The organism is Mesorhizobium helmanticense, from assembly GCF_003034915.1.
Lineage (GTDB): Bacteria > Pseudomonadota > Alphaproteobacteria > Rhizobiales > Rhizobiaceae > Mesorhizobium > Mesorhizobium helmanticense.
This window is the reverse complement of record NZ_PZJX01000058.1, coordinates 55002-107757: the sequence shown is the minus strand read 5'-3', so window position 1 is coordinate 107757 and position 52756 is coordinate 55002. Positions and strand designations below refer to the sequence as shown.

Genomic DNA, 52756 nt, shown 5'->3' with positions numbered 1-52756 from the left:
TAGCAGCCAGCCGGTTCGGATCGCCTGGCGCTCCCGAACGTTTCTGCGGCTGTTCTCTCGCTAAGGAAAATCTAGCCGGTGGGCAGCGCTCGGCTTGCGTCTTCAAGTCATTGAGATCGGTCGACCGCCATCAACTGGTCCGGCTTGAAAGCGGCGTGTTGAGGGGTCCAGATATCACCCTCGCGATTGAACCAGTTGCAAAGGTACATGCCGGAGGCAGCATGATCGTTGATCGTCATGTTCGGGCCGCCGGACTTCAGTTTGACGACATCTCCCGTTTTGAAACTGTCCGCCATGATGTTCCTCCCAGGGACTTCAAACAAAAACATCGAGAGGTAATCACCAATGGCGCCCATCGACAAGCAGTGGTTGCATCGCAAGGATGATGATTGTGCCGCCTGTGCGCTAATTGTGCGGTTGCAGCAATGTCCGCTGCGTCTCTGGCACGTGTGACAATCGCGCGCTCGGGATGTTCCTGTGTTCAGCTCTTGCAGACCGCGTGACGCGGCCTAGCCTGACAATCATCTTTCCCCCGCTGCCGAAACTGCGGCAGATATCGCGCGTTGGATGAACTGGTGCTCCAAAAAACTAAATTTCTGTGGATTTAGCGACCCAATTGCCCTTTAGCATTGCTTGGGCAGCAAGGCAGCAAGGCAGCGCATACAGGTGTTGTCGCCCAGATGTGTTTTGATGGGCCCTGGGAGCTTCGGAAAATGGCACATCATCTGCGCAAAGCAATCTTTGGCTTAACGGCGCTCGGACTAGCAGCGTGCCAATCGGCGCCCCCAGAACAATCGCCACCGTCCGCGCCAGCGTCGTCTTCCGCCGCCACGCCTAGTGCCCCAGCAATTTCAGACCAGCCGGCCACAGTCATTCCTCCTACCAAGGCTGTTCCACCCAAGTATGCAGCATTCTCGGGAATTTGGGTTGGACGACTGGAGGGAATGGATGAATCCAAGCTGACGGTCCAGACTGTTGCTGCGAATGGAAAAGTGACAGCTGCTTTTGCTTGGGGGATGCTAGGCGACAATTTTCCGGGAGAGGCCAGCGGTGCTGGAAGAATAGCAGGGACTACGCTCAAGTTAGGCCGCCTCCCGAATGGCGCGGATCTCAGCTTCGTGATGCAACCCGACGGGGTGCTGGCCGGAACCGTTGCGCTTGCCGGCCAGCACTACACTGGGACATTCCTCAAGCAATGAAGTGTTCCCGGCTTCTTGGCGAGCGTCGCAAAGGCTGCGTTTGCTCTAGCGGATGCCTTCCACGGGCCGAAAGGCCTTCATTCTGGATGCATTGCGCCAGCGATTTCGGAAGTAGGCTGCCGTGGCAAACCAGGCCGGCGAGCTAGGCGTCCCCAGGCCCGAACCGGACCAGCCGTGCAAAGGATGGTCGCGAGCCCTGCCGCCGCGAAAAGAGAGATGTTGCGCAATGCTGCCCCACGAAGCGGGCAATTAGATATAGATAAGTTAAAGGCAACTGTGGTGTGTTATTACGCTGAATTCTCGGTGCGGATACGAGATCGATGGATCAGGAAAGACTTCTAGCCGCAGTCCTCTTAGCTGATGTCGTGGGCAGCACGCCCCTCTATGAGCGCATCGGCGACGATGCCGCTATGCAACAGGTCTCGAATTGCCTGGACGCGATGCGCGAGATCGTCGCCCGGCACGGCGGTGATTTCATTCATTCGAAAGGCGATGACGTACTCAGCCTGTTCGAGAGCCCGGAGGCGGCGCTGAGGGCCGTCTGCCAAATCAGCTGCAAACTGACGGAAGGGCCGTTGAGCGCCCGTATCGGATTGCATTTTGGGGCGGTCATTCGCATGCGGGGCGAGGTCTTCGGTGACGTTGTCAATGTCACCGCAAGGTTGTCCACCACGGCCAACCCCGGGGAGGTGCTGATCAGCCAGAGCTTCTGCGAAGCCCTTTCCGCGGGGAGCCGCAGTGGCTTGCGGCTCCTCGACAAGATGGCCTTGAAGGGGAAGCAAGAACTCTTCGATGTCTATACCCTGTGGAGCGACGATGGGCCCCTCAATACTCAGATCACCAGCCGGGGCACCATTATCGAAAAGCGATCCGCCTCGCCGCAGCAGATCAATCTGGTCATCCGCTATGGAGATCAGTTGCGATCCTGTCGAAATAACGAATTCGTCACCATCGGCCGATCTCCGGAATGCAATATTGTCGTCCAGCGGCCGTGGGTTTCAAGGCACCACGCGACCTTCACTATTTCGAATGGCAGGGCCCGGCTTGTCGAGCGAAGCTCGTCGGGCACATTTGTGTCGATGGGACCCGGCCATGAAGTATTCGTGCGCCGCGAAGATATTCTCCTCTTCGGCTCCGGCGTCATCTCGCCTGGACTGAGGCCGTCCCTCGGCGACGCCCAGGTTCTTCACTACGAAATTGTCTCAGACTGACCCCTGCCGGACTCGTTGGCTGATCTTACCCGGCTTCAGGCGGCCGCGACGATCTCACCGCTGGCGGCCTCCCTCATCCGTTCGACCGATGCGCCCAATTACTGAAAGTGAAATTCACATCTTGTAGGCGCAACCGACAGCCTGAATTTTGAGATAAAGAGCAGAGAGAATCTTTGGCGTATCTAGGACAGTATCGAGCCACTGCGAAGACCGCATTTCTGGTCACGCTGGGTGCTGTTCTCCTGCTAACCCTCTCGCCTGAGTGGCTTTGGCAGATGCTTGGTGTCGCCATCACCCTTGGTCACAACAAGCTTGATCATGCCGTTGCGTTTGCCGTGCTGGCGACCACCGGATATTTCGCCTGGCCGGACAGTAGGGGAAAGCTGACTTGTCTCCTCATCCTGACCGGCGCAGTCATCGAGGTTGTTCAAGGGCTTCAGATGATTGGTCGCGATCGTGACGCCTGGGATTGGGCTGCCGATTGTGTCGGTATGGGTCTTGGTCTGCAAATCGGGAACTGGATGAGCAACTTCACCGTCGCCCTGAGATATGACAAGCGAAAATCCTTGTAGCTCAGGAGCGAGTCGCGGCAGGGTGAATGCTCGTAGTCGATCGATCCGCGAAACGCATTGGAAACAATGCCTGGTAACGGTTGCTTCAAACCGCTTCTCGTAGATAGAAAGTGGCGACTCCGGCTCAGGGGTAGGGGTTACCTGTAAAGTCGGAGCCGCCTGCGCGGCCACTGACAGAGACCGCGCTGTCCTATTCTGAGACAGCGCGGTCTACAATTAGTTAAAGCTAATGGGCTTGCCGCGCGACGGCGCTCCCCTGTCGAACTGTCAAATCGCACCAGTTGTGTCGGCCGACCGCATTCTACCACACGTGTGTACAGCAGCCTTGTTGGACGTGGCCGGAGTGGATGACGGGCCATGTGAGAGCAGCAGACCGATCGTGGGAACTCGGAGCCAGGCCGCATTGGCGATCTTCGGCGGACGGACCTGTTGCCATAACGTCGCATCCTACCACCTCAAAGACTTTTGGGCGGAACAGGCGCCCAGCGAGTTCGTTAACGCTCGGATTTCGAGACAAGGCGAGCAGTATTTGATGAGAGATTTAGCCGGCACGGTCACCATAATTGCATCCATAGCTGTGGCAATTGTTCTGGCTCTCATGGTCCCAAAGGGGCTTCATGACCCAGCAGATAATCCAATCGTGAGCGCGGATAGCGCATTGCCCTCAACGGCCATTCAAGGACCTTGACCAAAGGTACGTGACGGAGCCCGACTGCGGATGAGACGCTCGTTCACTTACGCCTATTGCGGCTTTTAGAAGGTTGGCAGCGACTAGTGATATTCCGACACGTCAAGATCGGAAATGGACCGCAGAACCAACGGCAACCGACTTCATTCTCCAAGCCAATCCCCGCTTGGAGCAGTCATCATGAAGACGCTGGCTGAAACTGCTAGGCCTTCAGCCACCGTCAGCACTGGGGATCGATCTCGACCAGGCGGTGTGCGGCCTCGACCAGACACCGCTGCGCGCGTATCCTGCTGCACAACGCCATATTCTCTGCCAGCATTTCTTCTGCGCGTTCAAGCGCGAGCTCGGTCCGCTTGATGCGCTCCCTGGCATCGGCCATCGCGCGTCCGTGGGGGTCCATGGTGTTCATCACGATTTACTAACTCATGGTGGACCGGATCGTTCCCTTATGGCCTGACCCGTCACTGGCGGCATGTTTTCTTCCGAGCGCTCTTATGGGTCGGAACCGGTGTCAGTGGGGCGGGCTCGCGGGCGGCCGTGAACTGACCCGACCCGCAAGGGTTAAACATGAGAGAGTCTTGATCTTGCGGTTGCGACACGGTTTTGAAGAGAGATGGCGATGAGTATCATCCTTAAAGTCCACGGCGCATGGCGGAAGCGGTGGCGAAAGAGATCGGCGACAAGGTCCGGATCGAGGAGATCATGCCGAAGGTGAAGAAGCGCTGGAATCCGCAGCAGTTCCAGTGATGGTTAACTTGGATGAAGCAGGCGAGCCCGGAAACTCATATACCTTGTCTTGATCATCCATGACCCGGATCCAATTGGGCTCCGAAATGTCTTGCTCGGCTTTGTGGGCAGCTTGGCTCGGTGTCCATGCATTGAGGATGCGCCATGTGACGACGTCATCGTGGTGCATTTCATGAACTAGATACTTGGCCAAGCGTTGCCTCCCGTTAGTCTCGTCACGAACGGTACAACACTTGGCTATGGATAAAGGTTCCTCGATCGAATGGACAAACGGTTCGGCGTCGCTTTAACCAGCGCTCAGCAAGGAGCAGATGGGATGCAGCGACGGCAGGCCGCAGCCCCCGCAAAAAGCCTTGCAGCCCACCGTCTATTCCTAATACGCAGCTTGCAGGCTGAAAGTTTCAGGGAAGAATGGCCGGCGCCGCTTGGGGGCCGGTGGGGTAAACCTAGCGCCGGCCTCGCGGGGGTCCGCAGCAACGAAAAGCGTGTGGTGCGATAATTACGTGATGGCGTAAGTGGGCAGGCTTAACGCGGTCACTAAACCAGATTAGCGATTTTTCGCGGCCCTGAACTCCGCTTCCCAAGGCAGCGCATCGAAGTCAGGCTTATAGCCGTGCGCGCGGTAGACAGCTTGGTCAAGATAGGTGTGTCTGGGCCCCACCGATACGCAAACAAATGGCGGAGTACCTGGGCACCGATAAAGACCAACGGTTTTCAGAGTAGTATCGTCCATTGGTCGCAGGGTTCTCACAGCTCTTTGACTGTCGTAGCCATCTGTTCGATCTTGGGTTCGCTGCCTTCTGGCGACGATTGCATCGCGGTGGTTTGGGGGTTAGTGCGTGCTTTTGCGTCCGCAGCGGGGTTCCGCCTGAAGACGAGCCTGACGAAGAGCGCGAAGTAGCCGACCTGCAGAAGAACTGCTGTGAGGGCGGTCCAGGCCACAGCTATACGAACCGAGCCTGTTGCCTCATAGGTCCAGGCCCCGATCACGCACACCGTAACAACCATTCCGACAAGAAACTGCGGAAAGTACATCGCCCCCATTCCCCAATGGTAGGGCGAGCTTTTCATTATTTTAGCGATTGCGCAAGTATGGGTCGGCGTAGCGCCGGACTGCTGGAGCGAAAATGGCCGGCGTCAGTTGGCGGGGGTGGGGTAGTTGGGGTTCGACGCCGGCCAGACGGAGTTTTTCAGTTCCGTAGCTCCAATAAGGTAGCAGTTGGGGCACCGGCGCGTATGGCGTGATCGCGGAAGGAGACCCGTCGAACCAATCGATCAGCGCTTTTTTGACAAGCGGTCGAAGTTCTTTTTCACCCGCCTACTCGCTGGCTGATCTGGTCCAGATCCGAACTCGAATTTCCGACCTGCAGAAAATGCTTGATCAGGAGACCAAGGAAAACGCCGAACTCGGGATGGCGGATTTCGATGTCCTGGCTATCCATCTGCAGATCGATTCCAGCCTGAGGCTGACCCCGAGGCTGACCGACGGGCTCGGGGCGACGTCGCGCTGAGTGGCGCTCCGTCGACCAGATAATTCAAGCACGCCCTCACGGGGGGCGAAGCGGACATTTAAGGACACCCCGGCATTAGGAATGCGCCTAGAGGTTGGAGTTTATAGAGTCGGAATTTCGTTGTAAATCAATATCTTAGAATGCATAATTGGCGGAGAGGGAGGGATTCGAACCCCCGATGGGCTTGCACCCATGCCGCATTTCGAGTGCGGTGCATTCGACCACTCTGCCACCTCTCCGCGGTCATGGTCCGCCGTTGCCGGCGCGGCGCACTAGATAACGGCTGGACAGGCAGGTTACAAGGCCCAATCTGCCCGATATCAGGCATCTCTGCGGGCCGTAGAGTTCGTCCTTCGATACCTGCCAGCGCCTATGCCAATGCCATTGGCTTGCCTTGGGCAAAGCCGCCGGCTTGCTTTGCGCCGTTTGCCTTGACTTCGACGCAACCTTCGGTTAGGGACAGCGCGCAATCGGCGTGGAGGGTTCTTCCGCGCCGCTTGTTTTTTGAACCCGCAGACTGACAAAAAGACGGCCGAACCGCGTGATGCGGCTCATCAAGGCCGACCGAACAGCGAAAGGCAAAAAATGTTCGCAGTCATCAAAACGGGCGGCAAGCAGTATCGCGTCGCCGCCAACGATCTCCTGAAGATCGAAAAAGTCGAAGGCCAGGTCGGCGATATCGTCGAGATCGGCCATGTGCTCGCGCATGGCGAGGGCGAGAATGTGACGTTCGGCGCGCCGTTCGTCGATGGCGCATTGGTCACTGCCGAAGTCGTCGAACAGGGCAAGAACCGCACCGTCATCGCTTTCAAGAAGCGCCGCCGGCAGAATTCGCGCCGCAAGATCGGCCATCGTCAGCTTCTGACCACCGTGCGGATCGCCGAGATCCTTTTGGGCGGCGCCAAGCCGTCGAAGAAGGCCGCCGCCAAGTCCGAGGCAAAGACCGAAGCCAAGGCAGAGGTAGCGCCCGAGGCGAAGGCCGAGGCCGCGCCGAAGGAGGCCAAGGCCAAGAAGGAAGCCAAGGCAGAGGCTGCCCCGAAAGACGAGGCCAAGGCCGAGACCGCCGCCGCGACGCTGTTCAAGGCGCCGAAGGGCGAGCCGGACGACCTGACCGTGATCAAGGGCATCGGCCCGGTTGCGGCCGGCCAGTTGAACGAACAGGGCATCACCACCTTCGCGCAGATCGCCAAGCTCACCGACAAGGATGTCGCCAAGATCGACGAGCACATGCCGTTCAGCGCCGACCAGATCAAGGACTGGCGCGAGCAGGCCAAGGATTTGGCGAAGTAGGCGAGCTGGCGAAGAAGTAAAACGAGCCGGCGCAATCGTCGCCGGATCGGACTTGAAACGGAACGCGAACGCGTTCATAAGACCCTTTAGGCGCCTTGCGGCGCATCGGAGTTAGTTAGATGGCACACAAGAAAGCTGGCGGTTCGTCGCGCAATGGTCGCGACTCCCATTCCAAGCGGCTCGGCGTGAAGAAGTTCGGCGGCGAAGCCGTGATTCCGGGCAACATCATCATTCGTCAACGCGGTACCTCGTGGCATCCGGGCGTCAATGTCGGCATGGGCACGGATCACACCCTGTTTGCGCTCGAAGCCGGCGCAGTCACCTTCAACAAAAAAGCCAACGGCCGAACCTACGTATCGGTCAACCCGATTACCAAAGCAGCGGAGTAGCCGGTTCCGCACCACAACACCGGCACCCATCTCGGGACCGGTGTCTGGCCAAGCCAGGAAAAGGATCAGGGGAGATGGGTTTCCATCTCCCCTTTTTCTTGTGCCTGGAGGACTGACATGGTTGCCGAAGCGGAAGACACGGAAGACGAAAGTTACGCGATCGATTGCCCGGTGCTCGCGACCGAGCGGCTGGTCATGCGGCCGCCGCGTGAAATCGATATCGGGCAATTGGTGGCGCTTGCCGATAACCGCCATGTCGCCGAAATGCTGGCCCGCATGCCGCATCCCTATGGCGAGGCCGAGGCCCGCGCCTTCCTCGCCATGGCGGCATCGCGCCGAGCCGGGATCGCTTATGCCTTGACGCTGGCCGGTACCGAAATCTTCGTCGGTTGCGCCGGCCTCAACACCACCGACCGCGGGCTGGAACTCGGCTACTGGATCGGCGAGCCCTACTGGAAGCACGGCTATGCGACCGAGGCCGCGCATGCGCTGGTCGACCTCGCCTTCCAGAAGACGTCGATCCAGGTGCTGCATGCCTCGACCCGGGTCATCAATCCGGCCTCGCGCCGGGTCATCCACAAATGCGGCTTCCAGTATGCCGGCCAGGGCATGCTGAACTCGATCGTCGCCGGCCAGGTGCCGGTCGAGCGCTACCGTCTGGACAGGAAGACCTGGACCAGCCTCAGGAACTGGGTGCATTTCTAGGTGTGTCGATATTCAGGTGAGGCCGGCCTGCGAATGGCGGCTTCCTGCGCTTCCGGTGCTCACGTACCTAGAGTACGCTCCGCTCCGGTTCTCGGAAGCCACCACTCTCGGTTCGGCCTGACCTGAATCTCGACACACCTCGGCGCATGGCTTCGATCCAACGGTTCGGAAAGTTGAGGTCAGGCCAATTCGACCCAGACCGGCAGATGATCTGAGCCGACGGCTTGCCGGTCGATCCAAAGCCGCTTCAGCGAACTGGCGAGCGAGGCGCTGGAAAAGACATAGTCGATGCGCTTGTGGCGGCTGGTGTCGACGGGCCGCTTGGGATCGACCCAGGTAACGAGATCGGCATCGGCCACGTTGAGGCGCATGGCGGCATCGACGGCAAAGTCGGCGGTCAGCGGCATGCCGAATTCATGGTCCGGCCGGCCGGCGAGTTCGACATATTCGGGTGAGCCGGCCAGCATGTTGAAATCGCCCATGGCGACGAAGGCTTCGGGATGGGGCAATTCCGGCAGGCCGATCTCGGCGACGCCGGACAGTGCGCCGCCTTCGAGCGCGTAGTTCAGCAGGCGCTGGCGCAGGAACTGTATCTGGCTCACGCGTTCGACGGGGCTGCGGTGATCGAGATGGATGGAATAGAATCTGACGAAGCCAAGCGGCGTCTCGACCAGGGCTTCCAGCGCGCCGCGCTGGAAGTTCATCGCCTCGAAGCTGCGGCTGCGCGGCAAAAGCAGATTGCGCGACAGATGGATGGGCGTTTTCGACAGCACCATGTTGCCGAGCTGGAAGGTTCTCGTGATGGCACGGCCGTTTTCGATACCGGAGCCGATGTTGGCCTCGAAATTGCTGCCATAGACGGCAAAGTAATCAGGCAAGGCGTCGCCGAGTTCGGTGACCATATCGCGGCCGCCATTCTTGGGGTTGTTGCGGGTAACCTCCTGCAGCGCGATCACGTCGGCGCCGCGCACGGCATCGGCAATGCGCCCGACGTCGTAGCGTCCGTCGAGGCCAATGCCGTACTGAATGTTGTAGGTTACAAGCCTCATCGCGATATCTCTCCAGCCAAGGTCACAAAACGGCCTCGCCCTTCGCCCCGCCTTGGTTTAGAGCAATCCCGCAAAGCCAACAGCAGAAACCACGCAATCCGATGAAATTTCTCGATCAGGCCAAGGTTTACATCCGCTCCGGCGACGGCGGCGCCGGTTCGGTGTCGTTCCGGCGCGAGAAATTCATCGAGTTCGGCGGTCCCGACGGCGGCGATGGCGGCCGTGGCGGCGATGTCTGGCTGGAGGCGGTCGATGGGCTGAACACGCTGATAGACTATCGCTACCAGCAGCATTTCAAGGCCAAGACGGGCATACATGGCATGGGCCGCAACATGACCGGCGCCAAGGGCGCCGACGTGACGCTGAAAGTGCCGGCAGGCACCCAGGTCTTTGCCGAGGACAATGAGACGCTGATCTGCGATCTGACCGTGGTCGGTCAGCGCTTCCTTTTGGCCAAGGGCGGCAATGGCGGTTTCGGCAACCAGCATTTCAAGACCTCGACCAACCAGGCGCCGCGTCGCGCCAATCCCGGCCTGCCGGGCGAAGAGATGAACATCTGGCTGCGGCTCAAGCTGATCGCCGACGCCGGCCTGGTCGGCCTGCCCAATGCCGGCAAGTCGACTTTCCTCGCCGCTGTCACCGCGGCCAAGCCGAAGATCGCCGACTATCCCTTCACCACGCTGCATCCCGGCCTGGGTGTCGCCCGCATCGACGGGCGCGAATTCGTCATCGCCGACATTCCCGGGCTGATCGAGGGCGCGCATGAAGGCGTCGGCATCGGCGACCGTTTCCTCGGCCATGTCGAGCGCACGCGTGTGCTGCTGCATCTCGTCTCGGCGCAGGAAGACAATCCGGGCAAGGCCTACAAGACCGTGCGCGCCGAGCTCGATGCCTATGGCAACGGCTTGACCGAGAAGGTCGAGATCGTGGCGCTTTCGCAGGTCGACATCCTCGATGCCGATCAGCGCAAGAAGAAGGTCGCTTCGCTGAAACGCGCCGCCGGCCGCGCGCCGATGCTGCTCTCGGCCGTCACCGGCGAAGGCGTCGAGGCAGTGCTGCGTGCCCTGATGGCGGTGGTGGCCGAGGCACGCAATGCCGCTGCCGCCCCGGTCGAGACGCGCTGGGAAAAATAGCAATGGCCGCGCATTCGCTGAAAAAGTACCGGCGCATCACCGTCAAGATCGGCTCGGCGCTGCTTGTCGACCGCTCATCGGGGCTGAAGCGCGACTGGCTGGCCTCGCTGGCCGACGATATTGCGGTGCTGGCCGCGGACGGCGCTGAGATCCTTGTCGTATCGTCCGGGGCGATTGCGCTCGGCCGCACCATTCTCGGCCTGGGAAAAAGGGCGCTGAAGCTCGAGGAAAGCCAGGCGGCTGCCGCCGTCGGCCAGATCGCGCTGGCCGGCGCCTGGTCGGATGCGCTCGGCAAGGGCGGCCTGAAATCAGGCCAGATCCTGCTGACGCTCGGCGACACCGAGGAGCGCCGCCGCTATCTCAACGCTCGCGCCACGATCTCGACGCTGCTGAAGATGAAGGCGGTGCCGGTCATCAACGAGAACGACACGGTGGCGACCTCCGAAATCCGCTATGGCGACAATGACCGGCTGGCGGCGCGGGTGGCGACGATGATGGGCGCCGACCTGCTGGTGCTGCTCTCCGACATTGACGGGCTCTACACGGCGCCGCCGGCCCGCGACCCTCAGGCCAAGTTCATTCCGCTGGTCGACCGTATCACCCCTGACATCGAGGCAATGGCCGGTGCGGCGGCGTCCGAATTGTCGCGCGGCGGCATGCGGACAAAACTCGATGCCGGCAAGATCGCCACCGCCGCCGGCACCGCCATGATCATCACCGCCGGGACGCGGCTGTCGCCGCTGATGGCGATCGAGCGTGGCGAGCGGGCGACCTTCTTCAAGCCGAGTACAAATCCGGTCAAAGGCTACAAGACATGGATCGCCGGGCAGCTCGAGCCGGCGGGACGGCTGACCGTTGATGCCGGCGCCATCGGCGCGCTCAAGTCGGGCAAATCCCTGCTGCCGGCCGGCGTCAAGCTGGTCAGCGGCAATTTCTCGCGCGGTGACACGGTGGCGATCCTGTCGCCCGAGGGTCGCGAGATCGCGCGCGGGCTGGTTGCCTATGATGCCGCCGATGCCGTAAGGATCGCAGGCCTGAAGACGGGGGAGATCGAAACGGTGCTCGGCTACGAAGCACGCTCGGCGATGATCCACCGCGACGACCTTGTGGTGAGCCATGCTGGTGACCAAGTAGGGGCGGGTGACCAAGTGCGGGCCGGTGACCAGACGCGGGTGGACGACCATATAACGAGCGGAGGATGAGCCATGCTGAAGTTGCATGAAAAATCCCGGGATGACACCGTGGCGCTGATGGCCGATATCGGCCGCCGCGCCCGTGCCGCCGCCCGCCCGCTGGCCATCGCCACGACCGCCGCCAAGAATACAGCGCTGCTCGCCATGGCCGACGCCATTATCGCTCGTGAGCAGGACATTCTCGACGCCAATGCCATCGACATCTCGAATGGCCATGAGTCGGGGCTGTCCGCCTCCTTCATGGATCGTCTGAAGCTCGATCCGGCGCGCATCCGCGCCATGGCCGACGGTATTCGCGAAATAGCCGACCTCAACGATCCGGTCGGCGACGTCATCGCCGCATGGGACCGGCCGAACGGCTTGCATATCGAGCGCGTGCGCACGCCGCTTGGCGTTGTCGGCGTCATCTATGAGAGCCGGCCGAACGTGACGGCGGATGCCGGGGCGCTCTGCCTCAAGGCCGGCAATCCTGTGATCCTGCGCGGCGGGTCGGATTCGCTCAATTCTTCCGCCGCGATCCATGCCTGCCTGGTCGAGGGCCTGAAGGCAGCCGGCCTGCCGCAGGACGCCATCCAGCTGGTGCCGACCACCGATCGCGCCGCCGTCGGCGAAATGCTGAAAGGCCTCGGCGGCAGTCTCGACGTGATCATTCCGCGCGGCGGCAAGAGCCTGGTCGGGCGGGTGCAAAGCGAGGCGCGGGTGCCGGTCTTTGCTCATCTCGAAGGCATCTGCCATCTCTATATCGACCGTTCGGCCGATCTCGACATGGCAATCAAGATCGCGGTCAACGCCAAGATGCGGCGCACCGGCGTCTGCGGCGCCGCCGAGACGCTTTTGGTCGATCGTGCCGTTGCGGCAACCCATCTGGTGCCGATCCTCGACGCGCTGCGCGCGGCAGGATGTGAAATCCATGCCGATGCCGAAGTGCTGAAGCTGTTTTTCGATGCCCGCCCCGCCACCGAGACCGATTGGGTGACGGAATATCTCGACGCCATCATCGCGGTGAAGCTGGTCGACGGCGTTGCCGGCGCGATCGAGCATATCGAGACGTTCTCCTCGCACCACACCGAGGCGATCGTCGCCGAGGACGCGAGTGCCGTCGAAAAATTCTTCAACGAGATCGATTCGGCGATCCTTCTGCACAACGCGTCGACGCAATTCGCCGATGGCGGCGAGTTCGGCATGGGTGCCGAGATCGGCATCGCCACCGGCAAGATGCATGCGCGGGGGCCCGTTGGTGTCGAGCAGCTGACGTCATTCAAATACCGCGTGCGCGGGTCGGGACAGGTGCGGCCTTGACGCTTTTCGTCGCTAGAGCCTGAGGCGTTGCGCGCGTCGACCCCCCTCTGCCCTGCCGGGCATCTCCCCCTCAAGGGGGGAGATTGGCTGTCATCTCCGCTTTCTCCAATTGTCAGCCTCGCAGAATTTGCGCCTGAGACGAAGCTGCTAATCTCCCCCCTTGAGGGGGAGATGTCCGGCAGGGCAGAGGGGGGTGCCTAGCACCATGCTGTCGTCCCCTCAGCCCGCTGTCTCCTCTCGCTATCTCAAGATGCCGCATGCCGAAAAAGGCCTGGCTGTCGGCCTGTTCGGCGGTTCGTTCAATCCGCCGCATGCCGGCCATGCGCTGGTCGCCGAGATCGCGCTGAGGCGTCTGGCGCTCGACCAGCTGTGGTGGGTGGTGACGCCCGGCAATCCGCTCAAGAATACGCGGGAACTGGCGCCGCTGACGGAGCGGCTCAGCCTGTCCGAGCAGACTGCCAGGAACCCAAAGATCAAGGTCACCGCCTTCGAGGCCGCGCATCATGTCCGCTTCACCGCCGACACGCTGGCGCTGGTCAAGGCGCGCAATCCCGGCGTCGACTTCGTCTGGATCATGGGTGCCGACAGCTTGCGCGATTTCCACCGCTGGCAACGCTGGCGCCAGATCGTCATGACGTTCCCGATCGCGGTGATCGACCGCCCGGGAGCGACCTTGTCCTTCCTGTCGTCGGTCGTCGCCAAGACCTTCGACTACGCCCGCGTCGACGAGGGCGATGCGCCGCGTCTCGCCCGGATGAAGGCGCCGGCCTGGACTTTCATCCACGGCCCGCGCTCGTCGCTGTCGTCGAGCGCCATCCGCAAGATGGCGAAGGGCTGAGCCCACAAGGGGCAAGACCGCCGATGTCGCTTTTGCGGCGTCCTTTCGCCGCTGAGTAGGCGATCCTGCGCCAAGATGACGACGCTCGAGCGAAACCAGACCAGACACGACCCGCCGCAAGGCAGCCCGTCGGCGCCGACGATCGCCATTGCCAGCGTCATCCTGTCGATGGCGCTGGTCGCGGTCGGCAATGGGCTGATGTTCGCTTATATACCGGTTCGCCTCGGTGCCGAGCGTTTCGATCCGACCTGGGCCGGGCTGATCATCACCGGCCTTTCGGCCGGCGGCCTCGCCGGCTGCATCCTCACCGGACCGCTGGTGCGGCGTGTTGGCCATGCCCGCGCCTTCATGGTGCTGTCGGCGTTGATCGTGTTGTCCAATGCCGCCGTCGGGGCCGGGACGATCCCGCTGCTGTGGATCGCGGCGCGCGCGCTCTATGGCTTTGCCATATGCGGCCTGTTCATCGTCGCGCAGAGCTGGCTCAACGATGCCGTCGCCAACGCCATACGCGGCCGGGTCATGGCGGTATTCTATGTCTCCTATGTCGCCGGGCTCGGCGTCGGTTACGCCGCGCTGGCGGCGGTCGATATCGGGACGGCGCAGGCGCCGCTGATCGGCATCGCCTTCACCGCGCTGTCGATCCTGCCCGTGGGGCTGACGCGGCTCGCCCAGCCGCCGCCGCCGCAGGCTGCATCGGTCGCGCTTGGCCTGGCCTGGCGGATTTCGCCAGTGGGCGTCGCCGGCATGCTGGCCGTCGGCGGTCTGTCGATGGCGATTTCGGGTTTCGCGCCGATCCATGCCACGGCCAAGGGCTACAGCCAGGCGGATGTGGCGCTGCTGTTGTCGGCGATGCCGGTCGGAACGCTGATCCTGCAGATTCCGCTGGGTTGGATTTCCGATCGCACCGACCGGCGCTATGTGCTGATCGCCGCCTCGGCGCTGGCCCTGGCGGCGGGCCTGTTTGCGCTCGGCTTCGACGGCGGCGCGCTGGCGGCGCTCGTTGTCATCTACATAGTCTGGGACGGGGCCTCGGAATCGATCTATTCGCTGGCCAGCGCGCATGCCGCCGACCGCGCCAGCAAGGACGACATGGTGGCGCTGTCCAGTTCGCTTCTGTTTGCGTGGTCGCTGGCGGGCTTCATCGTTCCCGGCATCGTGACCGGGCTTTCCGTCGTCTATGGCACGCAGACCTTCATCTATGTGGCCATCGTGATCGCCGCTGCGTTCTGCCTGTTCGTGCTGTGGCGGGTGACGACGACGCGGGCCGTTCCAGCCACGGAGACCGGCAATTTCGCGCCGATGAGCGCGCAAGCGCCGCTGCCGGTGGAACTGGCCTTCGCGCCGGAGGAACAGCGCGGTCGCTCCGACGATTAGAGCCTGTACTCAACCGGGTACAAGTTCAGGCATTTCAGTGCAGATGCCTGACCTTGTCGGGGTTGCGCACGACATAGATCGCCGCGATCTTGCCATCCTCGATTTCGAGTGCGGTGGTCTGAAGTTCGCCATCGGCTTCCAGCGTGACGAAACCCGGCAACCCATTGACGAAACCGACACGGACGAGTGTCGAGCCATTCACGCGCAGCCATGCCGCCACCCGCTCGTATTGCTGCATAACGGCGTCGAACCCGAGGGCCGGCTCCGTGGCTGCCGGGCGTTTGCCGCCGCCATCGGCATGGGCGCTGACGTCGGCCGTCAGCATCGCGCCAAGCGCCGTCATATCGCCGCTGCGCGATGCGGCGTAAAAGGCCTCGGCAAGCGCCAGGCCACGTTGTTTTTCCACCTGAAAGCGGGGTCGCGCCTCGCGCACTTGGGCACGCGCACGGGCAGCGAGCTGGCGGCAGGCCGCGGGGTCGCGCTGAATGGCGGCGGCGACCTCTTCAAATCCCAAACCGAACACATCGTGCAGCAGAAAGGCCGCCCGCTGGAGCGGAGAAAGACGTTCCAGCGCGAGCATTAGTGGCAAGGTGACGTCTTCCGCTTCGTCGTCCTCGACGACGGGATCGGGAAGCCAGGGTCCAATGTAGGTCTCGCGCTGGTGTCGTGCCGATTTGAGCTGGTCCAGACAGAGGCGCATGACCGTGCGGCGCAGGAACGCTTCGGGCTCGCGCACCTCTGTGCGGTCGGTCCTCATCCAGCGGATGAAGGCCTCCTGCACCATGTCCTCGGCGTCGGCCACGGAGCCCAGCATGCGGTAGGCGACGCGCATGAGCTTTGGACGCAGCGGCTCGAAATTCGCCGCCGCATGCTCAGACTCCGCGGTCATCATCAGGCGGCGGCCGCCTTGGCGGCGGACCTTATAGCTGCCGGATCGGCCCAGGCACTGAAGCCAACCGCAAGGCGATTGTAGCCGTTGATGACATTGATCATCAAAGTGAGTTTCACCTGCTCCTCCTCCGTAAACTCGGCCTTCAGGGCGTCATAGGCACTTTCGTGCGTATGTCCTTCGGACATCCGTGTCAGCGCGTCGGTCCAGCCGAGCGCGGCGCGTTCGCGGTCGGTATAGCAAGGCGCTTCGCGCCATGCCGGCAGCAGGTTGATGCGCTGCTCGGTCTCGCCGTTTTCGCGGGCAAACACTGTATGCATATTGAGACAGTTGGCGCAGCCGTTGATCTGGGAGGCGCGAATCTTCACAAGCTCGCTCAGGCTGGGCTCGAGGCTGGAGGAAATGGCGAGGGCCGCGCGCTGCCATTCCTTCATCAGGGAAGGGGCGGCGGCGAAGAGATTAAGTTTGGCGGTCATGATTGGCTTCCTTCTGTTGGTTCCGACATCATCATGACGAGCCAGGATCCGCCGGTGTGACATGCACGCCAAATTTTGTGCATGTCGCTGGGCGGAGCGCGGCTCGGCGCCATGCCGCAAGATGGTGAGAAATTCTGGACTGAGCGAAGGAATAGACCCTCGGCCCATCAACGCCAAAGAACGCCGGCGGCCAAACGTGCATTGACGGTGGGTAGTAGAGGCCTTTCATCAGCGAGGGGCTGGTGTGCCCGCCCTGGAGTCGTGTGCGGCCGTTCCGATTATTGCCTTGTTGTGGCGGGGGCTTCCTGCCGTGGCGCTTCGGGCGGGGGCGCAGGAACCGAAATGCCTTCGGCGTCGAAGGCCTGTTTGGCGCGCTTGGTGAGGTCGATCTGGGTGGCGAAGAAATCCGCGGCCGTGGTCCAGTAGCGCAAGGTGATGGCGACGGTGCTGTCGCCGACGGTGGCGACGAAGGCGATCGGGGCCGGTTCCCGCCGGACGCGCCGCTCGGCGGCGACGACGCCGAGCATGGTTTTTTGTGCGAGATCGATGTCGTTCCACGAGCCGATGGTCAGCGTGATGTCGCCGCGACGGACGCCGTTGCGCGAATAGTTGCGGACAGGCTGGTTCCACAATGTCGAATTGGGGGCGAGGATATAGACGCCGTCAGCCGTCCGCAGCCGGGTGGCGAACAGCCCGATCTCCTCGATGGTCCCGGAAATGGCGCCGACCTCGACATATTCACCGATACGCAGTGGCCGCAGCGCGAGCAGCATGATGCCGGCGGCGATATTTTGCAGCGTGCCCTGCAGCGCCAGGCCGATTGCCAGGCCAATGGCGCCGATGGCGGCAATGATCGAGGCGGTCTGCACGCCGAACTGGCCGAGCACCATGATGACGACGAGGACCAGGATGGCGTAGCGGACGATCTTCGAGAAGAAATGGCGCAGTGTCGCGTCGAAGCCGTGGATATGACCAAGGCCGGCGAAGATCGAGCGCTCGGCGAGGCCGGCGGCGATATAGCCGACGACCAGCAGGATGACGGCGCCGATGGCTGAGAAGGAGTAGGAGACGATCAGCGTGCTGAGCTGCGCAAGGCCTGCTTGCACGGTGAGGACGGCGTTCTGCGGGTCGATCGGCATGGGGGAAAATCCGGTTGGTCGATGCGCCGATAACCCCTGCAAAGCGCCAAGGGTTCCGATATTTTTCGCGGGCTGGAACTCCTGGGCAGGCAAAGCGTTTGGCGGCAGCGGAGGCTGCCGTCTTGAAACTGCAACGGAACTCTGCCTATCTAGGCGGTGTCACCTGATTTCACGGGTGATTTGGTTGTTCTTGCTGCGAAAGGAAATACACTGAGAACAGCACTGCGGAAGAGGGCCGATATCGTGCCTTCGCCGGCCGGGATCAGCGTAAACGACGCCGTGTCCCGCGCCATCAAGACAGTCCTTGCCAGTCTGGAAGACTCCAAGGCCGAAAACATCGTCTCAATCGACATCCAGGGAAAATCGAGCCTCGGCGACTATATGGTCGTCGCGTCCGGCCGATCGCACCGTCATGTCTCGGCAGTCGCCGATCATCTCCTCAAGGCGCTCAAGGATGCCGGGCTCGGCACGGCGCGCGTCGAGGGGCTGGCAGGCGCCGACTGGGTCCTGATCGATTCAGGCGACATCATCGTCCATGTCTTCCGTCCCGAAGTCCGCGACTTCTACAATCTCGAAAAGATGTGGCAGGCGCCGGACCTCGAGGAAGAGACCTTGCACTGAGCCGTGTTTGTCTTGATGCATGTCTTTGTGCCAAGCCGGCGCGCACCTTCGGCTGAAGCTTGAGGGCGCGCTTTTGGGGCGACATGCATCAGCGGCTCCTTGAGGTAGGATGAAGATATCAGTTCATGCCGTGGGCCGAATGAAAGCCGGCCCCGAGAAGCAGCTCGCCGACCGCTATTTCGAGCGCTTCGCCAAAAGCGGCCCCACTGTGGGCCTCGAATTTGCCGGTATTGCCGAGATCGCGGAAGGCCGCGCCCAGACTGCCACCGAGCGGCGGCGCGAGGAAGGCCAGAAGCTGCAGACATATTTGCAGCCGGGTACCGCGCTGTTGCTGCTCGACGAGCGCGGCAGGAACCTTTCCTCCGAGGATTTCGCCGGTCGCATCGGCCTGCTGCGCGATGGCGGGCGCAAGGCGCTGGTCATTGCCATCGGCGGCGCCGACGGCCACGATCAATCGCTGCGCGATCAGGCCGATCTGATGGTGTCGTTCGGCGCGCCGACCTGGCCGCATCAATTGGTCCGCGTGATGCTGGGCGAGCAGCTTTACCGGGCCGCCACGATTCTGTCCGGGCATCCCTATCACCGGTCGTGAGTTTCCATCCCCGTTCATGACCGGCTTTAGTCGAAACCGGTGGCGAACCGATGGATGGTGCGGGCTGCCCGGATTTCCGCCCCAATGCAGCGGCAAGTTGTGTGCCGTTGGCAGGCCTGTCGAACATGGTTGATTGTTCGTTAACGATGCCACGCATAGAGTCGGGGCTCAATGTCTGAAATTGAAAGATCGAGAGCGAGCATTCTGCACGGCTGCGGTATTGCGGCGGTGGCGTTCGTGCTGTCGCTCAGTGCCGCCAGGGCCGAGAACACGCTCGACCAGGCGCCCGACCCGGACAAAAGCCGGGCCGAATACGAACAGGTCTCGAAGGATATCACGCTGTCGTCCGAGCGGCTGGCCAAGCTCGCCGCCGACATAGCGACGATCAAGAAAGATCATGCCTCGATCACCGCGGCGCTGATCCAGTCGGCGATGACCGAGCAGAAGCTTGGTCAGGATATCGAGGACATCGGCGCCAAGCTGGAAGGGCTGAAAGGCGAGGAGCAGAAGATCCGCGCCTCGCTGGCCGCCAGACGCGACGTCCTGGCCGAGGTGCTGGGCGCATTGCAGCGCATGGGGCTCAATCCACCGCCGGCGATCCTGGTCAAGCCGGAGGACGCGCTGTCGTCGGTGCGCAGCGCCATCCTGCTTGGCGCCGTGGTGCCGGAATTGCGCCAGCAGACCGAGATCCTGTTGGCCGACCTCAAGGAGCAATCGCGGGTGACGGCCTCGATCGAGGCCGAGCGGGCACGGTTGACGGCGGCCGTCGGCGAGCAAACGGCGGAAAAGAAGCGGCTAAGCATGCTGCTCGAAGCCAAGCAGAAGCTCGAGGCTGACACGCAAACGGCGCTGGCCGCCGAAGAGCAGCGATCCCAGGCGCTTGCGGCCAAGGCCGGCAGCCTGAAGGAACTGATCGCGTCGCTGGAGGCCGACAAGGCGCGCAAGGCGGCGAACGCAGCCAAGGCGGCCGAACAGAAGTCCGCCGACGCCGACAAGGCCCCGGCAGAGCCGGAACTGGCGTCGCTGCCGGTGCCGGAAGCCAACCGGCTTACCGCCGCAGCGCCGTTTGCGGCGCTCCAGGGACAGATCGCGCTGCCGGTCATCGGCAAGATCAAGCGGCGTTACGGCGCCGATGACGGTAACGGCGCGGTGATGCTCGGCGACATGGTTGCGACACAATCGGGAGCCATCGTCACAGCGCCGGCGGATGGAAATGTGCTTTATGCGGGACCTTTTCGCTCCTATGGTCAACTCTTGATCCTGAACGCGGGTGACGGCTATCATGTCGTTCTGGCGGGGATGAGCAGAATCAGCGTCGCGTCTGGCCAGTCGGTGCTCGCAGGAGAGCCGGTCGGTGCGATGGGGGAGGCCCGGGTGGCAAGCACCTCGGCCTCGAAGAATGGAAATGCCACGCCGGAGCTCTACGTCGAGTTCCGCAAGGATGGAAAACCCGTCGATCCGACCCCATGGTGGGCGGACCGTTTCTCTGGAAGGACGTGAGATGATGCGGAAACTGTCGCTTCTGTTTGCCGGTGCGCTGATGGGTGCATCCGCGATGAGCCTGGTCTATGGTGCGCCAAGCTCGACGGCGAACGCTGCGGGCTCCGAGACCTACAAGCAACTGGCGATCTTCGGTGACATCTTCGAGCGGGTGCGGGCGCAATATGTGACGCCGCCCGACGACAAGTCGCTGGTCGAGAACGCCATCAACGGCATGCTTACGTCGCTCGACCCGCACTCTTCCTACATGAATTCCGAAGAAGCGCAGGACATGCGCGTGCAGACCAAGGGTGAGTTCGGCGGCCTCGGCATCGAAGTCACCATGGAGAACGACCTGGTCAAGGTGATCACGCCGATCGACGACACACCTGCCGCCAAGGCGGGAGTGCTGGCCGGCGATTACATTGCCAAGATCGACGGCGACGAGGTTCGCGGCCTGACTCTCAATGACGCGGTCGAGAAGATGCGTGGGCCGGTCAACACGCCGATCAAGCTCACCATCCTGCGCCAGGGCGCCGACAAGCCGATCGAGCTGACGGTGGTGCGCGACATCATCAAGGTCAAGGCGGTCAAGTTCCGGGTCGAGAACGACATCGGCTACATGAAGATCACCTCCTTCACCGAAAAGACGTATGACGACCTCGAGAACGCCATCGACACCATCAAGAAGCAGGTGCCGAACGACAAGCTCAAGGGCTATGTGCTCGATCTCAGACTCAATCCGGGTGGCCTGCTCGACCAGGCGGTGAGCGTGTCCGACGCCTTCCTCGACCGCGGCGAGATCGTCTCGACGCGCGGCCGCGATCCGAAGGATGTCACCCGCTTCGACGCCAGACCGGGCGACGACATCGGCGGCAAGCCGCTGATCGTGCTCGTCAATGGCGGATCGGCCAGTGCGTCCGAAATCGTCGCCGGCGCGCTGCAGGATCTGCGCCGCGCCACGGTGGTCGGCACGCAATCCTTCGGCAAGGGCTCGGTCCAGACCATCATTCCGCTTGGCGAGAACGGCGCGCTGCGTCTGACGACGGCGCTCTATTACACGCCGTCGGGCAAGTCGATCCAGGGCAAGGGCATCACGCCCGACATCAAGGTCGACCAGCCGCTGCCGCCGGAACTGCAGGGCAGGGACCTGACGCGCGGCGAATCGGACCTCAAGGGCCATATCAAGGGCGCCGACGAAGGCACGACCGGTTCGGGTTCGGCAGCCTATGTGCCGCCGGAGCCGAAGGACGACCTGCAGCTCATCTATGCCGAGCAGCTTCTGCGCGGCGAAAAGACCGATCCGGCGTTCCCGCCGAATCCGGACAAGGCTGTATTGAACCAGTAGGGGCAGTCTTGAACCAGTAAAGGTCGATCGGCCGGGCAAACAGCTATGGCCGCCTGATCGAAGCGATGCGATGCTGCCGGGGCCGCGAGGTTCCGGCAGTTTGATTCGGGGGCACCGCGGCTGGAGCGCCATACGTCTGAGTAATGCGCCAGCGATGTGGATTTTCGCGCGGGATCTCACACGGAAAGTGAGTTTCACTTTTCGGATCACGCGCTTGGGGATGCGGCTTGGCTGACATCGGCAAGGATATCGAACGCCCGCTCGGACTGGCCGTCCGGCCGACACGCATGGCCGGCAGCAGGATCAGCGCCCGCGCGGTCACGGCCGCGCTCGTCGTGCTGGCCGTGATCGGCGTCTCCGGCGCTATCGCGCTGCGCGACAAGCCGTTTCGAAAGCCGGAGGTCATCGCGGTTTCAACGCCGAAGGTGACGACCGCCGCCGCGCCGGCCACCGAGCCAGCGGCGGCGCCGAAAGCGGAAGCAGCCCCCAAAACCGGCGGCCCGCAAATCATCCATGTCGAGACCGAAGAGGGCGATGCTCCTCCTAAAGCTGCGATTGTCATTCGCGACCCTTCGGCCATCGGCCAGAACCTGAAGATCGCCCATCTTCCCGACCGGGCACTGATCGAAGCCGGCGACACCGGCCCGTTGCCGGTCCGTGCCGCCGATGGCAGGCGGCCGTTCGATGTCTATGCGCGGCCGTGGTCCGGGGCGCGCGGCGCGCGCGTGGCGATCGTCATCGGCGGGCTCGCCGTGTCGCAGACCGGCACGCAGGCGGCCATCGCCAAGCTGCCGGCAGAGGTGACGCTGGCGTTCGCGCCGCAAGGCAACAGCATCGGCCGCTGGATGCAGGCGGCGCGGCAAAGCGGCCATGAGATCGTCATGCAGGTACCGCTCGAACCGTTCGACTATCCGAACGTCAATCCCGGCCGCAATACGCTGACGATCGCGGCGAGCCCGGACGAGAATTTGAAGAGCCTGCGCTGGGCGCTGTCGCGGACGACCAACTATACCGGCGTGATGAACTATATGGGCGCGCGCTTTTCTGCCGACGCGACGGCGATGGGTCCGTTCATGGCCGAGCTCGGCAAGCGTGGCCTGGCCTATGTCGACGACGGCTCCTCGGCACGCAGCCTCGCCCCCGAACTGGCACTGAAGGACGGCGTGCCGTTCGTGGCGGGCGACACGGCGATCGACGCCGTGCAGGACCGCGGCGCCATTCTCAAGAAGCTGGACCAGCTCGAAGCGACGGCCCGCGCCAAGGGCTCCGCCGTCGGCATCGGCTCGGCCTTCGACCTGACGGTCGACACGGTGGCTTCCTGGGTGATCGAGGCCAGGAAGCGCGGCATCGAGATCGTGCCGATTTCGGCAGTGGCGATCGACCCGCAAAAAGGTTGAGCATGGCGAAGGCAAAGAAGATCGACCCCGAGACGCTGCCTTATCGCCCCTGCGTCGGGCTGATGATCCTGAATTCCGAGGGTCTGGTGTGGGTCGGCCATCGTATTGCCGAACCGGACAGCGAATTTGCCGGCACGACGCGGCTCTGGCAGATGCCGCAAGGCGGCATCGACAAGGGTGAGGAGCCGCTGCAGGCGGCGGAACGGGAACTGTATGAAGAGACCGGCATGCGCTCGGTCTCGCTGCTGGCGGAGGCGCCGCACTGGATTAATTACGACCTGCCGGCGCATCTGGTCGGCGTTGCCTTCAAGGGCCGATATCGCGGCCAGACACAAAAGTGGTTTGCCTTCCGTTTCCATGGCGACGCAAGCGAGATCCAGATCAATCCGCCGCCGGGCGGCCACACCGCCGAGTTCGACAAATGGGCGTGGCGGCCGATGCCGGACTTGCCCGACCTGATCGTGCCGTTCAAGCGCAGGGTTTATGAGGACGTGGTGACGGCATTCCGGCATCTGGTGGCGTAGCTGCCCGCGATCTGCGTGCCGGCCATGGTTGCCGCATCGGCAGCATGGCCTTATTGATGGCCAGTCCGCAGCGAGCAAGGCCGGCATGAACGACGTCCTCAAAAAATCCGTTCCGGGAGGGGCCGCCGCCGAAAGCGTCACGATTACCGAGGCGGCGGCTGGCGCGATCCTGACCATCGATCTCGGTGCGATCCGCGAGAACTACCGGCGACTGAAGGCGCGGCTCGGCGGCGCGCGCTGCGCAGGGGTCGTCAAGGCCGATGGTTACGGGCTCGGCGCGGCGCAAGTGGCGGCAGCGCTGGCCAGGGAAGACTGCGACACATTCTTTGTCGCACTTCTGAGCGAAGGGATCGCCTTGCGTCGCTCGCTGGGTCCGGTGCCCGCCATCCATGTGCTGAGCGGCATGGCGCCCGGCGCGGAAGGGGAGGCGGAGGCAGCCGGGCTCACCGCCGTCATCAACAGCGTGGAGCAACTGGCGGCCTGGCGCACGGCTGCCCGCCGCGCCGGCCGGAAATTGCCCGTGGCGATCCAGGTCGACAGCGGCATGTCGCGGCTCGGCATGGCAGCAGTGGAAGTGGAGGCCGTCGCCGGGGATCCACGGGCTTTCGACGGTATCGACGTGACCTTGGTGATGAGCCATCTGGCTTGCGCCGACGAGCCCGCGCATCCGGCCAACGAGCGTCAGCGACTGGAATTCGAGCGGCTACGCAAGATGCTGCCGAAGGCGCCGGCTTCGCTCGCCAACTCATCCGGCATCTTTCTTGGATCGCGCTTTCACTATGATCTCGCCCGTCCCGGTGCGACGCTCTACGGCATCAATCCGACGCCGGCCGAACCGAACCCGCTGCTGCCGGTGGTGCGGTTGGAGGCCAAGGTCATCCAGACGCGAATGCTGGAGGCCGGTGCCGGTGTCGGCTATGGCCATACTTTCCATACGCCGGCTCCGCTGGCTGCCGCGACGATCTCATTCGGCTATGCCGACGGCTGGCATCGACGTGCCGCCTCGGCCGCCTGGTTCGAAGGCGTGCGACTGCCCTTCCTCGGACGCGTGTCGATGGATTCGATCATCCTCGACATTTCGGCGCTGCCGCCCGGCAGGCTGAAGGCGGGCGACCTGGTCGAACTGATCGGGCCATCGCAGACGGTGGACCAGGCGGCCGGCCATGCCGGCACCATCGGCTACGAAATCCTGACCAGCCTCGGCCATCGCTTTCACCGGCGCTACGTGAACGGCTAAAGCGCGTCGCGTTTGCACGGAATCGTGCGACGCGCTTTAAGGTCTTGTTTTTATGCACGTCGTTATCGCAAACCGCTGCGCACTTTGCGCGACATGCATTGGATCTCGACACGCCGCCTCTTGGCGAGCGCGGTAAAATCCGGCAGACAGAACATGATGATGGCCCGCGCCTCAAACCCGGACAGAATGTCGTTGCGGAGAGTTATGCGATGAAGATCTTCGTGCTGGGCGGTGGCGTGATAGGGGTCACGACTGCGTATTTTCTGGCCGAGGCCGGCCATCAGGTGACGGTGATCGACCGCCAGAAAGGTCCGGCGCTGGAAACCAGCTTCGCCAATGCCGGCGAGATCTCGCCGGGCTACGCCTCGCCATGGGCCGGCCCTGGCGTTCCGCTGAAGGCGGTCAAATGGCTCTTGATGAAGCATGGTCCACTGGTGGTGCGACCGACGCTGGACCCGTATATGTGGATATGGCTGGTCAAGATGCTGCGCAACTGCACCACCGAGCGCTATGCGCTGAACAAGGCGCGCATGGTGCCGCTGGCGGAGTATAGCCGCGATACGCTGAAGGCGCTGCGCGAGGCGACCGGGATCGCCTATGACGAGCGCGCCAAGGGGACGCTGCAACTGTTCCGCACGCAACAGCAGCTCGACGGCACTTCAGGCGATGTCGAAGTGCTGAAGAGCTATGGTGTTCCCTACGAGATACTTGATCCCGACGGCTGCATCGCGGCCGAGCCGGGGTTGGCGGGGGTCCGCGAAAAATTCGTCGGCGGCCTGCGGTTGCCTGGCGACGAAACCGGCGACTGCAAGATGTTCACCGACCGTCTGGCCGAGCTTTGCGCGGCGCGCGGCGTCACCTTCGAATACGACGTATCGATCAGGCGCATCGTCAGGAACCGCAACCGCATCGCCAACATCCACACAAGCAAGGGCTGGAAGGCCGCCGACGCCTATGTGATGGCGATGGGCAGCTATTCGGCCAGGTTCATGCGCATGCTGAGGCGGCCGATCCCGGTCTACCCGGTCAAGGGTTATTCGATCACAGTGCCGGTCAAGGATGCCGCCGCCGCGCCTGTGTCGACGGTGATGGATGAAACCTACAAGGTGGCGATCACCAGGCTCGGCGATCGCATCCGGGTCGGCGGCACGGCGGAGATTTCCGGCTTCGACCTGAGGCTGCACGAAACGCGGCGCCGCACGCTCGAACACTCGGTCGGCGATCTTTTTCCAGGCAGCGGCGACATGCGCGCGGCGACCTTCTGGTGCGGGCTGCGGCCGATGACGCCGGACGGGCCGCCGCTGATCGGCCGCACCGAGTTCTCCAACCTCTATCTCAACACCGGCCACGGCACGCTCGGCTGGACCATGGCCTGCGGCTCGGCCAAGGTGCTGGCCGACATCATCTCCAGCCGGGTGCCCGACATCAATGTGCGCGATCTCGGGCCGGAGCGGTACGTCAGGTAAGACGTTACCGCGCTGGCTCCGGCTCTCAGCTACCTGGCATGTGCGGCACCCTTTTTGTGAGAACTTGAAGCTGCTGCCGCCATGATTGCATCGACGTTTTCCGGCGCGAAAAACTCGGCCGGCGATGTCGTCCCGGCGTTTAGCCGCGCAAACCCATCCATGGCCTCCTGGCTGCCATGGATCGCGCCGATCAGCTGCTGCATCTCGGGCGGCGGCGGTTCCAGCGTCGCCAGCAGGCAGGTGAATTCGTACATTGCCTTTACCTGTGCATCCCGGGCACGATGATAGTCGCCCATCGCATCCTCGAATGATCGCGTTCCGGAGAAAACCGCGGCAAGTGCGGCGGCGCAAAGTTCGGCGTGTTGGAAGGCGTCCATGATTCCTTGCGCCGTGATGAAGTCCTTGTTGTAGCCGGCATCCCCCACGAGCGCCCAGCCCGGGCCGTAAGGTTTTCGGAAATAGTTGGGCACGGCCGTGCCGGCAAAACGGGTTTCCTGCCTCGCATTGCGCAGTCGATCGGCAAACATTGGCGCGAGCTCGATCGTCCTCAGGTAATTTCCTTCAATGTCCTTCTTGTTCTCGGTGAATTCCGCGTATGGCCAGCCGGCAATGACCAGCGTCAGATCGTCATGGGTTGGAACCGCGGCGAAGCCGCGATGCTCGCGGATGTATTGTTCGAACCGACCTTCCATCGGTAGCCCGCTCCAATAGGTGTAGTATCCGGCAAGCAGGGCCGGCTTTTCGTCATATTGTTCAGGCTGAACTGCCTCGGCTACTATCGAGTGCCTGCCATCGGCGCCGACGACGACGTCCGCGCGCTCAATAATGTCGCCACCTTGCTTCGAATGGCCCTTTATTCCGACCACGCGCCCGTCTTCGATCAAAATTTCCTCGACGACGAAGCCTTCGCGAACCTCGGCACCGGATTCGGCGGCCGCATCGACGAGCAATTTGTCCAGTATCGTTCGCCGCGGGCAGTAGGCCAGCGGCGCCGCCGGCGTGCCTGGCGAACCGGCAATCGTGAAAGGGCCGAAGTCGAAAGAGTAGGTGTGAATGGGCGGGCATCCCGTCGCTGTCAGCCGATCGAGCAGGCCCCATCTCGACAGGGCGCTCGCGCCAAGCGGATGCAGGATGTGGGTGGATACCGTGTCGCTCGGAAAGGTGGCGCGGTCGACCAGCAAGACACGATAGCCCCGCTGGGCCAGCAGCATCGCCGTCGGCGACCCGGCGCAGCGTGCGCCGACGACGATTGCGTCGAATTTCTTGTTCATTTCGACCTCCTCGGGTTCGCCTGGCCGTGGCCTGCCCCTCTCTGCCCCGCAGCTTGGCGCATTCGATCGTCGCACCCGATCCGGTACGACCCGTGTGGTTCGAAGTTACGCGCAGAACTGAATCAAATCTTTGCCGGAATTCCGTGTTTCTTTGCAGCGAGAGTTGAAGGCGCTGGGCTTGATCGAGTGGAGCTGCGGATGGACGCCTTGTCGGAGGCGCTGAATGCGGTGCGCATGACCGGCGCCATCTTCTATCATGCGGAGTGTACCGCCCCTTGGGGATTCCGGGTGCCCCACGTTCGGGATGTTGCCCATGTGCTTGCCCCCGGAACCGAGCGGCTGGTGAGCTATCATCTGGTCACGGAGGGAAGGGCCGTCGTGTGTTTCGCGGAATCCACCATACCTGTCTCGGCCGGCGATGTGCTGATCATCCCGCACGGAGATGCACATACCGTCTCGAACGGCTCGCCGTCGAAATTCGTCGATAGCGGGGGCACGCTCGGCAGGTTTTTGGCGGGCGATCTCACGACGATGCGGTTGGGCGGCGGTGGCGAAACGACACGATTCGTCTGTGGCTATTTCGGATGCGAGCGACACGCGGACAAGCTCTTTCTCGCAGGCCTGCCGTTGATGATCAGGATCAATATCCGTGGCGATTCCGCCGGCGAGTGGCTGGAAAACTCGATTCGCCATCTGGTCTCGGAGGCCGGATGCGGGCGCCCTGGGCAGTCCATTCTCCTGTCAAAGATGGCAGAGGCGCTCTTCATCGAAACACTGCGGCGATACATGGAGCGATTGCCCGCGGAGCAGACCGGTTGGCTGGCGGGTGCACGGGATGTGGTGGTCGGCAGCGCGCTGGCGCTGATGCATAGAAGGCCTTTCCATCCATGGACGATAGCCGAGTTGGCAACGGAAGCCGGAACCTCGCGCTCGGTCCTGGCGCAGAGGTTCACGCTTTATCTCGGGGAGCCGCCACTTGCCTATCTGGCGCGCTGGCGACTGCAACTCGCGGCAAGACTGCTTGAAACGACCCAACAGACGGTGCTGCAAGTGGCGTCGGAGGTCGGGTATGATTCAGAGGCGGCTTTCAACCGGGCATTCAAACGTGAATTTGGTATTCCACCGGGACAATTCCGAAAGAGGGCATCGCAATCGGACCCTGTGGAAGCCGAGCGCAAGACAACGGCCCGTATTTCCGCTTGAAGTTAAGTGAACGCCCGCTGAGGCGCGGCGGCAATCAGCCGACTCTCTGTCTCTAGAACGCTTCCTTCACCCAGCCCTGCGAGAACAGCAGCCGGTAGGCCCAGGGGACCATCACATTGGTGGCGACCCGGTTCGAATGGGCGACATAGTCGTCATAGATCGGCTTCATCCTGGCGTAGAAGGCGGGGTCGAGCACCATCATGCCGTTCTCGGAATCGTGGAAGAAGCTGCGGTTGTTGAGGTTGACCGACGCGATCGTCACCAGCCTGTGATCGATCATCATGATCTTGGAATGCAGCACGACGTCCGGCGCCTTGAACTCGCGGATGTCGATGCGGTCGCCATACTTCTCGACGAACAGCTTGTTGAGCGCGGTGAGGAACTTGCCGCCTATATCGCCCTTGAGGTCGATGCGGCCGATAATGTCGATCTTGACGCCGCGCGCCAGCGCCCGGTCGAAGGCCTGGGCCAGGCTCGGCGTCAGGTTGAGATAGGGATTGACGATCTCGATGTGGTTTTGAGCCGTGTCGATCAGTTCGACAAAATAGCTCTCCAGCGCGTGGCCGTCGGCATAGGGCACGGAGATGAAATGCCGCGCTGTGCCAGGCGGACGCCGGCCATCCGAACGGACCGGAATGGAGAAGGGTCGCGAAATGTTGGTATCGGCGTCGCGCAGCCACAGCGTCGAAAGATGCGCGGCGAGCGTCTCGACGGTGGTCCGGTCCGATATCTCGATGTCGAAGTCGCTCCAGTTCGAATAGTAGTTCAGCGACAACCCATCGGTCTTGCCGTATTGCTGGAGATCGGGATAGCGCGACAGGTCGACCGGCTTGTGGAACAGGAAGCCGTCATGGATGTTGCGGCCGCCGATGATAGCACGCGAGCGGCGGGGATCCTCGGCCAGCGTCGCCAGCATCTTGACGTGATGGGTCTTGTGCAGCTGTGACAGCTGTTCGTCGATCGGCGCGCCATGGTCGGCTCGCCAGCGGTACTCCTGCAATTCGACGTTGGGAAACTCGGCGGCCAGCCGGTGCAGCATGGCGTCGTCCTTGTCGCGCTCCAGCACGTCGGTCACCATGATGCGCACCTTGGCGCCCTGCGCCGCGTGGTGGCGGATCAGCCGCTCGATGATGCGGCCGGAAAAGTCCGCCTTGAACTCCAGCGACGACAGATAGATCAGCTTGAGTTTTGGCGCGTGGGAGAAATCCAGCGGCAGTTCGGGATCGCCCTTGTCGAACGCGCTGTCGGGGAGCGGGGCGCCCAGCAGCGCTTCGACCTTGGCATTGAAGCCGTCGCGCGACTTGCGCAGCAGGCGCGGCTTCCCGGGCGTCAGCGTACAGGTCTGCGACAGCCAGCGGCTGGCGTAGAAGGCGCGCTCGAGCGCATCGAGACCGGCCGGATCGGGGACGGGACAACGCTCATAGCGGCTGTCCAGGGCGGCGAGCGCTGGATCGGCGACCTCTTCGCGCAGGATGGTGAGCGGAGCGCCAGCCGGGGCCAGGCTGGAGCTGATATCGAGATCGCAACGGTTCAGGGCCTCGCTTGGAAACAGGCTTGTGTCGCCGCTCGCCAGGCGGATGCGAAACCCCGTGCCTGCCGGAAAGCTGCGTGTGTTGCCGGCCTGCCGAACCGCCAGCATGCCGTCGCAGGCGCCGCCGATGTCGACCGGCTCTCTGCCCGCCTGGCGCAGCACGATCTCGACCGAGCGCGCTTGTACGCCGGAAAAGCTGAACGTCTTGGCCCCAGACGGACGTGCTGCTGCGTCGATATAAAGCGTCTGCCGCGACACCCGCCAGCGCCCGTCGAAACGGCCCTCGCCCTTTCTTCCGTTCGACGGCGACACCTGTCCCGTGGCGACGACCGGTTTGGCCAGTCGTTCCAGCGTCCGGTAGGTTGCCTGGAAATCGCTGTTGGCAATGTCGTGGCGGTCGTGGCCGAAAGGGCCGGTGCCGTTCGCCCGGTCCATCGCGCCGAGCTGGTGGTGGGCGAGAAGCGCCAGGAAACGTCTCTCGTAGTCGTTTCCGTCCGCGTCGCCGAAAAACTGGGCCGCCGCGACCTTCGCACTCGATGCCGTGGCCGACAGCGAGGGGCGAGCGCAGGCGCTTTCGCCGGGAAAGACATCGCAGCTGTCCACTGAGCGATCGGCGCAGCCGGCAAGAATAACCAGCGCCAGTCCGAACAGCGCCATATATCCGGCGCGTCGCAGGCTCACCCGGTCGCTCCGTTCATCGCCTTCAGTTGGGCGGGATCGCGGGGCGGCATGAAACCTTGCGGGAAGACCTTGCAGACGGGAAGCGCGAAGGTAGCGATCAAAAGCTCCGCCTGCCTGCGCATCTTTGGCGGCGCCATCTCGTCGTCGCGGATCGCTTTCGCCGAGGCGACAAGAGCGCCGTCGCAGTCGCAGTGGTTGCGGCGGGCTATGTAGCAGGCATCATGGATCTGGCAAGCGGCGTCGAGGCGGTCCACCGGCCGGGCCGACAAATCGCCGGTGCGGGTGCCGGGACCGCAGTAATTGCCGAGGACAAAGGGCGAGGGACGCGCCATGGCATAGCGGACCGGCTTGGGCAGCTCCGCTTCCGGCACCTTCGCCCATGGGTTGGCGCAGGCCGAAAGCGCCAGCAGGAGGATCGCAAGAACGGCTCGCATGTCTACCCGCGCCAACTTTCCCCAGAAATGCCCTGTCCGGCGCGGCGGCACAACAAGACGTCGGCAACAGCGCATCGCCACACTCGCCGACTTTATGGCGAGGAAAAGGCGCGGTTGCTTGATGCATGTCGTTGTCTCAAACCGGTTCCCACTTTTTGGGCGACATGCATCACGCGAACAATCCCCGTTCCTTTTCCACTGCCTTGGTGATGAAGCTGGCGACGATTTGCACGCGGCGCAGCGGCCTCACCGATTCGTGATAGACCAGCCAGTAGGCGCGGCGGATGGGCGCGACGATGTCGACGGGCACCAGTTCCGGCATGGAGCGGGCGACGAAGGTGTGCAGGATGCCGATGCCGGCGCCGGAACGCACCGCTTCGGCCTGTCCGAGCGCGGAGGAAATGGCGAAGCTGGTGCGCCATTCGGCGCTGAACTCGGCCGCATAGTCGAGCGAGGGGCTGACGATGAGGTCCGGCACATAGCCGATCAGCGTGTGCTGGCCGAGTTCGGCAGGCGTCCGCGGCAAGCCGTGCGCCTCGGCATAGGCGCGTGACGCGAACAGACCGAGCGTGTAGTCGACCAGCTTTCCGGCCACCAGCCTGCCTTCCGTCGGCCGCTCGACGGTAATGGCGATGTCGGCTTCGCGCCTGGACAGCGAGAACGAGCGCGGCACCGGCACCAGCTGGATGGTGAGTTCGCGGTGCAGGGCCGTCAGCGCGCCGAGACGCCTGGCCAGGAAGGCGACGCCGAAACCGTCCGGCGCGCCGATGCGCACGGTGCCGGAGACATCGTCGCCTTCGCCGGCAACCGTGGAGCGCGCGGCGATCATGTCGCCCTCCATGCGCTCGGCGATTTCGAGGAAGCGTTCGCCCGCCGGCGTCAGCTCACTGCCGGTGGTAAGCCGGCGAAAGAGTTTTGTCCTCAGCGCCTCCTCGAGCGCAGCGATGCGGCGCGAGACGGTGGCGTGGTTGAGCTCCAGTCGCCGCGCCGCGCCGAGGATCTGGCCGGCACGCGCCACGGCGAGAAAAATGCGGACGTCATCCCAGTTCATGGGGATGGTCCCTATGACGAGGATTACGGCAGCGCTCTACGGCGCCCCCCTCTGTCCTGCCGGACATCTCCCCCTCGAGGGGGGAGATTGGCAGCTCCGCCGCAGGCGGTTCTCTTGCTGGGGTGAAGATTTGCGAAGGCGGGCGTGACAGCCAATCTCCCCCCTTGAGGGGGAGATGTCCGGCAGGACACAGGGGGGCGGTGAAGGAACTCAATCTCTCAATCCATATATCTGCAATTATACCTCGCAATTTGCGAGAATTGATGCGCAGCCGTCAATCGCTATCTATTTCTCGCACAACGGTTGCGTTCTCCCTCGCGTTGCCATCGGCCGCGCAAAGGCGGACAATGACCCATCACAAATCCAGGGAGAGAAACCATGATCGAATACGGTCATTTCATCGGCGGCAAGCGTGTCGCCGGAACCAGCGGCCGCAAGCAGGACGTCATGCAGCCGATGGACGGCTCGGTGCGCGGCACGGTGGCGCTGGCGTCGCAGGCGGAGCTGCGCGCGGCGGTGGAAAACGCCAAGGCGGCGCAGCCCGGCTGGGCGGCGACCAATCCGCAGCGGCGCGTGCGCGTGCTGATGAAGTTCCTCGAACTGGTCGCCAGGGACTATGACGAACTGGCCGACATCCTGGCGCGCGAACACGGCAAGACCATCGCCGACGCCAAGGGCGACATCCAGCGTGGCCTCGAAGTGGTCGAGGTCTGCATCGGCGCGCCGCATATGATGAAGGGCGAATTCACCGACGGCGCCGGCCCAGGCATCGACGTCTATTCGATGCGCCAGCCGCTCGGCGTCGTCGCCGGCATCACGCCGTTCAATTTCCCGGCGATGATCCCGCTGTGGAAGATCGCGCCCGCGATCGCCTGCGGCAATGCCTTCATCCTGAAGCCTTCCGAGCGCGATCCGGGCGTGCCGATGCGCATTGCCGAACTGTTCATCGAGGCCGGCCTGCCGGCGGGCATCCTCAATGTCGTCAACGGCGACAAGGAGGTGGTCGACGCCATCCTCGATGATCCCGACATCAAGGCCATCGGCTTTGTCGGCTCGACGCCGATCGCCCACTACATCTATTCGCGCGGCACCGCATCGGGCAAGCGCGTGCAGTGCTTCGGCGGCGCCAAGAACCACATGATCATCATGCCCGACGCCGACATGGACCAGACCGTCGACGCGCTTATCGGCGCCGGCTACGGCTCGGCCGGCGAGCGCTGCATGGCGATCTCGGTGGCTGTCCCGGTCGGCAACGACACCGCCAACCGGCTGATGGAAAAGCTGATCCCGCGCGTCGAAAGCCTGAAGGTCGGTCCTTCGACCGATTCCTCGGCCGATTTCGGTCCGCTGGTGACGGCGCAGGCGCTGGAACGGGTCAAGGGCTATGTCGACACCGGCGTTAGGGAAGGCGCCAAGCTGGTGGTCGACGGCCGCGGCTTCTCCATGCAGGGCTACGAGAAGGGCTACTACATGGGCGGCTGCCTGTTCGACAACGTGACATCAGACATGCGCATCTACAAGGAAGAGATCTTCGGGCCGGTGCTCTCGGTGGTGCGCGCGCCGACCTATGAGAACGCCATCAAGCTCGCCAACGACCATGAGATGGGTAATGGCGTCGCCATCTTCACCCGCGACGGCGATGCGGCGCGAGACTTCGCCTCAAGGGTGCAGGTCGGCATGGTCGGCGTCAACGTGCCGATCCCGGTGCCGATCGCTTATTACACCTTCGGCGGCTGGAAGGCGTCTTCCTTCGGCGACCTCAACCAGCACGGCCCGGATGCCTTCCGCTTCTACACCAAGACCAAGACGGTGACTTCGCGCTGGCCGTCCGGCGTCAAGGACGGCGCCGAATTCGTCATCCCGACGATGAATTAGCCGGGAAACATATGAATACTGGGAAAGGCGGGCTCATCCCGCCTTTTCTTTTGGCCGTTCCGCCTGGTCAGACAGTCGGGATCGTCCCGCCGTCGATAACGTATTCGGCGCCATGGATCGCGGATGCACGGTCCGAAACGAGGAAGGCGACCAGTTCGGCGACCTCTTGCGGCCATGCCGGCCGGCCGATCGGAATGCCGCCGAGGGCCTTCATGATGTCCTGGCGGGCGGTTTCCTCATCCGAACCGGAATGGTCCGCCAACCTTTTCACCATGGCCTCCGACGCCGTGGTATTGATCCAGCCCGGGGCCACCGTGTTCACCCGGATGCCTTTCGGACCAAGTTCCTTGGACAATGCCTTGCTGTAGGCCGAAAGCGCCGCCTTGGCCGCCGCATAGGCGGTCGTCGATTCGTGCAGCGGCAGCCGGCGTTGTATCGACGAGATGTGCACGATCGCCCCGGAGCCGCTCGCGATCATGTTGGGGACCAACAGGCGATCGAGCCGCACCGCCGCCAGCAGATTGAGGCCGAGTTCGTCCTGCCAGATTTCCTCGGTCAACGCGGCAAAGCCTCCGCCCGGGCTCTTCGATCCGCCAACGCTATGGACGATGATGTCGACGCCGCCGAAACGGTCCATGACAGCTGCCGCGACCTGTTCGGCGCCCGCCAGAGTGTTCATATCAGCCCGCACGAACAGCTTCGGCGAAAGCGCCCCGGTTGCCGAGCGAGCTGTCGTAACAACCAGCGCGCCCGACGCCGAAAGCCGTTGGACGATGGCCTCGCCGGTACCCTTGGTACCGCCGGTGACGAGAACGCGCTTACCGGCGAACTCCTGCTCGGCGCCCGGAAATTTCTGGCGAACGGTCATGCGCCGATCTCCAGCCGCGTGATCCGGTCATTGGCCAGCGTGAAGTTGTAGTGGAGCGTTGCAGGGCTGCCCGGGAAATTGCCCGAGACGATGCCGGCGACCCGCCATGCAGCGCCGCTGACCGTCGCGTCGGCGACTTTAACTGTCACCTGGTATTTGGCTGTCGTTGCTTCCATCCAGCGGCGGATGGCAGCCGAACCCTGATGGGTCTCGCCTTCATCCCGAACCGCCGCTTCCGATGAGAAGGGGATAAGCATTCCGTCAATGTCGTGCCGGTTCTTGGCTGCAAAATAATCCGCCAGCGGCTGGGGAAGTTTTACGGTCATGGTTTCGTCTCCGGTTCCAGTTCCAGTTCCTGCCGTCGGCTCGATGTCCGCGGCTTGTCCGGTGCCTAAAATGAGATATGCTGTACGAATGACAAGAACCGACGAAAAAGTTAGGTACTTACCTGAAGGTAAGGGTGAAACGTTGACGCCCTCGTCGGCGGCGAGTGGCGTCGAGAATGTGCTGCGCATTCTCGAAGGCCGCTGGAAGCTGGTGATCCTGTTCCATCTCTTCGGCGGCAAGGTGCTGCGCTTTTCCGATCTCGAACGGGCGATCCCGGCAATTTCGCAGAAGATGCTGATCCAGCAGCTGAGACAGATGGAGGCCGATGGGATTGTCCGTCGCATCGTGCATCACCAAGTGCCGCCGAAGGTCGAGTATTGTCTGACCGACTGGGGCCAGGCGCTGTGCCCGGCGCTCGACGCCTTGCTGAAATGGGCGGCGCAGAAGGAGCCGGCAGAAGGCCCGCTCGGGTCGTAAACTAGCGCGTGGCGGCAGCTTCGGCATGGCCGCGCAGCAGCGCCATCAGGCGCTTGGCGTCCTTGGCGGCGGTCTCCTCGTCGCCGGCGAGGATCGAGCGGATCAGCGCGACGTGATGCTCGGCCGATTCGGCGAGCCCGGTGTCGGCCTTGTAGCGGAACCAGAAGCGGCGGCTGTGGGTCTGCAAGGGCGCTGCCAGCCGTGCGGCGAAGGGGTTGTCGGCAGCCAGCGCCAATGCTTCGTCGAGCGCCTTGTCGGCCTGGAGGAAGGCCAGCACATTGCCTGAAATGACCGCCTTCTGCATGGCGAGCGCTGCGTCGTGAAACAGGTCGGCGGCCTCGCGGGTGACGAAGCGGGCGGCAGAGCGGGCCAGAACCACCTCGACGCCCCGCCGCGTATCGAGAACGCGCAGCCAGTCGCCGGGATGAAGCGGTGCGATGGCGATGCCGGCGCGCGGACGGACGTCGAGCAGCCCCTCCCAGGCAAGCCGCTGGATCGCCTCGCGCACCGGCGTGCGGCCGAGCCCGAGTCTGTCGATCAGCGCACCTTCGGTGACGAAGCTCGAAGGTGCCAGTTCGAGCGTGACGATCATGTGCTCGAGCACGCGGTAGGCCTTTACTGCCACCGGCTCGGAACGAGATATATCTTCCAACAGGGCCATCGTGCCTCCTGATATATTTTGCATATATCATAGCAGATTCCGTGTTGACAGGGGTTTTCCTAACAAATATACGACTGATATATCAGAAGGAGCAAGCGCCATGTGGGCCGGAGTTTTCCCCGCAGTCACGACCAAGTTCACCGAGGATGACCATCTCGACCATGCAGAGATGGAGCGCTGCTTTGGTTTGCAGATGGAGGCCGGCTGCGACGGCATCATCGTCTGCGGCTCGCTCGGCGAAGGGCCGATGTTGTCGCATGACGAGAAGATCGAGGTGCTGAAGACCGCGCAGAAGGTTGCCGGCAAGAAGCCGGTTCTGCTGACGGTCAACGAAGCCGGCACCCGCGAGGCCGCAAGCATCGCGTGCCGCGCGGCGAAGGCTGGCGCCAACGGGCTCATGGTGGTCCCGAGCCCGATCTATCATACCAATCCGCAGGAGACGGTTGCCGCGCTGCGTGCCGTCGCCGAGGCAGGCGACCTGCCCGTCATGATCTATTCCAACCGGCTTGCCTACCGCGTCGACGTCACCGTCGACCAGATGGAGGAGCTGGCCTCGGACAAGCGCTTCGTCGCCATCAAGGAGTCCTCCGACGACATCCGCCGCTCGACCGAGATCATCAACCGCTTCGGCGATCGCTACGACCTGTTCACCGGCGTCGACAATCTGGCGTTCGAGGCTCTCTCGGTCGGCGCCATCGGCTGGGTGGCCGGCTTGGTCACCGCATTCCCCCGCGAGACCGTCGCCATCTACCAGCTGATGAAGCAGGGCCGCCGCGAGGAAGCGCTGAGCATCTACCGCTGGTTCCGGCCGCTGCTCGACCTCGACGTGTCGACCTATCTGGTGCAGAACATCAAGCTCGCCGAGGTTCTTGCCATCGATACCAACGACCGCGTGCGCATGCCGCGCCAGCCGCTGTCGGGCGAGCGCCGCAAGGAGGTCGAGAAGGTCGTGAGGGATGCGCTGGCGGTAAGGCCGAAGCTGCCGCAGTTCTAGGCTGCCCACGTGCAAGGAAATTCCAGGTCGACTGAAGTGGGGCGCCGCCCCTCATCCGCCCTTCGGGCGCCTTCTCCCCGTGACCGGGCAGAAGGGATAGACATCGCCATCGTCGGAGGCGGCATCATCGGTATTTGCGCCGCCGCCTATCTGGCCGAGGCGGGGCGAGATGTCACGATCTTCGATCGGACGGGCATCTGCGAGGAAACAAGTTCCGGCAATGCCGCGGCCTTTGCCTTCTCCGATGTCTTGCCGCTGGCCCACAAGGGCATGATCAGGCAATTGCCGAAATGGCTCGCCGACCCGCTCGGCCCGCTCAGCATACCGCCGGCCTATCTGCCGAAGCTTTTGCCTTGGCTGATCCGGTTCTGGCGCGCCGGCGCATCGGAAAAATACGAGGCGAGCCTCGCCGCCCAGGCCGGCATGATGAAGCTCGCCGAGGCGGAATGGATGGGGCTGCTCGATCGTTCAGGCACCCGACGGATGCTGCGCGAGGACGGGTCGCTCGAAGTTTACGAGAGCGAGGCCGAGTTCAAGGCGTCGCTGCCGGGCTGGGCGGCGCGCAAGCGCTTCGACATCGGCTTCAGCCATGTCGAGGGCGATGCTCTCGCCGCCTTGCAGCCCGGCCTGTCGCCGCGCTTCGTCAAGGGCACGTTTGTGCCGGGGTGGAAGACGGTTGCCGATCCGAAGCTACTGGGCAAGGCGGTCTGGGCCTATGCCGAGACCAAGGGCGCGCGTTTCGAAAAAGCGCGAATCGACCATGTCGACGCGAGCCAGCATGGCGCGACATTGACGCTGGCCGATGGCACCACCAGACAAGCAAGACATCTGATCGTCGCTGCCGGGGCATGGTCGCATCTGCTGGCGAAAGATCTCGGCGACCGTATCCCGCTGGAGACCGAGCGCGGCTACAACACGACGTTGCCGAAGAGCGCCTTCGACGTGAAGCGGATGCTGATCTTCTCCGGGCATGGCTTCGTCATCACGCCGCTCGAAACGGGTCTGCGCGTCGGCGGCGCCGTCGAACTCGGCGGTATCGAGCGGCCGTCCAACTATGCCCGCTCGAAGGCACTGCTGCGCAAGGCGCAAAACTTCCTGCCGGGGCTCGATCCCTCGGGCGGCCGCGAATGGATGGGGTTCCGGCCGTCGCTACCGGATTCGCTGCCGGTGATCGGCCGCGCCCGGCCGGCCGGCAATATCGTCTATGCCTTCGGGCACGGCCATCTCGGCCTGACCCAGGCGGCGGCCACCGCGCGCTTGATCCGCGAGCTCATTCTCAGGCAAAATCCCACGCTTGATCTTTCCGCCTTTTCTCCGAACCGTTTCCGATAAGGTCCAAACATGGCGCGCCATTCCTTCTTCTGCATCGACGGCCACACCTGCGGCAATCCGGTGCGGCTCGTCGCCGGCGGCGGACCGCTGCTCGAGGGTTCGACGATGATGGAGCGGCGGGCGCATTTCCTGGCCGAATATGACTGGATCCGCACCGGGCTGATGTTCGAGCCGCGCGGCCATGACGTGATGTCCGGCTCGATCCTCTATCCGCCGACCAGGCCGGATTGCGACATCGCCATCCTGTTCATCGAAACCTCGGGCTGCCTGCCGATGTGCGGCCACGGCACCATCGGCACGGTGACTTTTGCCATCGAGCACGGACTGATCAAGCCGAAGACCCCCGGCGTGCTGAGGCTGGACACGCCGGCAGGCCTGGTCATCGCGGAGTACAGCCAAGTCGGCGAGTACGTCGAAGAAGTGCGCATCACCAATGTGCCGTCCTTCCTCCATGCCGAAGGGCTGACGGTCGAATGCCCGGGGCTGGGCGAGATCAGCGTCGACGTGGCTTATGGCGGCAATTTCTACGCCATCGTCGAGCCACAGAAGAATTATCGCGACATGGCCGACCATTCGGCGGGCGACCTGATCGCTTGGAGCCCGGTGGTGCGGCAACGGCTCAACGAGAAATATTCCTTCGTGCACCCGGAAAACGCCAGCATCAACGGGCTGTCGCATATGCTGTGGACCGGCAAGCCGACCAACAGCCAGGCGCATGCCCGCAACGCCGTGTTCTATGGCGACAAGGCGATTGACCGCTCGCCTTGCGGCACCGGCACCTCGGCGCGGATGGCGCAGCTTCACGCCAAGGGCAAGCTCAAGGTGGGCGACGACTTCGTCCATGAATCGATCATCGGCTCGCTGTTCAAGGGCAAGGTCGAGAAAGAGGTCCAGGTGGCGGGCAAGCCGGGGATCATTCCCTCGATCGGCGGCTGGGCGCGCATGACCGGATTGAACACCATTTTCATCGACGATCGAGACCCGTTCGCCCACGGATTCGTCGTCAAATAAGGAGAATCCTGACCCAAGGGAAAGCAAGGGCGCGTGAAAAGGATTGCGCTCGCCAGCGCAACGATCCCTCTCATCAACTTATTTTGACGGCGATTTCTTCGAAACGCGGTGCATGATACGGCTGAATCGTCAAAGACATTGCGTTATGCCAATGATAGGGTCCGCGATAGTCCAGGGGTCGGATGAAAAAAACTGAGCAATCCAAAGGCGTGTCGGCAAAACACGCATGACGGTTGAAAAATCACGTTGCAATCCGGGCTCGAAACTTTACGACTAGGGGAAATACGAAAAGGAATGCGTCTCAACGGGCGACATTCCAGGGGAGCCAAGTCAGTATGCAATACTTCGTCCAGCAGCTTATCAACGGGCTGACGCTGGGATCGATCTATGGGCTGATCGCGATCGGCTACACGATGGTCTACGGCATCATCGGCATGATCAATTTCGCCCATGGCGACATCTTCATGGTCGGCGCCTTCACCGCCCTTATCGTTTTCCTCATCCTCGGCGCGATGTTCTATTCGGTGCCGGTGGTCGTGGCGCTCCTGGTCATGATGATCGTGGCGATGCTGTTGACCAGCCTGTACAACTGGACAATCGAGAAGGTGGCCTACCGGCCGCTGCGCGGTTCGTTCCGGCTGGCGCCGCTGATCACCGCGATCGGCATGTCGATTGCGCTGTCGAACTTCGTCCAGGTGACGCAAGGCCCGCGCAACAAGCCGATCCCGCCGATGGTCAGCCAAGTTTACAACATTAACGGCATCAGCGTGTCGCTGAAGCAGATCATCATCGTCGTCGTCACCGCGCTGCTGCTGGCGCTGTTCTGGTACCTGGTCAACAAGACCTCGCTCGGGCGAGCGCAAAGGGCCTGCGAGCAGGACCGCAAGATGGCGGCGCTGCTCGGCATCGACGTCGACCGAACCATCTCGATCACCTTCATCATGGGTGCGGCCCTTGCCGCCGTCGCCGGCACGCTGTTCCTGATGTATTACGGCGTCATCGCCTTCTCCGACGGCTTCGTGCCCGGCGTGAAGGCATTCACCGCGGCGGTGCTCGGCGGCATCGGCTCGCTGCCAGGCGCCGTGCTCGGCGGGCTGATGATTGGCTTCATCGAGAGCATGTGGTCGGCCTATTTCTCGATCGACTACAAGGACGTAGCCGCCTTCTCCATCCTGGCGATCGTGCTGATCTTCCTGCCTTCCGGCATTCTGGGCCGGCCAGAAGTCGAAAAGGTCTGAGATCATGGCGGTTACCGTATCCCCGGAGCGCGACGTCGTCGCCACTCCCGTGCAGCGCGCTATTCGCGAGGCGTTCTATGCCGGCGCCATCGCGCTCGGTCTGTTCGTGCTGTTCATCGGGCTGAAGACCGGCCAGAACATTTCCAATGAACTGGTCCTGACAACGCGCTGGGGCCTGCTGGCGACAGTGGTGATCGCCACGGCCGTCGGGCGGTTCCTCTATGTCGCCTATGGCCAGCCTTTCCTCGCCAACCAGAAGATCGCCGATGTCGCCACCGGCCTGTTGCCGGACAGCGTGGCGACGCGGTTCTTCCGGCTGCCCTATTTCATCGCGGCCATCGTCATCGCGGCCCTGCTGCTTGTCCTGGCCAGTTCGCTTGACGGGCTGCTGGGACCGGGTCTTGCCGGCTATGCACGGTTCGTGCGGGCGCTGGCGATCATCTACGCCCTGGCCTCGGTACTGTTTTATTTCCGGGCCTTCATCCATGCCCATTTCTCGGCACTCGGCGTCGCCGCGCTGGCGCTCTACCCGATCATCGTCGTGCTGTCGCTTGCTCTCTACGGCGGGTCGATGGCGGCCGGTTTCCAGGGCTCGCTGAAATGGGTCGATAATTTCGGCATCCAGATCCTGATCTATGTGATGCTGGCCTGGGGACTGAACATCGTGGTCGGCCTCGCCGGCCTGCTCGACCTCGGCTATGTCGCCTTCTACGCGGTCGGCGCCTATGCCTATGCGCTGCTCGGCACGCAATATGGCCTGTCGTTCTGGATCCTGCTGCCGGCCGCCGGCGCCATGGCCGCCTTCTGGGGCGTGCTGCTCGGCTTTCCGGTGCTGCGCCTGCGCGGCGACTATCTGGCGATCGTCACACTCGCCTTCGGCGAGATCATCCGCCTGGTGCTGATCAACTGGCGTGAGGTCACCAATGGCTCGGCCGGCATTTCCGGCATTCCCAAGGTCACCTTCTTCGGCCTGATGACGTTCAACGTCTCGGACCCGAACTATATCGCCAAGGTGCTGAACATCGCCACGTCGAGCGCCTACTACAAGATCTTCCTCTACTATCTGATCCTCGGGCTTTGCCTGCTCACCGCCTTCGTCACCATCAGGCTGCGGCGCATGCCGGTCGGCCGGGCCTGGGAAGCGCTGCGCGAGGACGAGATCGCCTGCCGCTCGCTCGGCATCAACACCACCACCACCAAATTGACCGCCTTTGCCACCGGCGCCATGTTCGGCGGCTTCGCCGGCTCGTTCTTCGCGGCGCGGCAAGGTTTCGTCAGCCCCGAATCCTTCATCTTCCTGGAATCGGCGATCATCCTTGCCATCGTCGTGCTGGGCGGCATGGGCTCGCTGGTCGGCATCGCCGTCGCCGCCATGGTGATGATCGGCGGCACCGAGGTGCTGCGTGAACTCGATTTCCTCAAGCAGGTCTTCGGTCCCGACTTCACGCCGGAACTCTACCGCATGCTGCTGTTCGGCATGGCCATGGTCATCGTCATGCTGTGGAAGCCGCGCGGCTTCGTCGGCAGCCGCGAGCCGACCGCCTTCCTGAAGGAACGAAGAGCTGTTTCCAGCTCCTTCACCAAGGAGGGTCACGGCTGATGAGTGCGAGCTCGATTCAGAAAGCCAATCCGGGCACGAACGACGCCATCCTGCAGGTCGAGCATCTGTCGATGAAGTTCGGCGGCCTGGTCGCCATCGGCGACCTCTCCTTCCAGGCTCGGCGCGGCGAGATCACGGCGCTGATCGGGCCGAACGGCGCCGGCAAGACCACGGTGTTCAACTGCATCACCGGTTTCTACAAACCGTCGGAAGGCATGATCACGCTCAACCGGCAGGATGGAAGCACCTATCTGCTCGAACGCCTGCCGAACCATGAGATCCCGGCGCGCGCCAAGGTGGCGCGCACTTTCCAGAACATCCGCCTGTTCTCGGGCATGACGCTTTTGGAGAACCTTCTGGTCGCCCAGCACAACAAGCTGATGAAGGCGTCGGGCTATACGGTGCTCGGCCTGTTCGGCTTCAGTGGCTATCGCAAGGCATCGGCCGAATCGATCGATCTCGCCAAGCACTGGCTGGAGAAGGCCGATCTGGTCGACCGCGCCGACGATCCGGCCGGCGACCTGCCCTATGGCGCGCAGAGGCGCCTGGAGATCGCGCGGGCCATGTGCACAGGGCCGGAGCTGCTCTGTCTCGACGAGCCGGCCGCCGGCCTCAACCCGAAGGAATCGCTGGCGCTCAACGCTTTGTTGATGGACATCAAGAACACGTCAGGCACCTCGATCCTTTTGATCGAGCACGACATGTCGGTGGTGATGCAGATTTCCGACCACGTCGTGGTGCTCGAATATGGGCGCAAGATCTCCGACGGCAATCCGCAGTCGGTGCGCACCGACCCGCGCGTCATCGCCGCCTATCTCGGCGTCGACGACGAGGAGGTCGAGACGGTGCTGACCGAGGTCGGCGACGAGGACGTGATCGAGCAGCTGGATATCGGTCCGGACTCGGCGCATGGCCCGGGCACATCGTCTTCCTATCTCGCCGGGCCGGTGACCGACACCGTCGGCCACAGCGAGGGCGAACGCATCATGGTGTCGAAAGGCGCCTCCAAGGCCGGCCAGTTCGACGCCCGCGCGAAGGCGGCAAGCCAGCCCACCTCGCTGGCCGCTGTTCCGGCAACCAAACCAACCGCAAAATCTTCCGCCGCGAGACCCCCGGCAAAGTCGTCCGCCAAGGCGCCGGCGACGCCGAAGACATCAGGGATTTCGAACCGGCTCGCGGCGCCCCGCGGCGGCACGGCCGACAATCTGACCCGCATCAAGGGCATAGGCACGGTCAACGAGCAGAAGCTCAACCAGCACGGCATCTTCCACTTCGACCAGATCGCGGCATGGAAGAAGTCCGATGTCGAGGCGGCCGAAGCCTATCTTGCCTTCGACGGGCGCATCGCGCGCGAGGAATGGGTGGAGCAGGCCAAGCTCCTCAGCCAGGGCAAGGACACGGGATTCTCGCGCCGCGTCGATGCGGGCAAGGTGGAAACGAGCCACCCCTCAGGGAAGACAGCTAAAGCAGTTTCCGGGAAGACTGCAAGAGCAGTTTCCGGGAAGACTGCTGCCAAGCCCGCGGCGGGCAAGCGCGGAGGGCGCAAGTGATGGCCGGGACAACGCTGCTCGATATCAAGGGCGTGCAGACCTACTACGGCAACATCCGGGCGCTGAACGGTGTCGATGTCACCGTCAAGCAAGGCGAGATCGTGGCGCTGATCGGCGCCAACGGCGCCGGCAAGTCGACGCTGATGATGACCATTTTCGGTGCGCCACGGGCCCGCGCGGGCACGATCACCTTCGCCGGCACCGACATCACCCAGTTGCCGACCCACGAGATCGCGCGCATGCGTATCGCCCAGTCGCCGGAGGGCCGGCGCATCTTCCCGCGCATGACGGTGATGGAAAATCTGCAGATGGGCGCCAGCCTCGACAACCTCAAGCACTATGACGAGGACGTCGAGAAGGTGTTCACGCTGTTCCCGCGGCTGAAGGAACGCATCGCCCAGCGCGGCGGCACGCTGTCGGGCGGCGAGCAGCAGATGCTGTCGATCGCGCGCGCGCTGATGGCGCGGCCGAAGCTGCTCCTGCTCGACGAGCCGTCGCTCGGTCTGGCGCCGCTGATCGTCAAGCAGATCTTCGACGCCATCCGCGAGCTGAACCGTACGCAGGGGCTGACCGTGTTCCTGGTCGAGCAGAATGCGTTCGGCGCGCTGAAGCTCGCCACGCGCGGCTATGTCATGGTCAACGGCAATGTGACGATGAGCGGCACCGGCAAGGAGCTGCTCGCCAATCCGGAAGTGCGCGCCGCCTATCTCGAAGGCGGCCACCACTGAGTTCAGGAGTCTTAAGTGATGCAGGGCATTCTCTACGAGGAACCCTCGATCTGGCAGTTCTTCTTCGTCACCTGCCTGCTCGGCGGCTGGGCGGCATGGATGACGGGCAAGGCCAGCGCCCAGACATGGCGCAGCTTCCTCCAGCTGTTCGCCTACCTGCTTGGCCTCGGCCTCGCTGTAAGGTTCATCCATCACGCGCTGTTCAACGGCACGATGTTCTCGCTGCATTACTATGTCGTCGACACTATCGTGCTGATGATATTGGGCTTCATCGGCTATCAATACACGCGCACCAATCAGATGGTGACACAGTATAATTGGCTCTACGAAAGAGCATCGCTTTTGAGCTGGAAACCAAAAGGTTGACGTTCATCATTAACGCCGTTTCGAAAATGAATCGGCGTGACAAGTGCCTGAAAATCGGCAAAGTACGCTTTCTGCGAGTAAGAGTGGGCATCGCATGAAAGCATCATTCACGCCCACTCCGTAAATGGGAGCGTTTTACATGAGAAAATCACTTTTGTCCGCCGTCGCCCTGACCGCGCTTGTCGCGTTCGGCGGCAGCGCGTGGGCTGACGTACTGATCGGCGTCGCCGGTCCGATCACCGGTCCGAACGCCGCCTTCGGTGCGCAATTGCAGAAGGGCGCCGAAGCGGCTGTCGCCGACATCAATGCGGCCGGCGGCATCAATGGCGAGCAGATCAAGCTTTCGATCGGCGACGACGTCTCCGATCCGAAGCAGGGCATCTCGGTCGCCAACAAGTTCGTCGGCGACGGCGTCAAGTTCGTGGTCGGCCACTTCAACTCGGGCGTCTCGATCCCGGCGTCGGAAGTCTATGCCGAAAACGGCATCCTCGAAATCACGCCGGCCGCGACCAACCCGCAGTTCACCGAGCGTGGCCTGTGGAACACGTTCCGCACCTGCGGACGCGACGACCAGCAGGGCAGCATCGCTGGTGCTTACCTCGCCACGAACTTCAAGGACGCCAAGATCGCGGTTATCCACGACAAGACGACCTATGGACAGGGCCTTGCCGATGAAACCAAGAAGGCGATGAACGCAGCCGGCCTGACGGAAGTCATGTACGAAGGCGTCAATGTCGGCGACAAGGACTTCTCGGCGCTGATCGCCAAGATGAAGGAAGCCGGCGTTTCCATCATCTATTGGGGCGGCCTGCACACCGAAGCCGGCCTGATCATCCGCCAGGCGGCTGACCAGGGCCTCAAGGCAACGCTGGTCTCCGGCGACGGCATCGTGTCGAACGAGCTGGCCTCGATCGCCGGCGACGCGGTCGCGGGTACGCTGAACACGTTCGGCCCGGATCCGCGCCTGATCCCAGCCAACAAGGAACTCGTCGAGAAGTTCCGCGCCCAGGGCTTCGAGCCCGAGGCATACACGCTCTACTCCTATGCCGCGACGCAAGCGATTGCCGCAGCCGCCACGGCCGCCAAGTCGAACGATCCGCAGGAAGTCGCCAAGGCGCTTCACGAAAAGGGCCCGTTCAAGACCGTGCTGGGCGACCTTTCCTATGACGCGAAGGGCGATCCGACGCTGCCCGGCTACGTCATGTACGAATGGAAGAAGGGCGACGACGGCAAGTACACCTACATCCAGAAGATGTAAGCCTGTCGGCGACGACAATTCGAATGCCCGGCGCCTCGCGCCGGGCATTTTTCGTTGATGGCGCAAACAATCAATTTAAATCGGTTTAGATGTCGTGCGATTTTGTTTGCACTGCAGCATTTTCACGCTAATCATTGCCTCAGCCCCATCCCTCCATATCCGGAGCCTTGTCCTTGGCAATCACGAAGATCCTTGTCGCCAACCGGTCCGAAATCGCCATCCGCGTCTTTCGCGCGGCCAACGAGCTCGGCCTCAAGACCGTGGCGATCTGGGCCGAAGAGGACAAATACTCGCTGCACCGCTTCAAGGCCGACGAAAGCTATCAGGTCGGACGCGGGCCGCACCTCAACCGGGACATGGGGCCGATCGAAAGCTATCTGTCGATCGAGGAAGTGATCCGTGTCGCCAGGCTTTCGGGCGCCGACGCCATCCATCCGGGCTATGGGCTTTTGTCGGAAAGCCCTGAATTCGCCGAAGCCTGCGCCCAAGCCGGCATCGTTTTCATCGGCCCCAGGCCGGAGACGATGCGCCGGCTCGGCAACAAGGTCGCGGCGCGCAATCTGGCGATCGAGGTCGGCGTGCCGGTGATCCCTGCTACCGATCCGTTGCCCGACGACATGGAGGCGGTCAAGAAACTGGCCAAGGAGGTCGGCTACCCGGTGATGCTGAAGGCATCCTGGGGCGGCGGCGGGCGCGGCATGCGCGCCATTCGCTCCGAGGCCGACCTTGCCCGGGAAGTCACGGAAGGCAAGCGTGAGGCTAAAGCCGCGTTCGGCAAGGACGAGGTCTATCTCGAAAAGCTGATCGAACGCGCCCGCCATGTCGAGGTGCAGGTGCTTGGCGACACACATGGCAATGCCGTGCATCTGTTCGAGCGCGACTGTTCCATCCAGCGCCGCAACCAGAAGGTGGTCGAGCGGGCGCCGGCGCCTTATCTCGAGCAGTCTCTGCGCGAGGAGCTTTGCGGCTACGCGCTGAAGATCGCCCGCGAGACAAGCTATGTCGGCGCCGGCACGGTCGAATTCCTGCAGGATGCCGACAGCGGCAAATTCTATTTCATCGAGGTCAATCCGCGCATCCAGGTCGAGCACACCGTCACCGAGCAGGTGACCGGCATCGACATCGTCAAGGCGCAGATCCACATCCTCGACGGCTTCGCCATCGGCACGGCTGAATCGGGCGTGCCGGCGCAGAAGGACATCCGGCTGAACGGCCATGCATTGCAGTGCCGCATCACCACCGAAGATCCCGAGCATAATTTCATCCCGGACTATGGCCGCATCACCGCCTATCGCGGCGCGACGGGCTTCGGCATCCGCCTCGATGGCGGCACCGCCTATTCGGGCGCGGTGATTACCCGCTTCTATGATCCGCTGCTGGAGAAGGTGACGGCGTGGGCGCCGACGCCGGCCGAGACCATTGCCCGCATGAACCGGGCGCTGCGCGAGTTTCGCATCCGCGGCGTAGCCACCAACCTTACCTTTCTCGAAGCGATCATCAATCACCCGAGCTTCGCCGACAATTCCTATACGACCAAGTTCATCGACACGACGCCGGAACTGTTTGCCAGCGTGAAGCGGCAGGACCGCGCGACCAAACTCATCAACTATCTGGCCGACGTCTCGGTCAACGGCCATCCCGAAACGCGCGGCCGGCCGCAGCCGAAGGCCGATGCGGCGGCACCCGTTGTGCCTTACCTCAACGGCAACGTGCCCGGCGGCAGCAAGCAGAAGCTCGACGCGCTCGGGCCGGAGAAATTCGCGGCCTGGATGCGCGCGCAGAAAGAGGTGTTGGTCACCGACACGACGATGCGCGACGGGCACCAATCCCTGCTTGCGACGCGCGTGCGCACTTATGACATCGCCGGCATTGCCAGCACCTATGCGCGCGCTCTGCCGCAGCTTTTGTCGCTCGAATGCTGGGGCGGCGCGACGTTCGACGTCGCCATGCGCTTCCTCACCGAGGATCCGTGGGAGCGGCTGTCGCTGGTGCGTGACGCCGCGCCCAATCTGTTGCTGCAAATGCTTTTGCGCGGCGCCAACGGCGTCGGCTACACCAACTATCCCGACAATGTCGTCCAGCATTTCGTCAAACAGGCCGCTGCCGGCGGCATCGATCTGTTCCGAGTGTTCGATTGCCTGAACTGGGTCGACAACATGCGCGTCGCCATGGACGCGGTTGGCGCCGAGGGCAAACTGATAGAGGCGGCGATCTGCTACACCGGCGACATACTCGATCCGGCGCGGGCCAAGTACGACCTAAAATACTATGTCGGGCTGGCCAAGGAGCTGCAAGCGGCAGGCGCCCATATCATCGCGGTCAAGGACATGGCTGGTTTGCTCAAGCCGAGTGCTGCCCGCGCGCTGTTCAAGGCGCTGCGCGATGAGACGGATTTGCCAATCCATTTCCATACGCACGACACGTCGGGCCTGTCGGCGGCGACGGTGCTGGCGGCGGTGGAGAGTGGCGTCGACGCCATCGACGCGGCGATGGACTCCTTCTCGGGCAACACCTCGCAGCCTTGCCTTGGCTCGATCGTCGAGGCGCTGAAGGGCACCGAGCGGGATCCCGGCCTCGACCCGCAATGGATCCGCAAGATCTCGTTCTACTGGGAAGCGGTGCGCAACCAGTATGCCGCGTTCGAGAGCGATTTGAAGGGACCGGCGTCGGAAGTCTATCTGCACGAGATGCCGGGTGGGCAGTTCACCAACCTCAAGGAACAGGCGCGCTCGCTTGGGCTGGAGACGCGCTGGCACGAGGTGGCGCAGACCTATCACGACGTCAATCTGATGTTCGGCGACATCGTCAAGGTGACGCCGTCTTCCAAGGTCGTCGGCGACATGGCGCTGATGATGGTGAGCCAGGACCTGACCGTCGCCGATGTCGAAAACCCGAACAAGGATATCGCCTTCCCGGATTCGGTCGTCTCGATGCTGCGCGGCGATCTCGGCCAGTCGCCCGGCGGCTGGCCCGAGAAACTGCAGAAGAAGGTGCTGAAAGGTGACAAGCCGATCACGGCGCGGCCGGGCTCGCTTCTGAAAGCGGCCAACCTCAAGGCGAGCCGCAAGGAGATCGAGGAAAAACTCGAGCGCAAGCTCTCAGAATATGAATTCGCCTCTTGGCTGATGTATCCGAAAGTCTTCACCGACTTCGCCGCCGCGCAGGAAACCTACGGGCCGGTCAGCGTGCTGCCGACGCCGACCTATTTCTATGGCATGAAGCCGGAGGATGAGATCTTCGTCGACATCGAAAAGGGTAAGACACTTGTGGTGCGGTGCCTCGCCATCGGCGACGTCGACGAAAAGGGCATGGTCACCGTGTTCTTCGAGCTCAACGGTCAGCCGCGTCGCGTCAAGGTGCCGGACCGCGCGCATGGCGCCTCCGCGGCCAAGGCGCGGCGCAAGGCAGAGCCCGGCAACGAGGCGCATGTCGGCGCGCCGATGCCGGGCGTCGTCTCCGCACTTGCGGTCACCGCCGGCCAGGCGGTCAAGGCCGGCGATGTGCTTCTGTCGATCGAGGCGATGAAGATGGAGACGGCGCTGCATGCCGAGCGCGACGGTACGATCGCTGAAGTGCTGGTCAAGGCCGGCGATCAGATCGATGCGAAGGATCTGCTGATCGCCTTCGGGTAAGGTGCGTTGATATTCAGGTGATGCTGATCTGCCCTCAATCTCAACACACCTTGGGGTGTGCCTAACCCCTCCTGCCACATCGATAACGGCTTGACCCGCCGCGCGCGGTCGGGCATCGAACCCGCTCAAATTTGCCGCCTGTTCATCCGAGTCGCGGCATGAAAAACGAAGCGGAGAGAAAATGGCCGACGACATCACCGAGACCAGCCAGACTGTTGCCGCCGGCCAGTTGCGCGCCTTCATCGAGCGCATCGAGCGGCTCGAGGAAGAAAAGAAGACCATTTCCGACGACATCAAGGAAGTGTTCGCCGAGGCCAAGGGCACCGGCTTCGACACCAAGGCAATGCGGTCGATCATCCGGCTGCGCAAGAAGGATCAGGCGGAGCGTCAGGAAGAGGAAACCATCCTCGACCTGTACAAGGCCGCACTCGGCATGGTGTAAGGCTGGCAACAGCCTGGGCGCCGGTTGCGGCGCCCTCAACGGGTCGAACCATGAGCGAATTCGACTTTGGCGCCCGCCGCGCCTCTGAATTCCGCCAACGCGGCTTCTGGGAGCTGTTCGCGGAACGGCATCCGGAAGAAAGAGCCCTGATGGCGCGGCGCGGACCCTGGTTCTGGCAGCGCGGGCTGCCCGACTTCGCGTTGGTTCTTTCCATGTATGTCGCGCCGGCGCAGAACCATGTCGGGGTCTTCTTCGGCCGCAACGAGAAGTTCGGTGCCACGGACGCCTGGTCGCGGTTGAAGCCCTTCCAGCCGGCGATCGAAGACAGGTTGAAGCTCAGGCCGGAACAGAGTTGCCAGGGCCTCGGCATCAATTCGATGTGGCGGGTGAACTGCTTTGCCGAGGACAATTGGCCGGCGATGGCCGACTGGCTGGTGACGGAGGCTTCGCGCGTCGAACGCGCCGTGATCGAGGTTCTGGGAGAGGGATAGATCGCCGGTGTTCCCAGAGGGCGTCAGATCGTTCTTCCGCTCACGCTGGCATGGCCCGGCGCCGCTCGACAGGTTGTTCTGGCGCGACCTAGTTGTCGTCGGCACGGCCATCAACGTTGCAGCGTCGGTGCTGGCGTTGATCCTGCTCGGGCTGAAGCTGCCGCTGGCACTGGTTCTGGCCGTGCATTTCGCGCCGGTGCCCTACAACATCTTTCTCACCCTCGCCGTCTGGCGAAGCGCGGAAAGGTCCGGCGGCTTCAAGGCCTCGCTGATGATGATCGGTGCCGTGCTGTGGCTGATCCTGGTGGTGGTGGCATGAAAAAGGGCGGCCGAAGCCGCCCTTTGCAAAGGTGACGATCGAAACGCGGTTCAGGCGGCCGGCTCGAATTTCAGCGCCACGCCGTTGATGCAGTAGCGCAGGCCGGTCGGCGGCGGGCCGTCCTCGAAGACGTGGCCGAGATGGCTGCCGCAGCGGGCGCAGTGGCATTCGGTGCGGACCATGCCGTAGCTGCGGTCGGTCGTGGTCTCGACCGAACCGGGCACCGGATCGTTGAAGCTCGGCCAGCCGGTGCCGCTCTCGAACTTCAGCTTGGATTCGAACAGCGGCTGGTCGCAGCCGACGCAGGAAAAGGTGCCGGCGCGCTTCTCGTAGAGCAGGGCGCAGCTTCCCGGCCGCTCGGTGCCATGGCCGCGCATGACCGCATATTGCTCCGGTGTGAGCCGGGTGCGCCACTCGGCATCGGTACGGGTAACGGGATAGGCGTGGGTGTCCATTGAAATCTCCTCAGCCTTGGCGGCTCGTTCTTGGTTGCAAGTCATATTCGGATGAAGATAGGCATTTGTTACGGCGTTTGCCCGCATTTTCGATCATCCCGCATAGGTTTGCTCAGGCGATCGCCGCGAGGTAGCGCGCGACGGATGCCTTGAATGCTGTCCTTGCGTCGCCGATGACGTTCTGGTTCCACCATGCGCCATAGATATGGTCGAACTTGAACGGTTCCAGCGCCGCTGCAATGCGGGACACGGCCGCCGCATTGAGCGGAATCTGGTTCGGGTAGCTGTACATGAAACTGACATGGCGGCGCGTCGGCGCCACCTGCACCGTATCGCCGGTCAGCATGGCGTTGCCATCGTCGCGCTTCCAGTGCAGCACCTGGCTGCCGGCAAAATGGCCGCCGCAGCGGATAAGCGTCAGCGAAGGGTTTATGGCCCGCGTTTCGCCCTCCCAAGCGATGATCGCCGGATGTGGCCGCATGATCCATTTGCGGTCATCGGCGTGCAGATAGATCGGCACGCCGCCAAAGGCGTCGCTCCACTCGACCATCGCCGAATAGAAGTGGCAGTGCGAGATGGCGATCGCGGCAAGGCC

General features: G+C 63.0%; 51 protein-coding genes, 1 tRNA gene and 2 pseudogenes (1 of these 54 running past the window's edge). 37 read left to right on the top strand and 17 right to left on the bottom strand.

Features of this window, described 5'->3' with window-relative positions; all coding sequences use genetic code 11:
• Positions 1-107: 107 nt before the first annotated feature.
• Complete coding sequence (locus C9427_RS30320; RefSeq protein ID WP_245437221.1) at positions 108-239, bottom strand: YodC family protein; 132 nt, start codon at positions 237-239, stop codon at positions 108-110.
• A gap of 705 nt (positions 240-944) precedes the next feature.
• Between C9427_RS30320 and C9427_RS34265 the strand changes: the two genes are divergently transcribed.
• The 3 genes from C9427_RS34265 to C9427_RS30305 all read left to right on the top strand — a co-directional run bounded on the left by C9427_RS34265 (position 945) and on the right by C9427_RS30305 (position 2982).
• Positions 945-1199: a hypothetical protein gene (locus C9427_RS34265; protein WP_167434542.1), complete on the top strand. Its 255-nt coding sequence runs from the start codon at positions 945-947 to the stop codon at positions 1197-1199.
• Positions 1200-1519: 320 nt separating this feature from the next.
• Positions 1520-2410, top strand: a complete 891-nt coding sequence (locus tag C9427_RS30310; protein ID WP_107652690.1) for an FHA domain-containing protein — start codon at positions 1520-1522, stop codon at positions 2408-2410.
• A gap of 275 nt (positions 2411-2685) precedes the next feature.
• Positions 2686-2982, top strand: a complete 297-nt coding sequence (locus tag C9427_RS30305; protein ID WP_107652705.1) for a VanZ family protein — start codon at positions 2686-2688, stop codon at positions 2980-2982.
• Between the two features lie 908 nt (positions 2983-3890).
• On the opposite strand, the gene C9427_RS30295 is transcribed toward C9427_RS30305, so the two are convergent.
• Together C9427_RS30295 and C9427_RS30290 are read right to left on the bottom strand one after the other, a co-directional pair.
• The gene (locus C9427_RS30295) at positions 3891-4079 is read right to left on the bottom strand and encodes a hypothetical protein (protein WP_245437220.1); all 189 of its coding nucleotides are present in this window, start codon (positions 4077-4079) and stop codon (positions 3891-3893) included.
• Positions 4080-5164: 1085 nt separating this feature from the next.
• Complete coding sequence (locus tag C9427_RS30290; RefSeq protein WP_107652703.1) at positions 5165-5452, bottom strand: exopolysaccharide production repressor protein; 288 nt, start codon at positions 5450-5452, stop codon at positions 5165-5167.
• 206 nt (positions 5453-5658) lie between these two features.
• Here C9427_RS30290 and C9427_RS33920 point away from each other — a divergent pair, with 206 nt between their 5' ends.
• Positions 5659-5928: a hypothetical protein gene (locus tag C9427_RS33920; RefSeq protein WP_146172611.1), complete on the top strand. Its 270-nt coding sequence runs from the start codon at positions 5659-5661 to the stop codon at positions 5926-5928.
• A 149-nt stretch (positions 5929-6077) separates the two neighbouring features.
• On the opposite strand, the gene C9427_RS30285 is transcribed toward C9427_RS33920, so the two are convergent.
• Positions 6078-6167 (bottom strand) — tRNA-Ser (locus C9427_RS30285).
• Positions 6168-6513: 346 nt separating this feature from the next.
• Between C9427_RS30285 and C9427_RS30280 the strand changes: the two genes are divergently transcribed.
• From C9427_RS30280 to C9427_RS30270, 3 genes are all read left to right on the top strand, one after another.
• On the top strand, positions 6514-7218 hold the full coding sequence (locus tag C9427_RS30280) for a 50S ribosomal protein L21 (protein WP_107652702.1): 705 nt from the start codon (positions 6514-6516) through the stop codon (positions 7216-7218).
• A gap of 119 nt (positions 7219-7337) precedes the next feature.
• Complete coding sequence (gene rpmA / locus C9427_RS30275) at positions 7338-7607, top strand: 50S ribosomal protein L27 (RefSeq protein WP_006327539.1); 270 nt, start codon at positions 7338-7340, stop codon at positions 7605-7607.
• Between the two features lie 117 nt (positions 7608-7724).
• The gene (locus C9427_RS30270) at positions 7725-8312 is read left to right on the top strand and encodes a GNAT family N-acetyltransferase (protein ID WP_107652688.1); all 588 of its coding nucleotides are present in this window, start codon (positions 7725-7727) and stop codon (positions 8310-8312) included.
• A 179-nt stretch (positions 8313-8491) separates the two neighbouring features.
• On the opposite strand, the gene C9427_RS30265 is transcribed toward C9427_RS30270, so the two are convergent.
• On the bottom strand, positions 8492-9361 hold the full coding sequence (locus C9427_RS30265) for an endonuclease/exonuclease/phosphatase family protein (RefSeq protein WP_107652687.1): 870 nt from the start codon (positions 9359-9361) through the stop codon (positions 8492-8494).
• A 101-nt stretch (positions 9362-9462) separates the two neighbouring features.
• Between C9427_RS30265 and obgE the strand changes: the two genes are divergently transcribed.
• The 5 genes from obgE (at position 9463) to C9427_RS30235 (ending at position 15198) form a co-directional block, all read left to right on the top strand.
• Complete coding sequence (gene obgE / locus C9427_RS30260) at positions 9463-10494, top strand: GTPase ObgE (protein WP_107652686.1); 1032 nt, start codon at positions 9463-9465, stop codon at positions 10492-10494.
• Positions 10495-10496: 2 nt separating this feature from the next.
• Positions 10497-11696 (top strand): glutamate 5-kinase, encoded by a 1200-nt coding sequence (gene proB / locus C9427_RS30255; protein WP_107652685.1) that lies wholly within the window; start codon positions 10497-10499, stop codon positions 11694-11696.
• A gap of 3 nt (positions 11697-11699) precedes the next feature.
• Entirely contained in the window at positions 11700-12986 is a 1287-nt protein-coding gene (locus C9427_RS30250) for a glutamate-5-semialdehyde dehydrogenase (protein WP_107652684.1), read from the top strand.
• A 205-nt stretch (positions 12987-13191) separates the two neighbouring features.
• Positions 13192-13824, top strand: a complete 633-nt coding sequence (locus C9427_RS30240) for a nicotinate-nucleotide adenylyltransferase (protein ID WP_167434541.1) — start codon at positions 13192-13194, stop codon at positions 13822-13824.
• A gap of 75 nt (positions 13825-13899) precedes the next feature.
• Positions 13900-15198 carry an MFS transporter gene (locus C9427_RS30235; RefSeq protein ID WP_167434540.1) on the top strand — a complete coding sequence of 433 codons (1299 nt, stop codon included), beginning with the start codon at positions 13900-13902 and terminating at the stop codon, positions 15196-15198.
• Between the two features lie 34 nt (positions 15199-15232).
• On the opposite strand, the gene C9427_RS30230 is transcribed toward C9427_RS30235, so the two are convergent.
• The 3 genes from C9427_RS30230 to C9427_RS30220 form a co-directional block, all read right to left on the bottom strand.
• The gene (locus tag C9427_RS30230) at positions 15233-16090 is read right to left on the bottom strand and encodes a sigma-70 family RNA polymerase sigma factor (protein WP_107652681.1); all 858 of its coding nucleotides are present in this window, start codon (positions 16088-16090) and stop codon (positions 15233-15235) included.
• Complete coding sequence (locus C9427_RS30225; protein WP_107652680.1) at positions 16090-16563, bottom strand: carboxymuconolactone decarboxylase family protein; 474 nt, start codon at positions 16561-16563, stop codon at positions 16090-16092. The genes C9427_RS30230 and C9427_RS30225 overlap by 1 nt, the downstream gene beginning before the upstream one ends.
• Positions 16564-16841: 278 nt before the next feature.
• Entirely contained in the window at positions 16842-17702 is an 861-nt protein-coding gene (locus tag C9427_RS30220) for a mechanosensitive ion channel family protein (RefSeq protein WP_107652679.1), read from the bottom strand.
• Between the two features lie 243 nt (positions 17703-17945).
• On the opposite strand from C9427_RS30220, the gene rsfS reads away from it, so the two are divergent.
• The 8 genes from rsfS to C9427_RS30180 all read left to right on the top strand — a co-directional run bounded on the left by rsfS (position 17946) and on the right by C9427_RS30180 (position 26366).
• Positions 17946-18323 (top strand): ribosome silencing factor, encoded by a 378-nt coding sequence (gene rsfS, locus C9427_RS30215; RefSeq protein ID WP_023678068.1) that lies wholly within the window; start codon positions 17946-17948, stop codon positions 18321-18323.
• 109 nt (positions 18324-18432) lie between these two features.
• The gene (gene rlmH, locus C9427_RS30210) at positions 18433-18915 is read left to right on the top strand and encodes a 23S rRNA (pseudouridine(1915)-N(3))-methyltransferase RlmH (protein WP_107652678.1); all 483 of its coding nucleotides are present in this window, start codon (positions 18433-18435) and stop codon (positions 18913-18915) included.
• A gap of 171 nt (positions 18916-19086) precedes the next feature.
• Positions 19087-20415: a murein hydrolase activator EnvC family protein gene (locus C9427_RS30205; protein WP_107652677.1), complete on the top strand. Its 1329-nt coding sequence runs from the start codon at positions 19087-19089 to the stop codon at positions 20413-20415.
• Position 20416: 1 nt separating this feature from the next.
• Positions 20417-21742 carry a S41 family peptidase gene (locus C9427_RS30200; protein WP_107652676.1) on the top strand — a complete coding sequence of 442 codons (1326 nt, stop codon included), beginning with the start codon at positions 20417-20419 and terminating at the stop codon, positions 21740-21742.
• Between the two features lie 227 nt (positions 21743-21969).
• Entirely contained in the window at positions 21970-23139 is a 1170-nt protein-coding gene (locus tag C9427_RS30195) for a divergent polysaccharide deacetylase family protein (RefSeq protein ID WP_107652675.1), read from the top strand.
• A 2-nt stretch (positions 23140-23141) separates the two neighbouring features.
• Complete coding sequence (locus C9427_RS30190; RefSeq protein WP_107652674.1) at positions 23142-23663, top strand: RNA pyrophosphohydrolase; 522 nt, start codon at positions 23142-23144, stop codon at positions 23661-23663.
• Positions 23664-23748: 85 nt separating this feature from the next.
• Entirely contained in the window at positions 23749-24900 is a 1152-nt protein-coding gene (gene alr / locus C9427_RS30185; protein WP_107652700.1) for an alanine racemase, read from the top strand.
• Positions 24901-24944: 44 nt separating this feature from the next.
• A complete protein-coding gene (locus C9427_RS30180; RefSeq protein ID WP_342587270.1) occupies positions 24945-26366 on the top strand; it encodes a D-amino acid dehydrogenase in 1422 nt (473 codons plus the stop codon).
• Between the two features lie 29 nt (positions 26367-26395).
• On the opposite strand, the gene C9427_RS30175 is transcribed toward C9427_RS30180, so the two are convergent.
• Complete coding sequence (locus C9427_RS30175; protein WP_107652673.1) at positions 26396-27637, bottom strand: NAD(P)/FAD-dependent oxidoreductase; 1242 nt, start codon at positions 27635-27637, stop codon at positions 26396-26398.
• Between the two features lie 198 nt (positions 27638-27835).
• Between C9427_RS30175 and C9427_RS30170 the strand changes: the two genes are divergently transcribed.
• Positions 27836-28840, top strand: a complete 1005-nt coding sequence (locus C9427_RS30170; RefSeq protein WP_107652698.1) for an AraC family transcriptional regulator — start codon at positions 27836-27838, stop codon at positions 28838-28840.
• Between the two features lie 52 nt (positions 28841-28892).
• Here C9427_RS30170 and C9427_RS30165 read toward each other — a convergent pair whose 3' ends face one another.
• From C9427_RS30165 to C9427_RS30155, 3 genes are all read right to left on the bottom strand, one after another.
• Entirely contained in the window at positions 28893-31028 is a 2136-nt protein-coding gene (locus C9427_RS30165) for a phospholipase D-like domain-containing protein (RefSeq protein ID WP_167434544.1), read from the bottom strand.
• 20 nt (positions 31029-31048) lie between these two features.
• Positions 31049-31486, bottom strand: a complete 438-nt coding sequence (locus C9427_RS30160; RefSeq protein WP_107652672.1) for a phospholipase A2 family protein — start codon at positions 31484-31486, stop codon at positions 31049-31051.
• 169 nt (positions 31487-31655) lie between these two features.
• Positions 31656-32537 (bottom strand): LysR family transcriptional regulator, encoded by an 882-nt coding sequence (locus C9427_RS30155; RefSeq protein WP_107652671.1) that lies wholly within the window; start codon positions 32535-32537, stop codon positions 31656-31658.
• 378 nt (positions 32538-32915) lie between these two features.
• Here C9427_RS30155 and C9427_RS30145 point away from each other — a divergent pair, with 378 nt between their 5' ends.
• The gene (locus C9427_RS30145) at positions 32916-34412 is read left to right on the top strand and encodes a CoA-acylating methylmalonate-semialdehyde dehydrogenase (RefSeq protein WP_107652670.1); all 1497 of its coding nucleotides are present in this window, start codon (positions 32916-32918) and stop codon (positions 34410-34412) included.
• A gap of 67 nt (positions 34413-34479) precedes the next feature.
• Here C9427_RS30145 and C9427_RS30140 read toward each other — a convergent pair whose 3' ends face one another.
• Together C9427_RS30140 and C9427_RS30135 are read right to left on the bottom strand one after the other, a co-directional pair.
• Entirely contained in the window at positions 34480-35280 is an 801-nt protein-coding gene (locus C9427_RS30140; protein ID WP_107652669.1) for an SDR family oxidoreductase, read from the bottom strand.
• Complete coding sequence (locus C9427_RS30135; protein ID WP_107652668.1) at positions 35277-35606, bottom strand: nuclear transport factor 2 family protein; 330 nt, start codon at positions 35604-35606, stop codon at positions 35277-35279. Before C9427_RS30135 ends, C9427_RS30140 begins: the two co-directional genes overlap by 4 nt.
• Positions 35607-35748: 142 nt before the next feature.
• On the opposite strand from C9427_RS30135, the gene C9427_RS30130 reads away from it, so the two are divergent.
• Positions 35749-36084: a winged helix-turn-helix transcriptional regulator gene (locus C9427_RS30130; protein WP_167434539.1), complete on the top strand. Its 336-nt coding sequence runs from the start codon at positions 35749-35751 to the stop codon at positions 36082-36084.
• 1 nt (position 36085) lies between these two features.
• Here C9427_RS30130 and C9427_RS30125 read toward each other — a convergent pair whose 3' ends face one another.
• On the bottom strand, positions 36086-36745 hold the full coding sequence (locus C9427_RS30125; RefSeq protein ID WP_107652666.1) for a GntR family transcriptional regulator: 660 nt from the start codon (positions 36743-36745) through the stop codon (positions 36086-36088).
• A 100-nt stretch (positions 36746-36845) separates the two neighbouring features.
• Between C9427_RS30125 and C9427_RS30120 the strand changes: the two genes are divergently transcribed.
• The 14 genes and pseudogenes from C9427_RS30120 (at position 36846) to C9427_RS30060 (ending at position 51706) form a co-directional block, all read left to right on the top strand.
• Positions 36846-37739 (top strand): dihydrodipicolinate synthase family protein, encoded by an 894-nt coding sequence (locus C9427_RS30120; protein ID WP_107652665.1) that lies wholly within the window; start codon positions 36846-36848, stop codon positions 37737-37739.
• A gap of 36 nt (positions 37740-37775) precedes the next feature.
• Positions 37776-39071, top strand: a complete 1296-nt coding sequence (locus C9427_RS30115) for an NAD(P)/FAD-dependent oxidoreductase (protein WP_245437218.1) — start codon at positions 37776-37778, stop codon at positions 39069-39071.
• A gap of 9 nt (positions 39072-39080) precedes the next feature.
• A complete protein-coding gene (locus tag C9427_RS30110) occupies positions 39081-40082 on the top strand; it encodes a 4-hydroxyproline epimerase (protein ID WP_107652664.1) in 1002 nt (333 codons plus the stop codon).
• 335 nt (positions 40083-40417) lie between these two features.
• Entirely contained in the window at positions 40418-41320 is a 903-nt protein-coding gene (locus C9427_RS30105; RefSeq protein WP_107652663.1) for a branched-chain amino acid ABC transporter permease, read from the top strand.
• A gap of 4 nt (positions 41321-41324) precedes the next feature.
• Positions 41325-41618 (top strand): annotated as a pseudogene (locus tag C9427_RS35455) (DUF3382 domain-containing protein); the annotation flags it as partial.
• A gap of 216 nt (positions 41619-41834) precedes the next feature.
• Positions 41835-42920: pseudogene (gene livM / locus C9427_RS30100) on the top strand (high-affinity branched-chain amino acid ABC transporter permease LivM); the annotation flags it as partial.
• The gene (locus C9427_RS30095; RefSeq protein ID WP_107652661.1) at positions 42920-44470 is read left to right on the top strand and encodes an ATP-binding cassette domain-containing protein; all 1551 of its coding nucleotides are present in this window, start codon (positions 42920-42922) and stop codon (positions 44468-44470) included. The pseudogene livM and the gene C9427_RS30095, both read left to right, overlap by 1 nt.
• Complete coding sequence (locus C9427_RS30090) at positions 44470-45198, top strand: ABC transporter ATP-binding protein (RefSeq protein WP_107652660.1); 729 nt, start codon at positions 44470-44472, stop codon at positions 45196-45198. The genes C9427_RS30095 and C9427_RS30090 overlap by 1 nt, the downstream gene beginning before the upstream one ends.
• Positions 45199-45216: 18 nt before the next feature.
• Positions 45217-45564: a DUF6867 family protein gene (locus C9427_RS30085; RefSeq protein ID WP_107652659.1), complete on the top strand. Its 348-nt coding sequence runs from the start codon at positions 45217-45219 to the stop codon at positions 45562-45564.
• Between the two features lie 139 nt (positions 45565-45703).
• The gene (locus C9427_RS30080) at positions 45704-46822 is read left to right on the top strand and encodes a branched-chain amino acid ABC transporter substrate-binding protein (protein ID WP_107652658.1); all 1119 of its coding nucleotides are present in this window, start codon (positions 45704-45706) and stop codon (positions 46820-46822) included.
• A 173-nt stretch (positions 46823-46995) separates the two neighbouring features.
• Positions 46996-50454 carry a pyruvate carboxylase gene (pyc, locus tag C9427_RS30075; protein ID WP_107652695.1) on the top strand — a complete coding sequence of 1153 codons (3459 nt, stop codon included), beginning with the start codon at positions 46996-46998 and terminating at the stop codon, positions 50452-50454.
• Positions 50455-50635: 181 nt separating this feature from the next.
• On the top strand, positions 50636-50896 hold the full coding sequence (locus C9427_RS30070; RefSeq protein WP_097573600.1) for a DUF2312 domain-containing protein: 261 nt from the start codon (positions 50636-50638) through the stop codon (positions 50894-50896).
• 50 nt (positions 50897-50946) lie between these two features.
• Positions 50947-51387 (top strand): hypothetical protein, encoded by a 441-nt coding sequence (locus tag C9427_RS30065; protein WP_107652657.1) that lies wholly within the window; start codon positions 50947-50949, stop codon positions 51385-51387.
• 7 nt (positions 51388-51394) lie between these two features.
• Positions 51395-51706 (top strand): hypothetical protein, encoded by a 312-nt coding sequence (locus C9427_RS30060; protein WP_107652656.1) that lies wholly within the window; start codon positions 51395-51397, stop codon positions 51704-51706.
• Between the two features lie 50 nt (positions 51707-51756).
• Here C9427_RS30060 and msrB read toward each other — a convergent pair whose 3' ends face one another.
• A complete protein-coding gene (gene msrB, locus C9427_RS30055; protein ID WP_107652655.1) occupies positions 51757-52161 on the bottom strand; it encodes a peptide-methionine (R)-S-oxide reductase MsrB in 405 nt (134 codons plus the stop codon).
• Between the two features lie 112 nt (positions 52162-52273).
• Positions 52274-52756, bottom strand: partial view of an MBL fold metallo-hydrolase gene (locus tag C9427_RS30050; protein ID WP_107652654.1) — the 3' portion only. 330 nt of this gene lie beyond the right edge of the window; the window shows 483 of its 813 coding nt (coding positions 331-813); its start codon lies beyond the right edge, outside the window; it ends in the stop codon at positions 52274-52276.

Coding starts and splice junctions, on each gene's coding strand:
- C9427_RS30320 (WP_245437221.1), bottom strand. CDS start 239: ATGACGATCAACGATCATGCTGCCTCCGGCATGTACCTTTGCAACTGG.
- C9427_RS34265 (WP_167434542.1), top strand. CDS start 945: ATGGATGAATCCAAGCTGACGGTCCAGACTGTTGCTGCGAATGGAAAA.
- C9427_RS30310 (WP_107652690.1), top strand. CDS start 1,520: ATGGATCAGGAAAGACTTCTAGCCGCAGTCCTCTTAGCTGATGTCGTG.
- C9427_RS30305 (WP_107652705.1), top strand. CDS start 2,686: ATGCTTGGTGTCGCCATCACCCTTGGTCACAACAAGCTTGATCATGCC.
- C9427_RS30295 (WP_245437220.1), bottom strand. CDS start 4,079: ATGAACACCATGGACCCCCACGGACGCGCGATGGCCGATGCCAGGGAG.
- C9427_RS30290 (WP_107652703.1), bottom strand. CDS start 5,452: ATGTACTTTCCGCAGTTTCTTGTCGGAATGGTTGTTACGGTGTGCGTG.
- C9427_RS30280 (WP_107652702.1), top strand. CDS start 6,514: ATGTTCGCAGTCATCAAAACGGGCGGCAAGCAGTATCGCGTCGCCGCC.
- rpmA (WP_006327539.1), top strand. CDS start 7,338: ATGGCACACAAGAAAGCTGGCGGTTCGTCGCGCAATGGTCGCGACTCC.
- C9427_RS30270 (WP_107652688.1), top strand. CDS start 7,725: ATGGTTGCCGAAGCGGAAGACACGGAAGACGAAAGTTACGCGATCGAT.
- C9427_RS30265 (WP_107652687.1), bottom strand. CDS start 9,361: ATGAGGCTTGTAACCTACAACATTCAGTACGGCATTGGCCTCGACGGA.
- obgE (WP_107652686.1), top strand. CDS start 9,463: ATGAAATTTCTCGATCAGGCCAAGGTTTACATCCGCTCCGGCGACGGC.
- proB (WP_107652685.1), top strand. CDS start 10,497: ATGGCCGCGCATTCGCTGAAAAAGTACCGGCGCATCACCGTCAAGATC.
- C9427_RS30250 (WP_107652684.1), top strand. CDS start 11,700: ATGCTGAAGTTGCATGAAAAATCCCGGGATGACACCGTGGCGCTGATG.
- C9427_RS30240 (WP_167434541.1), top strand. CDS start 13,192: ATGCTGTCGTCCCCTCAGCCCGCTGTCTCCTCTCGCTATCTCAAGATG.
- C9427_RS30235 (WP_167434540.1), top strand. CDS start 13,900: ATGACGACGCTCGAGCGAAACCAGACCAGACACGACCCGCCGCAAGGC.
- C9427_RS30230 (WP_107652681.1), bottom strand. CDS start 16,090: ATGATGACCGCGGAGTCTGAGCATGCGGCGGCGAATTTCGAGCCGCTG.
- C9427_RS30225 (WP_107652680.1), bottom strand. CDS start 16,563: ATGACCGCCAAACTTAATCTCTTCGCCGCCGCCCCTTCCCTGATGAAG.
- C9427_RS30220 (WP_107652679.1), bottom strand. CDS start 17,702: ATGCCGATCGACCCGCAGAACGCCGTCCTCACCGTGCAAGCAGGCCTT.
- rlmH (WP_107652678.1), top strand. CDS start 18,433: ATGAAGATATCAGTTCATGCCGTGGGCCGAATGAAAGCCGGCCCCGAG.
- C9427_RS30205 (WP_107652677.1), top strand. CDS start 19,087: ATGTCTGAAATTGAAAGATCGAGAGCGAGCATTCTGCACGGCTGCGGT.
- C9427_RS30200 (WP_107652676.1), top strand. CDS start 20,417: ATGATGCGGAAACTGTCGCTTCTGTTTGCCGGTGCGCTGATGGGTGCA.
- C9427_RS30190 (WP_107652674.1), top strand. CDS start 23,142: ATGGCGAAGGCAAAGAAGATCGACCCCGAGACGCTGCCTTATCGCCCC.
- alr (WP_107652700.1), top strand. CDS start 23,749: ATGAACGACGTCCTCAAAAAATCCGTTCCGGGAGGGGCCGCCGCCGAA.
- C9427_RS30175 (WP_107652673.1), bottom strand. CDS start 27,637: ATGAACAAGAAATTCGACGCAATCGTCGTCGGCGCACGCTGCGCCGGG.
- C9427_RS30170 (WP_107652698.1), top strand. CDS start 27,836: ATGGACGCCTTGTCGGAGGCGCTGAATGCGGTGCGCATGACCGGCGCC.
- C9427_RS30165 (WP_167434544.1), bottom strand. CDS start 31,028: ATGGCGCTGTTCGGACTGGCGCTGGTTATTCTTGCCGGCTGCGCCGAT.
- C9427_RS30160 (WP_107652672.1), bottom strand. CDS start 31,486: ATGCGAGCCGTTCTTGCGATCCTCCTGCTGGCGCTTTCGGCCTGCGCC.
- C9427_RS30155 (WP_107652671.1), bottom strand. CDS start 32,537: ATGAACTGGGATGACGTCCGCATTTTTCTCGCCGTGGCGCGTGCCGGC.
- C9427_RS30145 (WP_107652670.1), top strand. CDS start 32,916: ATGATCGAATACGGTCATTTCATCGGCGGCAAGCGTGTCGCCGGAACC.
- C9427_RS30140 (WP_107652669.1), bottom strand. CDS start 35,280: ATGACCGTTCGCCAGAAATTTCCGGGCGCCGAGCAGGAGTTCGCCGGT.
- C9427_RS30135 (WP_107652668.1), bottom strand. CDS start 35,606: ATGACCGTAAAACTTCCCCAGCCGCTGGCGGATTATTTTGCAGCCAAG.
- C9427_RS30125 (WP_107652666.1), bottom strand. CDS start 36,745: ATGGCCCTGTTGGAAGATATATCTCGTTCCGAGCCGGTGGCAGTAAAG.
- C9427_RS30120 (WP_107652665.1), top strand. CDS start 36,846: ATGTGGGCCGGAGTTTTCCCCGCAGTCACGACCAAGTTCACCGAGGAT.
- C9427_RS30110 (WP_107652664.1), top strand. CDS start 39,081: ATGGCGCGCCATTCCTTCTTCTGCATCGACGGCCACACCTGCGGCAAT.
- C9427_RS30105 (WP_107652663.1), top strand. CDS start 40,418: ATGCAATACTTCGTCCAGCAGCTTATCAACGGGCTGACGCTGGGATCG.
- C9427_RS30095 (WP_107652661.1), top strand. CDS start 42,920: ATGAGTGCGAGCTCGATTCAGAAAGCCAATCCGGGCACGAACGACGCC.
- C9427_RS30090 (WP_107652660.1), top strand. CDS start 44,470: ATGGCCGGGACAACGCTGCTCGATATCAAGGGCGTGCAGACCTACTAC.
- C9427_RS30085 (WP_107652659.1), top strand. CDS start 45,217: ATGCAGGGCATTCTCTACGAGGAACCCTCGATCTGGCAGTTCTTCTTC.
- C9427_RS30080 (WP_107652658.1), top strand. CDS start 45,704: ATGAGAAAATCACTTTTGTCCGCCGTCGCCCTGACCGCGCTTGTCGCG.
- C9427_RS30070 (WP_097573600.1), top strand. CDS start 50,636: ATGGCCGACGACATCACCGAGACCAGCCAGACTGTTGCCGCCGGCCAG.
- C9427_RS30065 (WP_107652657.1), top strand. CDS start 50,947: ATGAGCGAATTCGACTTTGGCGCCCGCCGCGCCTCTGAATTCCGCCAA.
- msrB (WP_107652655.1), bottom strand. CDS start 52,161: ATGGACACCCACGCCTATCCCGTTACCCGTACCGATGCCGAGTGGCGC.